Here is a 56,269-nt window from a genome sequence, read left to right as displayed (position 1 = left end):
CCTCCTCATACGTCAGCCCCTCCCACACCGCGTCCGACGCCAGGCCCTCGACCGCCGTCGAACCGTCCTCGGTGCGCAGCGAGTCCAGCATCCGGATCAGGGCGGCGAGCGCGTCCGGGGCCGCCCCGCCGAACTGGCCGGAGTGCAGATTGCCTTCGAGGGTGTCCACCGACACCCGCAGCAGCGTCATCCCGCGCAACGTGGCCGTGACCGTCGGCAGCCCGACCCGGAAGTTCCCCGCGTCGCCGATCACGATTGTGTCAGCGGCCAGCAGTTCCGGATGCGCCTCCGCGTAGCGCTCCAGACCGCCGGTGCCCTGCTCCTCCGAACCCTCCACTATCACCTTGACGTTGACCGGGACACCGCCGTGCTCCTTGAGTGCGCGCAGGGCGGTGAGGTGCATGATCAAGCCACCTTTGCAGTCCGCCGCGCCGCGTCCGTACCAGCGGCCGTCGCGGTCGGTCAGCTCGAACGGCGGGGTGAGCCAGGCGTCCTCGTCCAGCGGTGGCTGCACGTCGTAATGCGCGTAGAGCAGCACGGTCGGCGCGTCCGCCGGGCCGGGCAGCAGGCCGTAGACGGACTGGGTGCCGTCGGGGGTGTCCAGCAGCGCCACGTCCTGGAAACCCTCTGCTTCCAGGGCCTCCACCACCCATCTCGCGGCGGCCTCGCACTCACTGCGCGGAAACTGCGCCGGGTCGGCGACCGACTTGAACGCCACCAATTCGGCCAGTTCCCGCCTGGCGCGCGGCTGGAGGGCGGCGACGGTCGCGGCGAGTGCGGTGTGGTCCGTGTGGTCCGCGGGGTGCGCGGCCGGAAGGTGTGGTGCCTGCTCCATGGGGGACACTCCTGTGCTGTGATGGGCACGTGTGTACGGCTTGATCCGGTGCCGCGATCATCCCACAGCGGGGTCACGCACCACCGCGCCGTAGGATGCGAACGGTGGGGGAACGCAGGGTGATCAGGTCGGCCGAGTGGGAGCGGAAGCACACGTGAGCAGCGACAACACGGACCGGAACGGGGAGTCCCCGGCAGAGCCTTCGGCAGCGCCAGGCGACGAGTCGGTGTGGGACGTAGTGGTGGTCGGCGCGGGCCCCGCGGGTGCCTCCGCCGCCTACGCCGCCGCCTGCGCGGGACGCCGGGTGCTGCTGCTGGAGAAGGCCGAACTACCCCGCTACAAGACCTGCGGCGGTGGCATCATCGGTCCGTCCCGCGAGGCCCTGCCGCCGGGCTTCGAACTGCCGCTGCGCGAGCGGGTGCACGCGGTGACCTTCTCGATGAACGGCAAGCTCTCCCGTACCCGCCGCTCCAAGCAGGCTCTCTTCGGCCTCATCAACCGGCCGGAGTTCGACGCCGCTCTGGTCGAGGCGGCGAAGGACGCGGGCGCCCGGGTGCGCACGGGTGCCGCCGTCACCCGCGTCGAACAGCACGGTCCCTCGGTGCCGGACCGCCGCACCGTCGCCGTGGTGCTCGCCGATGGCGAGACGCTGCTCGCGCGTGCCGTGGTGGGCGCGGACGGCAGCGCCAGCCGCATAGGAGCCCATGTCGGGGTGAAGCTGGACCAGGTGGACCTCGGTCTCGAGGCCGAGATCCAGGTCCCGCCGCCCGTCGCGGAGGACTGGGCCGGGCGGGTGCTGATCGACTGGGGCCCCATGCCCGGGAGTTACGGGTGGGTCTTCCCCAAGGGCGACACCCTGACCGTCGGCGTCATCTCCGCGCGCGGCGAAGGCGCCGGGACCAAGCGCTATCTCGAGGACTTCATCGCCCGGCTCGGCCTGGCCGGATTCGAACCGAGCATCTCCTCCGGCCATCTCACCCGCTGCCGCTCCGAAGACTCCCCGCTCTCCCGCGGCCGGGTGCTGGTGTGCGGGGACGCGGCCGGTCTGCTGGAGCCGTGGACCCGCGAGGGCATCTCCTTCGCCCTGCGTTCGGGGCGCCTCGCGGGTGAGTGGGCGGTCCGGATAGCGGAGGCCCACGACGCGGTCGACGCCCGCCGCCAGGCCCTGAACTACGCCTTCGCGATCAAGGCGGGGCTGGGTGTGGAGATGGGCGTCGGACGCCGGATGTACGCGGCCTTCGCCCGCCGCCCCGGGGTCTTCCACGCGGCGCTCACCGGATTCCGCCCGGCCTGGCGCGCGTTCACCAAGATCACGCGCGGCACCACGACCCTCGCCGAGCTCATCCGCACCCACCCGGCAGCGCGCCGCGCCCTGATGGCGATGGACCGCGGCTAACGGGTTTGCTTCCGCGTCGGGCGGCGCCAGGCGTCCGGGACGCCCGGTGCCTGTGTGCCGCGGGCCGCGCGGTACAGAAGCGGGGCGGTGCCGTCCGCCCGTCCCCCAGTCGGGCCCGCGGTGGCGCGTGATCACGGGTATGGGCTCCGGGCCTGCCTGAACGCGCGCGCTGACGCCCCCCCGTTCGGCCCGCGGCGGTCTGCGGGGGCCCATGGGGGTCTGTGGCGTACGGCTGCCGCGTCGGATTCGGGGGCTGTCTGTGCCTACGTGCTTCAGACGTGTGGGTGGTTCGTCCTCCGCACGGTGACTGCTGACTGCCGTTGGCGATACGCCGCGTGCGGTCCGGACGCTGTCGGCCGGGCGGCCTGGCCCGGACCGTGGCGGGTCGGCGGTCACCGACGCGTACGGGTGCCGCGTTGGCGCCGGGCGCCCGTGTCCGAACGCGGCCTGACGCGGAAGCGGTTGGCCGCCGTGCGCTGCTCGGGCCGTTCGTCCGGACGGGCGCAGCGCGCGTTTCCCCGGTGCCGAGGTCCGGCGGCGCGCAGGGACCGGGTTGCGCCGGGCCGGGGGCTACTCCCGGGGGAGTATGCCGGGCCACCGCGTCCGGCGGACGACGCGGCAGGTCGGGGCCGTCTAGCGTGGCGGTATGCACGATGCACCGGGGGAACGCGACCCGCGCCGCGGGTCGGCCGGAAAGCGGGACCACGACGGCGCCGCACCCGGCGGCGCGCGCCCTGACGAGACGGGCTATGGCGAGACCGGCCCTCGCGGGATCGGCCCTGGCGAGAGGGCCTCCCACGAGACCGACTCCCACGAGAACGGCCCTGACGAGACAGGCTTCCGTGAGACCGGCCCCCACCGGAGCGGCCCCGGTGGTCCCCGCCCGGCCGCCGCCGACCGTCCGCACGGCAGCCCGGCCGGGCCGGGGCGGCGGTGGCCGCCGTACGGCCATCGGCCCTTCGGACCGCCTTGGGTGCGCGGCCGGGCGCCGTGGTGGGCCGGGGAGGGGGAGGAGCCATCGGGCGGCGGGCGGCTGCCGTGGCGCTCCTCGGTCGCCGTCGCGGTCGTCCAACTCGTCGGCACCCGGTTCGCCGCGCACGATCAGCACGCCCGGCCGGACCTCGGTCCGTTCGCCTTCGCGCTGCTGCTCGCCGGGCCCGCGCTGCTGCTCGTACGCCATCGGCACCCGCGCCTGGCGGTGTTCGGCACGGCGGTGGTGACCCTGGTCTACCTCGGCGCCGGATATCCGTACGGCCCGGTGTTCCTCAGCGTGGTCATCGCCTGTCTGGCCGCGGTCGCCGCGGGGCGGCGGATCGCGGCCTGGAGTGCGCTGGGGCTGCTGTGGGCGGGCCATCTGCTGATCGGGCACTGGCTCTACCGCTGGCTGCCACCGGCCGGGGACGGTCCGGCCTCCTGGGGGCTGGAACTGGGGGTCGCGGCCTGGGCGACGGCGATCGTCGCCGCGTCCGAACTCCTCCGCGTACGGCGTGAGCAGTGGGCTCGGGCGCGGGCCGAGCGGGCGGCGGCGGCGCGCCGCCGGGCCGATGAGGAGCGGTTGCGGATCGCCCGTGAGCTGCATGACGTCCTCGCCCACAGCATCGCGGTCATCAATGTCCAGGCGGGGGTCGGCCTCGCCCTCCTCGACCAGGACCCCGAACAGGCCCGTACCGCGCTGACCACCATCAAGGCGGCCAGCAAGGAGGCGCTGGGCGAGGTCCGGCAGGTGCTGGACACTCTGCGGACCTCCGGCGCCGCGCCGCGTTCGCCCGCGCCCGGTCTGGACCGCCTCGGCGAGCTGACCGAACAGGCGGCGAGCGCGGGGCTGACGGTGGAGTTGGCGGAGGAGGGCCGACGCGCCGCGCTGCCGCCGGGCACCGATCTCGCCGCGTTCCGGATCGTCCAGGAGGCGCTGACCAATATCGTCCGCCACTCCGGCTCACGCACGGCCCGCGTCCGGCTCCGCTGGTCCCCGGACGAGCTGGAGTTGCGGGTGGACGACGACGGCCCGGCCACCACGGACGGTGCCGGGGAGGGAACGACGCGCGGTACGGCGGGCGGTGGCAACGGCCTGGTGGGCATGCGCGAGCGGGCCGCGGCCTTCGGCGGCACGGTTGAGGCGGGCCCGCGCCCGGACGGCGGCTTCCGCGTCCTCGCCCGCATCCCGCTGGCCCGCTCGGCCGGTACGGTGGCGGCCGCGCCGGAGGAGGAGGGCCCGTGAACGGGGTGAGCCACCGGAGCGGGGGCTTGCGGCCCGTCCCAGCCGCGTGGGGGAACAGGGAGCCCGACCCCGGCACCGTTCGCGGGGCGGCCACGGGCTCACACGGCCAGGACGGGAGTCTCAACACGGGGGAGCCGCACCTCCGGCACGCTGCGCCTGCTCCAACTCCCGCAACCGCGCCAGGTCCTCGGCGATTCGCTGGCGCGACACCTCCAGGTCTTCCGGCGAGTACCGGAGGGGAGGAGCGAGAAGCCACAGCGTGTCTAGCCGTCGGTACAACCCGCGTTGCGTCACATGGCGGCACTCATCGCCGCCCGGCCCGCCGTCGGCACCTCTGACGTGATCCGCCTACGCAACGGCATGGATGCCCTAACCACACTTGATCAGAGCAAGGGCGGACACGCCGCACTGGAGAAGTACGCGCTCGTTGGCGCGGCCGAAGCCGTCGGCCTGCAAGGCAAGGCCGCATCACAGCAGATCAGGCAGCGACTGTTCAGTGTCGCCGCCAACTACACCGCTACCGCCGCATGGTCCTGTATCGACGCTCGGCAGTTCGATCGCGCCCGCAACCACCTGAACGAGGCGCTACGGCTCGCCGGGATGGCACAGGACCCCTTGGCGCAGATGCGGGTATGGAACTCCACGGCCATCCTCGCCCACCAGCGCGGCGATGTCGGCGAGAGCATCGCCGCCGCCCAGGCCGCGCAGGCCACCGCGATCACCCGCCGTGACCCGCTGTTTGGTTCCCTCGCCCATGCCCGCACGGCTATCGGCCACGCCCGGCGAGGGGACCGGCAAGCGGCCGTCCGGTCCCTTGGATACGCCGAAGAAGCCTTGGGCAAGGCGGAGTCGCGGCCACGGCCGGGCTGGGTGGCCTTCTACGGGGCCGCAGAGCTTCACGCCCTTGCTGCGATCGTCCGGGAACAGCTCAGCGAACCGGCGGACGCTGAGGCCGCCTCGCACCGGGCTCTGGCCGCCTTGCCGAAGGAGTACCGGCGCAATCGCGCGATGGCCACCGTCCATCTCGCGCTCGCCCAGCTCCACCAGGGCGACGCCGAGCAGGCCTGCGCTACAACTCAGGACGCTTTCGCGCTCATGTCCGGAAGCCCCCTGCCTGGGCGGCTGAGGGTATTGCTCGGCGACTTCTACCGTGATCTGCTCACCCGCGCGCCGTCTGCTCAGGTGACGCGCGAGTGGGGCGACCGTTTCCGATCCGAATGGAACACCCCTTGACCACGGCAATCGAGCTGCGCCAGTACGGTCACGACGACCTCCCCGACATCCGGCAAACCCTTCTCGACGTGCACGCCGATGCCTACGCCGACCGGATTCATGAGGAGTTCGTGCAGCGTTTCCCGTGGTTCGTGGATCACTGGGGCGGCCGTGAGGGGTTCGCCTGCGTGATCGCCTACGAAGGCGGTGAGCCGGTGGGCTTCACCTACGGGTCCCCGTCCGAGCCGGGCCGGGAGTGGTGGCGCGAATACCTCGACCCTGCGCCGGCGGACGCCTCGACGTTCGCCGTGTCTGAGCTGATGGTGCGGCCGAAGTTGCGCAAGAAGGGCTTGGGCGAACGGCTGCACGCCGCCCTGTTCGATGGCCGTAGCGAGGCCATGGCCGTGCTCACCGTCGACACGAAGCGGCCCCGTCTGCAAGCCATGTATGAAAGGTGGGGTTACGGGAAGATCGGCGAACAACAACCGTTCCCCGACTCCCCCCGGTACGCGGTCATGCTCCGCGACCTACGTTGACCCTCCCCCGTACACGAAGGCCCGCTCTCTCCCTCGGGAGGTGGGCCGTTGGCGGTGGACCGGCTTCCTGGAAGTGGTGAAGGTCGGCGAACTCCCCTCAGTCCGAGGAGACCACTCAGCCCCGCGCCGAGATCATCAGAAGAAGCCCCTGACCCGTGCTTCAGTTCTCGTGGTCGTCGCAACACCCCAGCTCAAGGAGTGCGATGGATTTCGAGATCCGGGAGGACCGGACGGGCAGGGGGCGCCGTCTGTCGCGTGAGCGGGAGGCATACTTTCCAGCTCATGCGCCAGGGCTACAGCGCTGAGAAGCCAGCAGGATCGTGGGAGTCCCTCCCAACCCACCTCAAACGCTCCCTGACCTGGGACCAGGACTCCGAGATGGCCCATCACTGCGCCTTCTCAGAAGCTTCTGGAACGCCGGTCTACTTCTGCGAACCTCACAGCCCCTGGCAGCGCGGCACGAACGAGAACACCAATGGACTGTTGCACCAGTACTTTCCAAAGAGCGCAGACCTGTCCAAGTACACGCGCGAAGGCCTGCATGCAGTAGCTGCCGAGCTGAATTCCAGGCCCGGAAAGACGCTCGACTGAGCAAGCCCGGCCGAGCGCCTCTCAAAGTTCCACATGATCACTCACGGCGGTGGGGAACGGGAGAAAGCCAGTGGTGCGGCTGCCCTCCCCATGCTGGAGTGAGCGGATGAATCATGAAGAAATACTTGCCCTGTTCGACCGCCAGCTGAGGCGCGACGCGCAGGCCGACGGCCCCGGAACCCGCGTCGAGCGTGACGGCAACGTCGTGCGGCAGGTCGGCGCGGATCACGACTGGAACGGCGTCCTCTGGTCGGACCTCGACCAGACCACGGCGGATGTGGCGATCAGAGCCCAGACGCGATACTTCGCCACGCTTGGCCGCGAGTTCGAATGGAAGGCATATGCCCACGACCGACCCGGTGACCTCGGGAGGCGGCTGAAGTCGGCCGGGTTCACGCCCGAGCCGCAGGAGGCAGTAATGGTCGCGCCGGTCCGGGACCTGCCCACCGACACCGCACTGCCCGAAGACGTCCACCTGCGTCCGGTGACCGACACCGCCGGGGTGGACCTCGTGGCGGACGTCCACGAACAGGCCTTCGGCACCAGCAGCGACCGCCTGCGGCAGCGGCTGATCACCCAGCTCGCCCAGAACTCCGAAACGATCAGCATGGTCGTCGCGATGGCCGGCGACCGGCCCGTGTGCGCAGCGCGGATGGAACTGAACCCGGGCACCGACTTCGCCGGCCTTTGGGGCGGCGGCACCGTGGCTGCCTGGCGAGGCCAGGGTATCTACCGTGCTCTGGTCGCCCACCGCGCCCGGACCGCCGCCGACCTCGGCTACCGCTACCTTCAGGTCGACGCCACCGACCAAAGCCGCCCCATCCTGCAACGACTCGGGTTCACCGTTCTGAGCACCACGACTCCATACGTCTACGATCCCCACCGCGAGGCGTAACCCGATGACGCGGCTGCCAGGCGCACCCGGCGAACCTTCACGGCAGCACTAGACTGCTGCGCCTGATCACAAAAAGTCACCTGTTGCAACGTTCCATTGAATCCGCCTTGGACACGGGCGGGGCTTCCTGCTTGCGTACGCTGGGCGTATGACTGACGCGCCTGGTGAGTCCTCGGTAAGACGTGTAAGAGTCATTCTCGCCGACGACCAGGTGCTGGTCCGCGCGGGCTTCCGCGCCCTGCTGTCCGCGCAGCCGGACATCGAGGTGGTCGGCGAGGCCGCCGACGGGCAACAGGCGCTGGCGCTGGTACGCGAGCAGCGCCCCGACGTCGTCCTGATGGACATCCGGATGCCGCTGCTCGACGGGCTGGCCGCGACCCGCGGGATCACCGAGGACCCCGCGCTGGGGGAGGTGAAGGTGGTCATGCTGACCACCTTCGAACTCGACGAGTACGTCTTCGAGGCGATCCGCGCGGGCGCCTCCGGCTTCCTCGTCAAGGACATCGAACCGGATGAACTGCTCCGCGCCGTACGGGTCGTCGTCGAGGGCGATGCCCTGCTCTCGCCCGGGGTCACCCGCCGTCTGATCGCCGAGTTCGCGGCCCGTTCGAAGGCGCCCGCGCCCGCCTCGGTGCTCGCGGAGCTGACCGAGCGGGAGCGTGAGGTGATGGCCCTGGTCGGTATCGGGCTGTCCAACGAGGAGATCGCCCGCCGTCTGGTCGTCAGCCCGCTGACTGCCAAGACCCATGTGAGCCGCACGATGGTGAAGCTGGGCGCCCGCGACCGCGCCCAACTGGTCGTCCTCGCCTATGAGTCCGGCCTGGTCCGGCCGGGCTGGCTGGGCTGAACCCGCCCACGCGGCTGAACCCGCCCACTCGGCTGAGCCGGGCCGACTGAGCCGAGCCGGCCCGCGTCAGAACAGGGCGTCGGGGCCCGCGGGCTCCCGCTCCGGCGCGATCACCGGTGCCGTGGTCGCGGAGTGCGGCGGGGCGGAGGCGAGACGGCGACCCGCCAGGTGGCGGGCGTCCAGCAGCAGCGCGCGGCCGTCCGTCGCGGTCAGGTGGATATCGGGGCCCGCGACGGCGTCGATACGGCCCGCCACCGTGCTGTCGGCGGTGATCCGCAGTACACCGTCCAGCCGCCGTACCCGGTCCAGATGGAAGGCGGCGTCGTGGTGGACGGGGGCGAAGTCCACGACGGTGAGCGACTCCGGCAGACCGGGCAGCGCGCGGGCCCGGCCGTGCAGGCCGGCCAGCCCGGCAGCGCGCCGCTCCGGGGGCGGCGGTGTTTCGCGCGCGGCCCGCTTGGCGGCGTAGGGGAAGCGGTCCGGGACCCCGAGCGCGGCACCCAGCACGGCTTCCGCGCGGCGCGCGGCCATGAGCGGCCCGCGGCCGAGCAGGGCATAGGAGAGCGCCGCCTGCTCCAGCAGCCGTACGCCCTCGCGCTCGGCCGCGGTGATCCCGACCTTGATCAACTCCGGGCCGAACCAGGCGAGGTAGACGTCGTACGGGCGGGGATCATCGGTACGGGTGTCGGCGGCCACCGAGTACGAGCGGTCCAGCCGCGCGCACTCCGGGCACTGTGCCGAGACGGCCGACGCGGCCACCTCGGCACCGGCCGGGCAGGGGGTGTGCCGGGCGCCGCGGCGCACCCCGACGCAGCGGCGCCGGGCACCGGTGGTGAAGGCGAGCGGACGGTCCGGGCCCAGCGGGGAGATCCGCTCACCGCGGACCGGATGGCGCCACACCAGCGCGGGCCCGGAGCGGTCCCAGCGCGGTCCGGCGCAGCACCACCCCCGGTCCCGGTCCTCCTCGGTCATCCACGCCTCTTGTGGGGCTGCCACCACAGGACCTGGACGACGCGGAGGGCAAAACCGGCGGCGGCCACCACCCCGGCGGCCCGTACCCAGACCGCTTCATGGCCGTCGCCCAGCCCGCCGAAGAGCACGGGGCCCGCGAGGGCGAAGAACAGGACGATGGCCAGCAGACCGCCGGTGACCACGGCGAAGACGATCTCCACGGTGAGCGCGTCGCGGTCGCTCTGACGACGGGGTCCGGTCATCCAATCCTCGTTACGGTCGGTCGGGTGGCATCACGCGGTGCCGGTCGGATGCGTCTCATGACGCTTGCGGCGCACATAGAGCTGCTTGCGTACGCGTGCCACGACCGTACCGTCGGCGGCGACCACATCGTTCTCGAACCAGGGCAGCGCCTTGCCGCCGTCCGCCGTGGCGGCGCGGATCTCGTCGAGCCGGTCCTCGGTGAGCTTGAACTCGGCGAAGACGTCTCCGCGGCCCGGCGAGACGAACTCGATCTCCCCGGCCTTGTCCCAGACGATGTAGTCCCGCCCGAGGCGGTTCATCGTCAGCAGCATCCAGAAGGGGTCGCCCATCGCGAACAGCGAGCCGCCGAAGTGGGTGCCCACATAGTTGCGGTTGTGGCGGTGCAGCCGCAGCCGGACCCGTGCGTTGCTCCAGTCGTCGGCGAGGTGCAGCACCCGCACACCGGCGAAGAGGTAGGGCGGCCACACGTTCATTCCGTGGCGCAGGGTCCGTGCGGACAGCGATCGACGAGACATGGCTGGAAGCTAACATGTTTTGTTACTCACCGGTAACTCAATTTTCGATGGCGTCGCTCACCTTCAGATGACCCCGCGCTCCTGCCACAGCCGGGCCGGCTCCGGATCGCCGGTGGTGCTCAGCACGCTGAGCGGCAGCCGGTTCCACAGGGCGAAATAGAGTGTGGCGGCCGGCCCGGAGAGCTCGCAGTCCGCCACCCCGTCGTCATTGCGCTCGGTGCGGGGAACCTCGTCGGACAGCCGCACCGTCCACACCGCGTCCTGGTCGGTGGCCCGCAGCCGGAGGGTGCACGGGGAGTCCGTACGCAACCCGCTCCGCTCCCGGGCATGGAATCCGGCCAGCAGTTCGTCGAGTCCATCGGTGGCGAAGGCAGGGGTGACGGATGAGGGCTTCAGGCCGCGCGCCGATTCGGCGTCGGCCCGGTGGATCGCCGTCTCATGGGCCTGCCGCCGGGCCCAGAACGCCAGCGGGGAGGGCGCGGGCAGAAAGGTGAAGCACTTCAGCTGTGGATCGGCGGTGCGCAGCGCCTCGACCAGGGTGCGATGGCCGTCGCGGAACCACTCCAGCAACGCGTCGCCGTCCAGCTGTGGTTCGGGGGGAAACGTCAGCTGCGACGGCTCGGTCAGGCCCTCGGTGATGATCCCGGTCGCCCAGCGGTGCACCCGCCCCAGATGGCTCAGCAGGTCGCGGACGCGCCACTCGGGGCAGGTGGGCACCGGGGCGTCGGCCCCGGCCGCGGCGTCGGCCAGCAGTCGTCCCTCGCGGTCCAGGCTGTCGATCAGCTCAATGATGTCCATGTCGGGATTCTGCCAGCGGCCACTGACAACCGGGCCGCCCGGCAGATGTGTGCCGGACGGCGGACCGGAGGGGGCGGACACGGTGACGGTGGCTCAGCTCCCGTTCGTGCGGGTGGCGTTGCGCGTTCCGAAGGCGATGACGGCCGATACCGCCGCCAGCGCCGCGACCGTGGTGAGCGCGGCGGACAGGGAGAGCCAGTCCGCGAGGAAGCCGATCGTCGGCGGGCCGAGCAGCATGCCCACATAGCCGAGGGTGGAGGCCGCGGCGACGCCGCCCGGTCCGGTCAGCGCGCCCGCCCGCGCGATGGCGACCGGGAAGATGTTGGCCAGGCCGAGCCCGGTGATCGCGAAGCCGAGCAGGGCCGCCCAGATCGTCGGGGCGAGCGAGCCCAGCAGCATCCCGGCCGCCGCCGTGGACCCGCCCAGGACCAACGTCCGCGTGCCGCCGAGCCGTTCGACCAGCGCCGTGCCCGACAGCCGGCCGACGGTCATCGTCAGGGCGAACACCGAGTAGCCCGCCGCGGCGAGCCCCACGGAGGCGTCGAGGTCCTGGTGCAGATGGAGCGCGGCCCAGTCGGCCATCGCGCCCTCGCCGTACGCGGTGCACAGGGCCATCAGGCCGAAGACGGCGACGAGGCGGCGCGCCGCCTTCGGCCGCTCGGGCGAGGTCGATGGGGTTTCCGTCGTCGTCTGCTCCGTCGTCTTTTGCTTAGGCGACTTCTGCTTAGGCGACTTTTGCTTCGTCGTCTGCTCCGGCGCGGGCGCCGGGAGGGATATCAGCGTCCGCCCGGCGACCGCCGTGAGCATCAGCCCGACGGCCGCCAGCAGCGCCAAGTGACGGACGGGGGAGAGGTGGTCGGCGATCAGCCCGCCCAGTCCCGCTCCGATCACACCGCCGAGGCTGAAGGCGGCGTGGAAGCTGGGCATGATCGGACGGCGCAGTGCGGCGATGAGATCGACCGCCGCGCTGTTCATGGCGACGTTGAGCCCGCCGAACCCGGTGCCGAAGACGAGCAGCACCAGCCCCAGGGCGAGTACCGAGTGCGTCAGCGGCGGCAGTGCGACGCTCAGCGAGAAGAGGGCGGCCGCGGCGACCGTCGTGACATGGCTGCCGAAGCGGCGGCAGAGCCGCCCGGTGGCCATCATGGTGGCCGCGGCGCCCGCCGATACGCACAGCAGGGCCAGCCCGAGCGCGCCCTCCGACGCGCCGGTCTGTTCTTTGATCGCGGGAATCCGCGCCACCCATCCGGCGAACACGAAGCCGTCGAGGGCGAAGAACACGGTGAGGGCGGCCCGGAGTCGGGCGAGGTCACGATCCGTGGTGGCGGAAGGTGGCATCCCCGAAGCGGCCGTCCATGTTTTGTTTAGTGTCGGCACAAAGTGAGAATAGGACCGTGACCCAGACACGGACAAGGCTTGAGCGCGGCCGAAGCGCTCTTGGACCGGCGCTGGAGCTCGTCCACACCGGCCGCGCCCCCACCCGCGCGGTGCTCACGGCCGAGCTCGGGGTGACGCGCGCGACGGCGGGAGCCGTCGCGGCCGAACTGGAGGCGCTCGGACTGATCCAGGTCGACTCCCGCCCGCTCGGATCCGCCGGGGCGCAGGGACGGCCCTCGCACCGCCTCGAGATCGCCCCGCGCGGCCCCGTCGCGCTCGCCGCCCAGGTGCACGCCGACGGCTTCCGCGCGGCGCTCGTCGGACTCGGCGGCACGATCGTGGCCACCGCCCCGGGGTGTATGACCGTCCCCGCCGACCCGGCGCATGTCATCGACGCGGTGGTCGAGGCCGGGGCCGAGCTGCTGCGGGAATCCGGCCGCCGCTGTGTGGGCGCGGGGTTGGCCGTCCCGTCCGCGGTCGCCGAGCCGGAGGGCACCGCCCTCAACCCGCTGCACGTCGCCTGGCCCGCGGGCGCGCCGGTGCGCGAGCTGTTCACCCGCAGCCTGGCCGCGGTGGGTGTCACCAACCCCGCCGGGGAGCCGGTCGAGGGCCTGGCAGGCAACGATGTCAACCTCGCCGCCCTCGCCGAACACCGCCATGGCGCGGGCCGCGGCGCCGCTCATCTGCTGTGCGTCGGCACCGGTCACCGGGGCGTCGGCGGTGCGCTGGTCCTCGACGGACGGCTGCACACGGGCAGCGCGGGGCTCGCCCTCGAGGTCGGCCATCTGACCGTCAACCCCGAGGGGCAGCCCTGCCACTGCGGAAGCCGCGGCTGTCTGGACATCGAGGCCGACCCGCTCGCCTTCCTCACCGCGGCCGGGCGCGACCCGGGCCCCGAGGTCTCCCTGCTCCAGCAGGCCCGCGACCTGCTCCGGGACGGGTACGCCGACCCGTCCGTACGCGCCGCGGCCGAGCTGCTCATCGACCGCCTCGGCCTGGGCCTGGCCGGGCTCGTCAACATCCTGAACCCGGACCGCATCATCCTGGGCGGGCTGCACCGCGAACTCCTGGAGGCCGATCCGGAGCGGCTGCGGTCCATGGTGGCCGAGCGCAGCCTGTGGGGACGCAGCGGGAGCGTCCCGATCCTGCCGTGCACCCTGGACCACAACAGCCTGGTGGGCGCGGCGGAACTGGCCTGGCAGCAGGTCCTCGACGACCCGCTGGCGGCCTTGGGCGCGTAGCGGGTTCCGGGGCCCGGGTGCGAGGTGCGGCGTCCGGGGCCCGGGTGCGAGGTGCGGGTTCCGGGGCCCGGTGCGAGGTGCGGCGGCGCCGGGTGCGGATCAGGTGGGCCAGTTCACCGCCAGTGCGCGGCCCGGGTTCTCGGTGAGGATCCGGGCCATCACCTCTGCGCCGAGGGCCAGTTCGAGCCGGGGGCGCAGGCGGTGCAGCAGGTACGGCATACCGGGGCCGCCGTTCACCGAGCGCGCCCCGGCCGTCGTGGTGTCGCCGCCCAGCAGCAACTGCCCGGCGTGGCCCGCCGCGACGAGGGCGGTGAGCGCGTCGGGGAGCCGCCAGTCGGTGGTGTGGTGGGCGCGGGACGGTCCGTCGTAGACGAGGAAGGCGCCCGCGGCCGCCGCCTGCCGGTGGACCACCAGATCGGGCGAGCGGTTGAGATGGCCGAGCAGCACCCGGTGTGGCGGTACGGCCAACTCCCCGCACAGCAGGTCCAGGACGTCCAGCGCCGCCGTCCCCAGCTCCAGATGGACGGCGATCGGCGCGTCCGTGCGGTGATGGGCGTCGGCCGCGGCGGTCATCGTATGGCGGGCGTGGGTATCGAGGCCGTGGAAGCCCCCTGCGACCTTGATCAGACCGGCCCTGGGGCCGCTGCCGCCGATGCCCCGCGTCAGCTCCTCGACGAACAGCTCGGCGAGCCGTTCGCGGACGTCCTCGACCGTGCCCGGCCGGTAGTGCGCGGCCTGATGCATCCCGGTGGCGGCCACCAGCCGGACGCCGGTGGCCCGGGAAAGCGCGGGCAGGTGCCCGGCCCCCCGTCCCAGCCCGTAGGGCGTCCACTGCACCACCGTGCCGCCGCCCACCGCGCGGAAGGCACGCAGCTCGGCCTCGGCCGCGTTCGCGTCGTCCAGTTCCTGGCCGGGCAACTGCGTGCTGCGGATGAAGAGATGGTCGTGGGCGTCGCAGATCCCCAGCTCGGTGGCGGAGACATCGCCGAGAACCGTACGGACGGCGGTCACCACTGTCGCCCGTCGGGCAGCGTGTCCAGGCCGGGAGCCGAGAGGTGGAGCACCTGGTAGCGGTCACCGAGCGCCGAGGGCGGCGCGGAGTCCTCCCAGAGCGTGAAATGGACCAGCTCCCATCCGCGCGGGTCGATCGCGAGGGCCGTCGTGTGGACGCCGTCCGCGTCCGCCCGCCGCCGCAGCTCCGCGAGCGCGCCCTCGACGGCCGCGGCCGGGTCGGCACCGGCGGGGACCTGCTCGGTGTGCCGGGTGGCCGCCCGCGGTACGGCGGTCGCGGCCGGGCCCCGCGCGAAGGCGAGCCCCGCCCAGTGCTCGACCATCGGCCGCCCGAAGTCCTGGACCAGGCCCTGGAATCCGGGGGCCCACAGAAAGCGGTGCATGGCGTCGGAGGCGGCCCATAGATAGAACGGCGCGTAGGCGTTCACCGCCGCGCTGTCCACCCCGCGCTCGCTGATGGCGTACGCCTTCAGGCCGAGCCCGGGGAAGTCGTCCAGCAGCGGTCCCTTGGTCTCCACCCGGCGGCGGATGATCTTCATGTCGTAGTCGGCGGGCAGGGTGATCCGGTACTGCATGGCGTCCATGGGCGAACTCCTGTGGGCGAACTCCTGTGGGCGGGCGGAAGAAGGGGAGGACGGCCGGTCCGCCCAGGCGGCCGGGTACATGTCGTCGCCGACCCCTTCGTCTGCAGGCGGTGCGGCAGCCGGGCCGGCCGCTGTGAACAGCCGCCTCACGCGGGCGCTTTGAACGCCGCCATCAAGGTGAGCAGCCCCTCCACCGCGCTGTCGAAGGGCGCCGCCGATCCCGCCGCGCGGGCCAGCACATAGCCGCCCTGGACGGTCGCGACGACCGTCGCGGCGATCGGCTCCGGGGCGAGACCGGCCGTGAACTCCCCGCGCTCGCGCCCCTCGGCGAGCACCTCCGTCAGCCGCCCGCGCAGCCAGTCGAGGGTTTCGTCGACCGGCCTCCGCAGCTCGGGGTCGGCCATCACGTCCGGGTCCATCGTCAGCCGTCCGATCGGACAGCCGCGCAGCACCTCGCGCTCCCGCAGCAGATACGCGCGGACGCGGTCGTACGCGCCCCCAGGGCTGTCGAGACAGGACCCGGCGACGGCGCGCAGCTCCTCGGCGGTGCGGCGGATGGCGGTGAGCGCCAGATCCGGCTTACCGCTGAAGTGGTGGTACATGCTGCCCTGGCCGGCGCCCGCGCGCTGCTGGATGGCCTTGGGGCTGGTGCCCACGTAGCCGCGCTCCCAGAGGAGCTCCCGAGTGCTCTCGATCAGGCGTTCCGGAGTGGTCATACAGGCACTGTACACACTAGTAGGTACAGAACTCCAACGCCTAAACTCCGGGCGATGACACTCACACAGGACTCACTGGCGACCGGTCAGCGCTCACTCGGCGACGCCTCGGTCCGCTATCCGCTGCGGCCACCGCTGACCCGGGGCTGTCCGCGGACCGCCACCCCCGGCATGACCTATCCCGTCGAGGTCGACTACGCCTACGACGACGTGCCCGCCGGGCTCTTCGAGCGCACCGGACCGACGGCCGCGGGCCTGGACCGGTGGGCGCCCCTGCTGCCGCCGCTGGCCGCCCCAGGACTCGGCGAGGGCGGCACCCCGCTGCTCCCCATAGGCGACGACGTGTTCATCAAGGACGAGTCACGCAACCCGACTTGGAGCCACAAGGACCGGCTCAACCGCTGCACCACGAGCGCCGCCGTGGGCGTGGGCGCGGAGGGCGTGGTGGTCGCCTCCTCCGGCAACCACGGCGCCTCCGCCGCCGCGTACGCGGCCCGCGCCGGGCTGCGCTGTGTGGTGCTCGCCTCCGCCGAGGCGCCCCCGGCGGTGGTCTCCTTCCTGCGCGCCTACGGGGCCGTGGTGCTGCCCGTTCCGACTGCCGCGCGCTGGCCGCTGATGCGTCGGATCGTGGACCGGTACGGCTTCCACCCCGTCAGCAACCTCACCGACACCCACACCGGCCATGCCTTCGGCCCGGAGGGCTACAAGACGGTGGCGTACGAGATCTTCACCGAACTCGGCGTCCCGGCGGCCGTGTTCGTCCCGACCGGCTACGGCGAGCTGCTGTTCGGCATCTGGAAGGGGTTCGCCGAGCTCGAGCGGCTCGGCCTGGCCCCGCGTACCCCGCGGATCTTGAGCTGTGAGCCCTCCGTGGGCGGTCCGCTGGCCGCCGCCGTCCGCGAGGGCCGCCCGGCCGCGACCGTCGACGTGGGGCCGACCAAGGCGTACGGGATCGACTGCACCGTGGGCGGCCACCGCGGGGTACTCGCGGTGACGCGCAGCCGGGGTGACGCCCTGCTGGTCACCGATGAGGACATGGCGTCCGCGCGGGCCGAACTGGGCCGCCAGGGGCTGTGGGTGGAGCTCTCCGCCGCCGCCGGGCTCGCCGGGCTGCGCGGCCACCAGGCGCGCGGCGGCGACGCGTTCGACGGGCCCGTGGTCTGTGTCGCCACCTCCAGCGGCTTCAAGGACATCGACACCGGGACACATCCCACCGAGCCGGTCGAACCGGTCTGGGAGCAGGTGGAGGGGCGGCTGCGGGCGGCGGGCATCACGGCCTGAGCGAGGTGTGCCCCAGGCGAGGGCGCGGCGCGCGTCTACTCCCGGCGGGGTACGGCGGATGTCGTCGGCCGTACGACGACGCGGGCGCCGCGGAGGACGACCCTCGGAAGTGCCGACCGAAACACGGTCACGGACCACGGTCATGGACCGGGATCACGAACGGGGATCACGGACCGGGATCACGGACAACGGCCATGGACAACGTCACTTCCGAGGAGCGCGATCAGCATGAACACTTTGGCGCACGGCTTCGCCGACGGCGACGGACCCGGCCCCTGGATCCTCCTCTTCCCCTTGATGTGGGCGCTGGTCGTCGGCGGCGGGATCCTCCTGCTGCGGCGCACGGTCGGGCGGCGGCGCGCCCTGTGGCGGCAGGGCTCCCCGGGTGAGCACGGCGGGCGTTCCCCGGTCGCGCTGCTGGGCCGCCGCTTCGCGGCCGGTGAGATCGACGAGGAGGAGTACTGGCGGCGGCTGTCGGTCCTGGACGAGCGGTTCGGACCGCGGACCTAGGGTTGGCCTAGGGTCCGTCGTCACAAGGGGCGTCCGGCCGTGAGCGGTGTCTGTGCCGGGGCACCTCCCAGCGGTAGCTGGAGGCGCCGTGCCAGGCGTCGGGAGCAGGGCGGCCTCTGTGCGGACGGGCCCTGGGGCGGGGCGGGTTGACCGCGGCCCGGTGGGGCGCCGGTCCCGTCCGGCGGTCGCTCTCGGGTCCGTCCCGCTTCCCGAGCGGCGGGACGGATCGCTTCCTCAGTGGGATACGGCCGATCGGGCGGCGGGCGCACGCTCCCGCACCGCGGCCGCGGGTGCCGGCGCGGTGGCGGACGCGGGTGCCGGGGCCTGGGCCGGGGGAGCCTGGACGGGATCCGAGGCCGGTGCCGGGGCGCCGACCGGGGCCTGGACCGGCCGGGCGAGGTCCACCCCGCGTGGCGGCGCCGTACGGCCCGCTCCGTACACCGCGAACGGCGACGTGGCGGCAGTGGCGGGCTGCGGCACCGCGAGGGTGAACCACACGACCTTGCCGCTGCCGTCGTCGCGGGCGTGCATGCCCCAGCTCTGGCTCACCGCCGCGACCAAGGCCAGCCCCCTGCCGTGCGTGGAGACGGGGTCGATGGTGCGGAGGCGGGGCAGCCGGGGATCCTGGTCGCGGACCGAGACGGTGAGCCGGTCCAGCATCAGGACGATCTCCACCGTGCATTGTTTCTCCGGCTCGGCATGCCGGTGCACGTTGGTCAGCAGCTCGGTGACGCCGAGCGCGGCCGGGTCGATGAGCGGATCCAGATGCCAGTAGCGCAATTGCGCCGACACGATTCTGCGGACCTGACCGATCCGCGACGGCAGGGCTTGCAGCTCCACCGTGCAATGCCTGCTAGGACGACTGATCACGGCTGCGACTCCCTGAAGAAGTTGGGGCTAGCCTGATTCAGGTGCGGGCGACGAACACGTTCAGCAGTGGTGGCTGCTGCGCGCGACCGGTGGGCCGGTTCTCAGCGTCACCGCTTGTTGACCCTCAGTGATACTGATACTCGTCCAGGGTCGGCCCCCGCGCGCGCATGCGCAACTCGGCCGGTTCACTTCTCCCGGCCGTGCCCCCGGGCGGACCGCACCGCGTCCAGGAAGCGGCTGGCGGCGGCGGGGCCGGTGGATTTGGCGGCGGTGTCCTGCTCGCCGAGGGTGAGGCGGTAACGGGTGCCGTTCACGGTGGCCATGGCCTGGTCGCCGTCCACGAACCACGGCTTGCTCGCGCGGACCGACTGGACCGGGGCGCTGTCGATCTCGCTGCCGTAGCTGGTCAGCAGTTGGAGCCTGCCGTCCTTGATCAGGACCTGCCCGGCGCGCGTCACCGAGCGTAGGAACCGCTCGATCCGCACCCCTCTGGCATTGAACTCGGTATCGGCCATGACGACCGCCTCCCCGGTGGCTCCGACTGGCACGCGTGCCGCTGCCTCTCATTCTCCCTGTTGCGCAGTGTGCACGTGACCGGCCCGGCGCACCAGGGCGCACCAGGGTCCACTTAGGATCGAAGTGGCCCGATCGCGCGACCCGGGCCGGGCACCAGTACGAGGAGCAGCGTGGACAGCACAACACGGGGGGTCATCGACACGGTTGACGTGGACCGCAGCGACCACGGTTACCGGGAGTGGCTCAAGGAGGCCGTCCGTAAGGTGCAGGCCGACGCCCAGCGCTCCGCCGACACCCATCTGCTGAGTTTTCCGCTGCCCGAGCGGTGGGGGATCGACCTCTATCTGAAGGATGAGTCCACCCACCCCACCGGCAGCCTCAAGCACCGGCTGGCCCGCTCGCTGTTCCTGTACGGGCTGTGCAATGGCTGGATCCGGCCGGGCAAGCCGGTTATCGAGGCGTCCAGCGGCTCCACCGCCGTGTCCGAGGCGTACTTCGCGAAGCTGATCGGGGTGCCCTTCATCGCGGTGATGCCGCGCACGACCAGCCGGGAGAAGTGCCGACTGATCGAATTCCATGGCGGCCAGTGCCATTTCGTGGACGACCCGCGGACGATGTACGAGGCATCCGCCGCCCTCGCGGTGGAGACCGGCGGCCACTACATGGACCAGTTCACCTACGCCGAACGTGCCACGGACTGGCGCGGCAACAACAACATCGCCGAGTCGATCTACCAGCAGCTGCGGCTGGAGCGTTACCCCGAACCGGCCTGGGTGGTGGCCACCGCGGGCACCGGCGGCACCTCGGCGACCATCGCGCGCTACGTCCACTACATGAGCTACGACACCCGGGTGTGCGTCGCCGACCCGGAGAACTCCTGCTTCTTCGACGGCTGGGTGCACCAGGACGACCAGGCGTCCAGCGACCGCGGCTCACGGATCGAGGGCATCGGCCGTCCCCGGATGGAGCCCAGCTTCGTCCCCGGCGCGATCGACCGGATGATGAAGGTCCCGGACGCGGCGAGCGTCGCCGCGGTGCGCGCCCTGGAGCAGGCCATCGGGCGCAAGGCGGGCGGCTCCACCGGGACCGGGCTGTGGAGCGCGCTGCGGATCGTCGCGGAGATGGTCGAGGCCGGGCGCACCGGCAGTGTGGTGACCCTGCTGTGCGATCCGGGCGACCGCTATCTGGACAAGTACTACTCGGATGGGTGGCTGGCGGAACAGGGGCTCGACATCGAGCCCTATGCGAAGACGATCGATGTCTTCCTGACCACCGGCCGCTGGTCCGGCTAGGTCCTGTCCTGTCGATCTTCGTGGATCAGGCCGCGGCGTCTGGTGCCGTGGATCGCACGGCGGAGGGTCGTCCTCGTACTGGGCGTACTCGGAAGATCCCGACAACGCGGCGAGGCGCGGTGCCAGGCGTGGCCGGCCCGCGAAGATCGGCAGGACAGGGCCTAGCCGCCAGCCGCTACCCGTCGGCCAGGAGGCGGTCCAGGGTCCGGACCGCCTTGCGGAACGTCCGCCCCACCCCGGGGCGCGCCAGCCGCGCGGCGAGGCGCAGTGGCGGCGGGCCGTCCAGCGCGAAGACGTACCGCACCATGGTGCCGCCGCCGGAGGGGGCCAGGGTCCACTCCTCCAGCAGCGCCCGCAGCCCCGGGGCGTTGGTCTCGTCGATGCGGTAGGCGTAGCGCTTCGCCGGTTCCGCGGCCATCACCGTCTCGCGGAAGCGGACACCGCCCCGCAGCAGGATCTCACGGCCCTTGCCGCCGTCGGTGGGGTGGGCGGCGCTCACCTGGCGGAACCACCGGGGCCAGCCCTCGGTGTCGGCGAGGGCCGTGAACACCGCCCCGGGCGGGGCCTGGGCCTCGGCGACGAAGACCAGCCGCAGCGGGGCGGTCTCGGCGTACTCCAGCTCGACGGAACGCAGCCGGTGTGTCATGGACACACGATAGCTGACGACCCGTCAGATGTCTGCGGCCCCGGTCGCCTTGCCCGCCACCACCAGCTCCGGCAGATACTCCGCGATCTCCGCCCGCGCGTCCTCCGGCAGCCCTGAGTCCGTCACCAGGGCGTCCACCTGGTCCAGCGCGGCGAACGAGCTCAGCCCCACCATGCCCCACTTGGTGTGGTCGGCGATCACCACCACCCGCCGCGCGGCCCGTACGAAGTGCCGGTTGGTCTCCGCCTCGGCCAGGTTCGGCGTGGACAGCCCCGCCTCCACCGATATGCCGTGCACGCCCAGGAACAGCACATCGAAGTGGAGCGAGCGCACCGCGGCGTCGGCCACCGGCCCCGCCAGGATGTCCGACGGCGTCCGCACCCCGCCGGTGAGCACCACCGTGGCCGCGCCCGGACGCGGGCCGGGCCCACCGGCCGTCGCGGCCCGCTGCGCGTTGTAGAAGACATCGGCGACCCGCACCGAGTTGGTCACCACGGTCAGATCCGGGACGTCCAGCAGCTGCTGCGCCAGCGCGAAGGCCGTGGTGCCACCGGCGAGACCGATCGCGGTGCCCGGCGTGGCCATCGCGGCCGCCGCCTTCGCGATGTCCTCCTTGGCGCTCAGCTCCAGGCCCGACTTGGCCTCGAACCCCGGCTCGTAGGTGCTCGCCTCGGCGACCGGCACCGCGCCGCCGTGCACCTTCTCCACCACGCCCAACCGGGCAAGCGCGTCCAGATCACGACGGACCGTCATATCCGAGACATTGAGCTTGCGCGTCAGCTCGTTGACCCGCACCCCACCGCGCCGTCTGACCTCGTCCAGGATCAGGGCACGCCGCTGCTCCGCGAGGAGGTTCTGGTTGTCGCTCACCCTGCCTCGTCTCCTTCCCGTCGGCGCGCACGGCCCGCGGGCTCATCTTCGCATGAGCCTGGGACACCTGATCACCGGAGCGCACGAGCATTACGATTTCGCCACGCCCGGCCTGTCGGGGTCCGGTCCCCGGACCGCTGGGAAGAATCCTGAACGGGAACGAACGGCACCACACCGGGGTCGACCGCACCGGGATCGGGGGACACGGTGGCAGCACCGGAATCGGGGGGCGCGGTGGCATCGACCGTGGGCGGCAGCACACCGGACGGCGCGACGGACAAAGCTCAGGCGGACAAAGCTCAGGCGGACACGGCAGCGGCGGACACGGCTCAGGCCGCGGCCGCGGCCGAGCGGCTGGAGAGCGCCCGGGAGATCCGCGGCGCGGGACCGCCACCCGATCTGGAGCTGCTGGTCCACGGCGTCGGCGGCACCACCCCCCAGGAGATGCTGGGCGACCCGCGCACCGTCCTGGTCACCGGCGACGAGACCGCCGGAGTCCACCGCAGGACCGACGACGCCGACGCCGAGACACGCCCCCGGGAGGACCGTGAGAGCCCGGTCCGTGAGGCGTACGTCTGGTCCAATCTGACCTCCGGCAACAGCTCCCGCGCCCTGTGGCTGCTGTTACTGCCCTTCATGGTCGCCAACCTCGTCCACTGGATGCGCCCCGCCGCCGACCGGAGCGAGCGGACCGTACGCGGCTACGGCCTCCTGGTGCGGCTGGTCGCGCTCAGCCTCACCGTGATGCTGATCGCCGGGGTCTGCGAGGTGGCCCTCGACCTGGTCGCCTGGCAGTGCGGGGGTGCCGACGCCTGCGCCGGCACCAAGTCCTGGCTCGGCTTCACGGCGCCCGGGAACCACGGCTGGTGGAGCCAGCCCGGCCGCAGGCTCGCCCTCGCCGCCGCCTTCCCCACCGCCCTCACCGGGCTGCTGTGGTACCTGTCCAACCGCACCTGGAGCGCCTACGAGTCGCAAGCCCCGCTGGAGCACCCGGTCGACGAGTCCGCCCCCGAGGCGGGCAACCGCCCCGGGCTGTGTCTGCCCGGCTTCTGGTACGGCCGCAGGATCGTCGCCCGGCTGCGCGCCGCGCACACCGCCGCGGGCTTCCTCACCATCGCCGCCGCCCTGACCACCGCCGCCGCCACCCAGGACCGCAGGCCCGGCGGCAGCGGGCTGCTGGACGCCGCGGGCTGGGCGCTGCTGGCCCTGCTGACGGCGGCCGCGGTCGCCGTGGTGTTCGTGGTGTGCCACCGCGGCCGCAGCGAGAGCAAGGTCGACGACACACTGGACCGGATCACCATCACCGCGCTGCCCGGCACCGCGCTCGGGGTGCTCGTGCTCTCCTCGCTGTATGCCGGATGGTCCCGCCCCGGCTGGGTCTCCCACGGAAAGCTGCCGGGCAACCAGACCTTCTGCGTCATCGCGATCGGGCAGGGCCTGCTCATCCTCGCCATCGCAGGCTGCGCCCTCGCCCTCTACCGGGCCGCCCCCGCCGGGCGCACCCCGCTGTACGGGCTCGCCGGACCCGCCGTGGCCACCCTCGCCTGCGGACTCGGCGCCGTCCTGGCCGGAGGCGTCGCCCAGCGGATCGCCGACTGGCTGGACGGCGGCGCCACCCCGGGCATGGGCGGGCGGCCCGAAGTCGCCCCGCCCGTGCTGCTGTCCTGGCTGGCCACGGCCATACCGGTCCTGCTGCTCGCGCTGCTCATCCTGGTCCTGGTCTTCACCGTCCGGGTCTGGCGGGTACGCAAGGGGCTGCTCCCGACGATCATGGACGGTTATCCGGCGGAGCGGCCCGACGGGGTGCGCACCCGCCGGATCGCCGGAACCATCGCCCGCGCCGGGGTCACCGACTCCGCGCCCTGGATCGTCGGCCCGATCGCCCTGTGCACCCTGCTGGCCGGCGGCCTGGCCGTCACCGGAGCCTGGGTCACCGATGAGGTCCCCGGCCGGGCGGCCGACGGCACCCCCGGCCCGGTGGACGCCGCCGCCCAGACCTGCCAGGCGATCGGCTCCTGGATGATGGGGCTGGCCTTCCTGATGCTCGTCACCTGGGCCCGCCGCGCCTACCGCAGCCCCTCGGCCCGCCGCACCATCGGCATCCTGTGGGACGTCGGCACCTTCTGGCCGCGCGCCGCCCACCCCTTCGCGCCCCCCTGCTACGCCGAGCGCGCCGTCCCCGATCTGACCTGGCGGATGGAGACCTGGACCGGCACCTACGGCGGGCGGCTGGTCATCTCCGGCCACTCCCAGGGCAGTGTGCTGGCCGCCGCCGCGGTCTGGCAGCTGGACCCCCGCACCCGCGGCCAGGTCGCGCTGCTCACCTACGGCTCACCGCTGGAGCGGCTGTACGGCCGCTGGTTCCCCGCCTACTTCGGGCCCGCCCAACTGCTCTCGCTCCACGGCGAGGTGCGGTGCTGGCGCAATCTGTGGCGTTACACCGACCCCATCGGCGGGCCCATCCGGCTGCCCGACGGCCCCGGCCCGCAGGTCGACCGCGGTGCCCTGAAGGATCCGCTCGCCTACGGCCGTACCCCCGAACATCCGCTGCCCGCACCGATCCTGGGGCACTCGCAGTACCAGGCCGACCCCCTCTTCGACCGGGAGCGGGCCGGACTGCTGGCCCGGCTCCCGGAACAGAGCTGCTCCTCCCCCGGAGAACGCCGCTCGGAGGAGGACGCCGGTCAGAGCAGCTCCGGCAGATCCTCCGGATAGAGCAGGGTGAGATCGTCGGTGGTCGGGTCCGAGAGCTGGGCGACCCGGCCCGCATGCCGCTCCACCATCGCCTCGAAGGTCTGCCGGGCGGTGCGGCCGTTGCCGAACGCCGGGCCCTTGGGGATCGCCGTGAAGTACTTCAGCAGCCCCTCGGCCGCGCCTTCGCCGATCCGGTACTCATGCTCCTCGGCCTGCTGCTCCACGATCCGCAGCAGCTCCTCGGGGGCGTAGTCGCCGAAGGTGATGGTGCGGGAGAACCGGGACGCCACACCGGGGTTGACGGACAGGAAGCGCTCCATCTCCACGGTGTACCCGGCGACGATCACCACCACCGCCTCGCGGTGGTCCTCCATCAGCTTCACCAGGGTGTCTATGGCCTCCCGGCCGAAGTCCCGCCCGGAGTCCTCGGGGGAGAGGGCGTACGCCTCGTCGATGAACAGCACCCCGCCGCGCGCCCGGTCGAACGCCTCCTGGGTGCGGATCGCCGTCGAGCCGATGTGCTCACCGACCAGATCCACCCGGGAGACCTCCACCAGATGGCCGCGCTCCAGGACCCCGAGCGAGGCCAGGATCTCGCCGTAGAGCCGGGCGACCGTGGTCTTGCCGGTGCCGGGGGAGCCGGTGAAGACCAGATGGCGGCGGACGGAGGCGGCCTTGAGCCCGGCCTGCTGACGGCGCCGTCCGACCTCGATCATGTCGATGAGCGCCCGCACCTCGCGCTTGACGCTCTCCAGCCCCACCAGGGTGTCGAGTTCGCCCAGCACGGCCGTGGACGGGCGGACCTCGACCGGTGGTTCGGCGGCGGGTACGGCGGTCTGGGTGGGGCGCGGCGCGGGAACGCCCCCCAGCAGCCCGGCCGTGGAGGTGACGGTCTCCCGCGCGGGCGCGGTGGCCGGGGGCAGCGCCAGGGCGGCCGGGGCGGAGGGGAGCGCCTTGGTCGCGCTCTCGTCGCTGGTGCAGTCCTCGACGACCGGGCCCTCCTCGGAGAACTCGAAACCGCCGCGGGTACACCGCTCGGTGCGGCACCGGGTCAGGGTGGTGCGGCAGCCGTCGATGATGTGGAAGCCGTAGCCGCCGCTGCCCGTCACCCGGCAGCCGTTGAACGTGCCCCGGCCCTGGGCGGAGACGTAGAACCCGGCCTCGGTCGGCCCGGAGACGGTGGTGCGCTCCACGGTCGGATCGGCGCCCTTGGTGACGATCACCCCGGTCGAGGCGCCGTCGATGGTGCAGTTGGCGAGGGTGCCGCCGCTGCCGTGGTCGCGGAACCACGCGCCCGTGGCCGCCTCCCGGATCCGGCAGTCGTCCAGCTGGGCGGTGGCGCCGTCGCTCACCGACACCGCCGTGTTCCGCACCTGGGACAGATCGCTGTCCACGACGTCCACCCGGGAGCCGCGGTCCAGGACGAACAGCGCGTCCGGAACGTCGCGCAGCCGGCACGAGTCGAGTACGGCGGTGGCGCCGTCGCTCACCCACACCGCCGGATAGTCACCGGTGCTGTCGTGGAGCTCGCACTGGTTGGCGTCCACCCGGGTGCCCGGGTCCCACACCGAGAGGCCGTTGCGCCCGAACCGGCGCACCGTGGAGCGGGTGAGGGTGAGCACCGAACGCGACCGCAGGTCGACCGCGTTCTCCGGGATGTCATGGATCTCGCAGTCGGCGAGGGTCAGCACCGCGTCGGTGTCCAGGTTCACCCCGTCGGAGGTGGTGCGGTGCACCCGGCAGTCGGTGAGATGACCGGTCGCGCGCGAGGAGACCTGCACCCCAGCGCCCCGGATCTCGTACACCTCGCAGCCGACGGCCTCCAGTGAACTGCCCTCACCGGTCAGGGAGAGCCCGGCGCCCGAGGCGTGGTGGATCCGGCAGCGGTCCAGCCGGGGACGGCCGCCACCGCGCACCGCCACCCCGGACTGCCCGGCCGCCACCACCTCGCACTCCTCGAACACCCCGCCCGAGCCGTCCAGCACACTGACGCCGATGCCCGCGGGGTTGTCGACGGTGCAGCGGCGCACCGTGGGCCGGGCGCCGCCGCGTACCTCGATGCCGACCGCCGAGCGGGTCGCCACCCGCAGATCCATCAGCTCAGGAGTGCCGTCCTCGACCAGCAGCGCGGGGGCGGCGGCGTCCTGGCCCTCCACACACAGGTCCTGGACCACCGCGGAGGCCCCGATCGTCAGCGCGACGCCGTCGGCCGGGGCGATCCGCACCGATCCGCGCGAGGAGCCTTCGGGCCCGCGCAGCGTGACGGCCCGGCCCACCACCAGATTCTCGCGGTAGGTGCCGGGCGAGATGGAGAGCACATCGCCGTCGGCCGCGGCCTCCAGGGCCGCGGTGAGGGAGGCGTACTCTCCGGTGCGGCGCCGCCACCGCGACGTTCCGCTGTGTGTCACCTGGACGACCGAGCCCTGTGCCATGGTGCTGTTGTGCCCCCACCTCGTGGTCAAGCCGGATGTGCGCGACTCGCGACTGTGGCGCTGCGCATGTGAATGCCCCACCGTAGCGTGCGTGGAGCGCGATGAGTTGACCTCCCCATGAGGCCCGCGTGGACTTGGCGTCGGGATGACACATCGTCTACGCGCGGCACACGGCGACGCCGGGGGCGCGCGTAGGCCCTGTCCTGCCGATCTTCGCGGGCCCGCGACGCCTGGCACCGCGCCTCGCCGCGTTGTCGGGATCTTCCGAGTACGCCCAGTACGGGGACGACCCTCCTGCGATCCTCCCCCAGCTACCGCTGGGAGGGGCCCCTCACCAGACGCCGCGGGCTGATCCACGAAGATCGACAGGACAGGACCTAGCTGTCCGCGTCGGCCCGGCCCCAGTCCTGTCCGGCCCGAGCCCAGGCGGTGTCCCACTCCGCGTAACGCCGCCGCATCAGCCGCCATACGACCAGCCGCCGGGTGCCGTCCACCAGGCCGACGGTGACCGCGGCGGCGCCGATTCCGGCCAGCACCGCATGGGTGGCGGCGGTGGCCGTGTCCAGCGGGCGGCCGCGCGGACGGCCGTGCTCATCGGTCCACAGATGGAACCGCTCACCGGGGTCGGCACCGGGGTGGGTGCCCAGCGGGCCCCGGTGCCTGCTGCCGTCCGGGCCGGTCCACCGGGCGACGACGCGGCGGTGGGCGTCCCGCGCGGAGGAGGTCTCGGGGTCGGAGTCCACGGGGGGATGGGGGAGCACCTTGACGACGGTGGCCAGTATCAGATACCGCTGGGCGCGCTGCTCCCGCGCGGCCTTCACCAGGGCGTCATGGGCGATGGAGCCCGCCACGACACCCACGGTGGGGGCGACGGTCAGCATCAGCAGGACGGCGATCAGCGCGGCGGTGGCCTCCATGAGGTCGGTGGAACGGCGCAGCGGATTGTGGCGCCAGCGCCAGAGTCCCCGGATCATCCTCATAGGTCACACCCCCCTTCCCCGTCCGTAAATACCGTATGCCGGGCGGGATATGCGCGCATTCAGTGAAGAGAGAGCAATATCACGGGCTCATGGCTTCCGCTCCACCGGCGGGCCGTCGAGGGGCAGCGGAACCTGCCAGATCAGCCGGGTGCCGCCCGCCTCGGGGGCCTCGATCCGCAGGGTGCCGCCGAGCAGTTCGGCCCGGGAGCGCATATTGACCAGTCCGCCGCGGGGGGTGGCACCGCCCAGACCCACTCCGTTGTCGGTGATCATCAGGGTGATCCCGGTGTCGGTGCCAGTGTCTACGGTGAGCCGTACGTCCACCCGCTGGGCGTGGGAGTGCCGGACGGTGTTGCTCAGCGCCTCGGCCAGGACCGCGAGTAACTGGTCGCCGTGGTCGTCCGGCACATCGGTGTCGACCGGGCCGTCCATCAGCAGCGACGGCGCGAACCCCAGCGCGTCCGAGGCCGACCGGACGGCCTTGACCAGCCGCCGCCGCAGGGTGGCCGGTTCGCCGTTCTCGCTCCCGACCGTACGTAAGGCGAAGATCGTGGAGCGGATGATCTTGATGGTCTCGTCCAGGTCGTCCACCGCCCGGCCCACCCGCTCCGCCGCCTCCGGACGCTCGATCAGCCGGCCCGCGCTCTGGAGCGTGAGCCCGGTCGCGAACAGCCGCTGAATGGCCAGGTCATGGAGGTCACGGGCGATCCGGTCGCGGTCCTGGAGCAGCGCCATGTGCTCGGACTCCGCACGGTGCCGGGCCAGTTCGAGGGCGAGGGCCGCCTGCGCGGCGAACCCGGACAGCAGCTCGACCTCGTTGTCGTCGAAGGGCGGCCGCCCGGCCAGCCGGCACAGCCGCAGCGCGCCGGAGGAGCGCTCGTTCGCCACCAGCGGGACGGCCACCAACGGGCCGAACTCGCTCTCCTGGTCGGGCAGCGGCCAGGCCCGCGCCCGCGCGTCCACCCGGACGTCGGTGGCGACCGCCGGACGGCCGGTGCGCGCCGCGAGCCCGGCCAGCGAACCGTCGGCCGGGACCACAAGGCCCCCGACGCGCTCCGCGTCATGACCCTCGGCCACCTCCACCATCAGGCTGTCGGTCCCCGCGACGGGGAGCAGTACGGCCGCCGAGTCGGCCAGTGCCACCTGGAGGGCGAGCCGGGCGATCAGGCTCAGCACCTGGTTGGCCGGGGTGCCCGCCAGCAGCGTACGGGTTATCACCCCCAGCGCCTCGAGCCACTGTTCGCGCCGTCTGCTCTCGTGGTACAGCCGGGCGTTGTCGATGGCGACCCCGGCGGCCACCGACAGAGTGGTCAGCACCGCCTCGTCATCGGGGTCGAACTGGGCGCCGCCGCGCTTCTCGGTCAGATACAGATTGCCGAACACCTCGTCGCGGACGCGGATCGGCACCCCCAGGAACGAGCGCATCGGCGGATGGTGCTCGGGGAAGCCGTGGCTCGCCGGATGCTCCGACAGATCGGTCAGCCGCAGTGGCTGCGGATGGCGGATCAGCTCGCCGAGCAGACCGTGGCCGCTGGGTAACGGGCCGATCCGGTGGACCAGTTCCTCGGATATGCCCACCGGCAGGAACTGGGAGAGCCGGTGCCGGTCGACCACGCCCAGCGCGCCGTACTCGGCGTCGGCCAGTACCACGGCGGACTCCACGATCCGCCGCAGCACCTGCTCAAGGTCCAGTTCGCGGCCGACGCTGAGCACCGCCTCCAGCAGGCTGTGCATCCGCCCCTGGGTGGCCCGGGCGGCGTCCAGCCGCGCCTGGAGCTCGTCGAGGAGCTGATCGAGACGGAGTTGGGGCAGTGCCGGACGGCGCCCGTGATCCGCAGTGCCCGACACTTGGCCTCCATACCCCCATGAGCCGCTCACCAGCAGGATATCGGCGCCCGGTGCGGCTTCGGGCGGCGATCGGCGGAACTCGGCCACGGGGCCGGATGCGTGCCCCGGACACCTCGGGGCGCCGGGTGTCCGCGCGGCCCGCGCAGCGCGCGGGGCACGAGCACCTGGCACCGGGGCCCGCTGACGGACTGTCAGCTCCATGGATCGGGTGGTCAGCTCTGCGGAACCACCGCCACCGGGCAGTGTGCATGATGCAGTACGGCGTGGTTGACCGGACCGAGCTGCAACCCGAAGTGCCCCTGCCGCCGCCGGGCGCCCATGACCAGCAGATCGGCGCGGGCCGAAGCGTCCAGCAGCGCCTTGCGCGCCGGGGCCTCCACCGCGCGGTGGGTCACCGGCACCGGGAGCCGCGCGGCCGCGCCGCCCAGCGCCTCGGCCAGCAGACCGGTGGCGTGCCGGGCATGGTCCGCGCGCCCGTCGTGGCCGGCCCGCGCCGTATCGCGCTCCCGGCGCACGCCCTGGCCCTCGCGCTCCCCGTCGCGACCCGCGCGGTGTTCCGCGCTGCGCGCCGCGCGTGGGCCATGGTCGTCGGGGCCCGTGCAGCGCCAGGCGTGCACCGCCTCAAGCGCTCCGCCGCGCAGCCGCGCCTCGCGCAGTGCGAAGGCGACGGCGGGGGAGTGCGGCAGTACGCGTCCGGGCGTGCTCGGGGGCTCACGCTCGGCGATTCCCACCGCCACCCGGCGCACCGCGCCCCGTACGCTCTCCGCCCGGCCGCGCACCACGACCACCGGGCAGTGTGCGCGCGCCGCGATGCCCAGCCCCACCGAGCCCAGCAGCAGCGACGCCAACTCACCGCGTCCGCGCCATCCGACGACCATCGCCTCCGCGCTCTGCCCGGCCCGCAGCAGCGCGGTGACCGGGTCGTCGGTCACCAGGTCGGTCATCACCTTCAGCTCCGGTGCCCGGCGCCCGGCCCGCTCGGCCGCCGTGGCCAGCACCGTCTCACCGCGGAGCCGCTCGGCGGGCCGGTCGGCGGCCGACGCGGGCAGACAGCCCTCGTACCGCTCCCACAGCGAAGCGTGGACGATACGCAGCGGGGCCCCCCGCAGCGCGGCCATCCCGGCCGCCCAGTCCAACGCGCCGGAGGCGCTGTCCGAACCGTCGACCCCGACGACCACGGGAAGTTCCACCCGTGCCCACCGCCTCTCATGTCAGCACATGGATGAGTTCTTTCCCTCTTGTCCCTGGATAACGCGGGTAGCGGCGAAAAGCGTGCGAGCCCGGCCGCGGCGGTGCGGCGGAGGGGCCGGGTCCGCCCCAGCCGGGCTATCGCAGCCTCATCGCGAGGGTCACCACGGCGCCCACGGCCCCCGCGCTGACCGCGAGCCGGTCGGTGACCAGCCGGGTCAGCCACAGCCCGCGGCCGCTGGTCGCGCCGTCCAGTCCCGGGAGGATCTGCGGGATGACGTCCTCGGAGAAGCCTGGGCCGGAGTCGGAGATCCGGCACTCCAGCTCATCGCCCACCCGCCGCAGCAGCAGCGATCCGGTGCCGCCCGCGTGCTCGATGGCGTTGCTGGCGATCTCGTCGACGGCCAGGACGAAGTCTCCGCGCCGGGCCTCGCACAGCCCGGCCCAGGCCGCGCACTCCTCGACCTGCACCCGCAGCCGGGGCAGCTCGCCGGCGGTGAAACGGCGCTTCAGCAGGTGGTCTCCCGCTCGGTTGGCGGACCGACGACGAGGGTCGGCTAGCACCAGTGCCTCCCGTTTTGACGAGGACGAGCGACATCACAGGGTCGGTGAAGCAGCCGAGGGTAGGGCCGATGGGCCGCCCACACCGTCGCCGATCAAAAATGACGTGTCCTATCGGAAACCTGACCGGAAATGGGTATAGGTGAGTCGAAAGCCGTTCACCGGCATACCGATCTGGATCAGACACCTCGTATACGCACGGTCACCGCCGAGGCGCGAGGCGGAAGCGGAGACGGCAGGGTGAGGTCATGATGGGACTTCTCAGCGCGCTGAAGGCCGAGCACCGCGAGCGCGTCATGGCGCTCGCCCACGATGTGTCCTTCCCCTCGGGCGGCCGCATCTTCGAGGAGGGCCGCAAGGCCGACCGCTTCTGGATCATCCGCACCGGCGCGGTCACCCTCGATCTGCATGTCCCCGGACGTCGCGCCGCGGTGATCGAGACCCTCGGCCCCGGGGAGCTCATCGGCTGGTCATGGCTGTTCCCCCCGGACACCTGGCATCTGGGGGCGGAGGCGCTGAGCCCGGTGCGGGCACATGAGTTCGACGCGGAGGCGGTGCGCCGGCTGTGCGACGAGGACCCCGAGCTCGGCTACGCCCTCGCGCTGGCCTGCGCCCAGGTGATCGGCCGCCGGTTGCAGAGCGCCCGGACCCGGCTGCTGGACCTGTACGGACCGTACGCCGGGGGGACCCTGGGGTCTCTTTGACGACGGGCCACGGCAGCCGGAACCCCCGCCGGGCCCCCGGGCCGGGGCGTGCGAAGCTGATCACATGAGCATCCGTCACCTTCTGCGCCACGGGGTTCCCCTGCTGGCCGCGGCCCTGACCCTGTCCGCCTGCGGTGGCGGGGGCTCCGGCTCCACACCGTCCGGCTCCGCGGACAGCAGTGGGCTCAGCCGGATCTCCCCGGACGAGCGCAAGCCCCTCCGGCTGTCGGGCAGGACCCTGGAGGACAAACCACTGGACACCGCCGCTTACCGGGGCGAGGTCGTGGTGGTCAACATATGGGCCTCCCAGTGCGGGCCCTGCCGGGCCGAGGCGTCCGGCCTGGCCACGGTGGCGGAGGAGACCAGGGCCAAGGGGGTCCGCTTCGTGGGGATCAACACCCGCGACCCCAGCCGGGAGGCGGCCCGTGCCTTCGAGAAGAAGTACGACGTGCCATATCCCAGCTTCTACGACCGGATGGGCAAGCTGGTGCTCGGCTTCCCCCGGGGCAGCGTCAACCCGCAGGCCGTCCCCACGACGGTCTTCCTCGACCGGAAGGGACGGATCGCGGCCCGGGCGATGCGGCCGCTGGGCGAGGCCGAGCTGCGGAAGGTCATCACCCCGTTGGCGGCGGAGAAGAGGGCCTGAGGGCCGAACGGCCCTTACGCTTCCGCGCGTCAGGCCGTAAAGCTGGGCAGCTGGATCACGACCGGCGCCCCGTGTGCCATGTGAGGAGTGCAGTGCCCGAGACAGCCGACCCCACCGGCCCCGACGGCCCCGCCGCCACAGCCGCCGAGCCCATCGGGGTCTTTCTGCTCGACGACCACGAGGTGGTGCGGCGCGGACTGCGCGACCTCATCGACGCCGAGCCCGATCTGCGGGTGGTCGGCGAGGCGGCGAACGCCCGTGAGGCCATCGCCCGCGCCCCCGCCGTACGCCCCCGGGTCGCCGTGCTCGACGTACGGCTCGGCTCGTCGGGGGACGGCGGTGACCACGAAGGGATCGAGGTCTGCCGGGAGTTGCGGGCCCGGCTGCCCGGCCTCGCCTGTCTGATGCTCACGTCCTTCGACGACGACGAGGCGCTCTTCGACGCCATCATGGCCGGGGCCGCGGGCTATGTGCTCAAGCAGATCAACGGCTCCGACCTGATCTCGGCCGTCCGTACGGTGGCCGACGGCCGGTCCATGCTCGACCCGGGAGCCACCGCGCGGGTGATGGCCCGGCTGCGCGGACCGGAGCCCAGCGGACCCCCCGAGCTGGAACGGCTCTCACCGCGAGAGCGGGAGATCCTCGAGCTCATCGGTGACGGACTGACCAACCGGCAGATTGCCGAACGGCTGTTTCTGGCCGAAAAGACGGTGAAGAACCGGATCTCCTCGATCCTGTCGAAGCTGGGTGTGGGACGGCGGATCCAGGCCGCGGTCATCGCCGAGCGGATGAAGGAGCGCGGCACCGGGCAGTGAGACCCGGGCGGAATCCGGGGAGCCGCGGCGGCGCCGACTGCCGACCCTCGCGTGGGGCGTGAGGCAGGCTCCCCTCCTGCCGCGCGCCCCACGCGAAACGGGGGCGGCCGGTCGATGTCGCTCATCACCGCAGTGGGGTGAGAGCCCGGTCCGTCCCCGCATAGGGGGTGGCTCGTGGAACAGCCTGTCCAGGATCGTCGGGACCGGACCGATCCGGGAGGGGCCGAACGGCCCCCAGAACAGGGGCCGGACGGGGAATGCCCGTCCGGCCCGATCCTTCCCTCGGCCGGGCACCATGGCCCGGCCGCTCACCTCCCGAAGATGTTCAGTAGCCGCCTCCCGGCTGCGGCGGCCGGCCGCCCGGATACTGCTGCTGACGTCCGTACGGGTCGTCATACGGGGACTGCGCGGGGGCCGGACGCGGCGCGGGGCGCTGCATCGCCGGACGCATCGCGTCGTACCCCATCGGCGAGGGCGCCGCCGGGCGCTGGGGCTGCGCGCCCGGATAGCCGCGCGGACCCGCCTGCGGCGGGATGTACGGCGTCGGCGCCTGCTGCAACCCCATGGGCTGCGGCGCGGGCTGCTGGTAGCCGGGCGGTGGGGTGTGCTGCGAAGGACCGGCCGGCAGCGCGGGCAGCGCCGGGGGCAGTGCCGGAAGGTGACTTCCGGTGTCGTACGCGGACGGCACCCTGATGGGCGCGATCTGCGGTGTCCCCCGCTCCGCGACGAGGCTGTCGTAGATGGGGGTGTCCGGGAAGGACGGCGAGGAGTAGTAGCCGCCGCCGTAGGTACTGCGGAGGGAGGTCATAGCCCATAAGTTAAGCCCACGATGTGCTCATTGGGGAGTCCGGTAGGAGGGTTGTTTTCAGTGTTCGGAGGCGCCACGCCGCATCAATCATTGCTAACCCGGGAAAAACGGTCGCCGTGGTGCGTTGAGATCGTGTAAAGAGCGCGTTTTCAGCGGGTTACCCGCGGTCGGACGCCGGTGTCACACGGAAGAGTGGCGCAGGGCAGACTGACTCGCAGCTGTGTGAACAGAAAGGCAGGGGGACGACATGTCGATGCCCAAGGGCGGCAATACACCGGTGCCGGCGGCGTCGGTGCGGATCGAGCTCGGCTGGCGCACCGGCCCGGGTGTACCGGATGTGGACGCCTCGGCGCTGCTGCTGGTCTCCGGAAAGGTCCGCTCCGACGCGGACTTCGTGTTCTACAACCAGGCGACCCACTCCTCGGGCGCTGTCCGCCACGAGGGCAAGCGCACCGCCGGGGACACGGTGACCGACTCCCTCGCGGTCGATCTGTCCAGGGTCGAGCCCGAGATCGAGACCGTGGTGCTCGCGGGCTCCGCCGACGGCGGGAGCTTCGGCCGGGTGCCGGGCCTCAACATCCGGGTCCTCGACGCCTCGGGCGGCGCGGAGATCGCCCGCTTCGACAGCCAGGACGCCACCGTCGAGACGGCCTTCGTCCTCGGCGAGCTCTACCGGAGGCAGGGCGCCTGGAAGTTCCGTGCCGTGGGCCAGGGTTACGGCAGCGGGCTCGCCGGGCTCGCCACCGACTACGGGATCAGCGTCGACGAACCCCAGCAGACGGCCGCCCCGGCCCCTGCCGCGCCTCCGGCTCCCGCCTCGTCCCCGTACGCCGCCCCGGCGCCTTTGGCCCCGCCCGCGTCCCCGTACGCCGCGCCGCCGGTTCCGCCCACGACTCCCGCCCCGCCCGTCGGCGCCTACCCGCCCCCTCCGCCGCCGCCGATGGGCGGCGGTTCCGCGGCCTTCCCGCCGCCCGCGCCCCCGGCGCCGCCCGCCCCGGCCCCCGCGGCCCCCGGAGCGCCGGTGAACCTCAGCAAGGTCACGCTGACCAAGCAGGCCCCGGCCGTCTCGCTCACCAAGCAGGGCGGCACCTCCGGTGCGATGCGGGTCAACCTCAACTGGCAGATCCACAAGCAGTTCAAGGGGTGGGGCGCCAAGCTGGGCAAGGCCATGGCCATGCACAGCGACCTCGACCTCGACCTCGGCTGCCTCTTCGAGCTGTCCGACGGCAGCAAGGGCGTGGTGCAGGCACTCGGCAACTCTTTCGGCTCCCTGCACCAGCCGCCGTTCATCCAACTCGACGCGGACGACCGGACCGGCGCTCGGGCGCAGGGCGAGAACCTCACCATCAACCTCGACCACAAGGACGCGTTCCGCCGCATCCTGGTGTTCGTGACCATCTACGAGGGCGCGCGCAGCTTCGCCAACCTCAACGCCACGGTCACCCTCCAGCCGCAGTTCGGTGCGGCGGTGGACTTCTCGCTCGACGAGTGCACCGTTCCGTCCCCGGTCTGCGCCCTGGCGCTCATCACCAACAACGCCGGCGACCTCGTCGTCCAGCGCGAGGCCCGCTATCTGGTGCCGGAGCGCGGTGTCAGCCCGCAGCGCACCCTGGACTACGCCTACGGATGGGGGATGAACTGGACACCCGGCCGCAAATGAGCTCCCCGCGCGGCCAGTGGGGCCGTCAGGGCGGGGGCGGCGCTCAGGGCGCGGCGCTGGGGCGGGCGTAGGTGCGCCCCTTCCAGGCCGCGCCCCGCCCGCGGTAGTGCCGCAGCGCCGAGTCCACGGTCATCAGCAGATAGAGAAAGGCCGTCAGGGGCAGCAGCGGCGCCAGCCAGAGCGTCTGCCGGTAGTAGCGCAACATCGGGATGTACGTCCCGGCCATCAGCGCCCAGGCCGCCGCGCCCAGCACCAGGGGAACGGCGCTTCCGGTCAGCAGCCCGGCGCACACGGCGGCGGGCGGCGCGAGGTACACCACCGCGAGCCCCGCGACCGTCGCCGCCAGCAGCAGCGGATTGTGGCGCAGCTGGGCGTACGCGCTGCGCGCGACCATCCGCCAGAGGTCGCCAAGACCCGGGTACGGCCGGACACTGTCGACCCGTTCGGCAAGGCCCAGCCAGATCGCGCCGCCGGACCGCTTGACCGCGCGGGCCAGCGCCACGTCGTCGATGACCGCCTGCCGGATGGTCTCCGGGATCCCCGCCCGCTCGGCCGCCTCCCGGCGCAGCAGTACACAGCCGCCCGCGGCCGCCGCGGTGCGCGCCCGGGGCCGGTTGACCCACCGGAAGGGGTACAGCTGGCAGAAGAAGTAGACGAACGCGGGCACGATCAGCCGCTCCCAACCGGTCGCCACCCGCAACCGGGCCATCTGCGAGACCAGGTCGAGACGGGCCGCCGTGGCCGCCCGCACCAGCTTCCGCAGGGAATCCGGCTCATGGGCGATGTCCGCGTCCGTCAGCAGCAGATACTCGGCGGCACCGGCACCGGCACCGGCACCGGCACCGGCTTCCTCGCGCCGCGCGGCGAGCGCCATCCCGTGTCGTACCGCCCACAGCTTGCCGGTCCAGCCCGGCTGGGGTTCGCCGGGGGAGTCGACGGTGAGCGCCAGTCCGCCGCAGGAGTCGGCCAGTTCGCGGGCCAGCTTGCCGGTGCCGTCCGAACTGCCGTCGTCGATCAGGAAGATCTCGGCCCGTCCCGGGTAGTCCTGGGCGAGCAGCGAGGGCAGGCTCACCGGAAGCACGGCGGACTCGTCCCGCGCGGGCACCACCACGGCCACCGAGGGCCAGCAGCCGGGCTCGTCGTCGGCGCCGGACTCCGACGGGCCGGTGCGGGGCAGCCGGACGTCCGTACGCCAGAAGAACCCCTGGCCCAGCAGCAGCCACAGCCAAGCGGCCAGGGCCGCGGCGGCGATCCACGTCAGCTCGCTCACCCGCCGCAGTCTGCCTGAAGCGGCGCCCTGGCGCCGGGCCAACGGGGCCGATCCATTAAAGTGACCGGGTGAAGATCGCGCTCATGGACTCCGGACTCGGCCTGTTGGCCACTGCCGCCGCGGTGCACCGTCTGCGGCCCGACGCCGATCTCGTCCTCTCCTCCGACCCCGACGGCATGCCGTGGGGGCCGCGCACTCCCGAGGACGTCACCGAGCATGCGCTGGCCTGTGCCCGTGCCGCCGCCGCACATGACCCCGATGTGCTGATCGTCGCGTGCAACACCGCCACGGTCCACGCGCTTCCCACGCTGCGCGCCGAGCTGGAGCCCGCGCTGCCGGTCATCGGCACGGTGCCCGCCATCAAGCCCGCCGCCGCCGGGGCCGGCCCGATCGCCATCTGGGCCACGCCCGCCACCACCGGCAGCCCGTACCAGGAGAACCTGATCCGCGAGTTCGCGGCCGGCGTCGAGGTGACCCCGGTGGCCTGCCCGGGCCTCGCGGACGCCGTCCAGTACGCCGACTTCGACGCCATCGACCAGGCGGTGGCCGACGCCGCCGAGCGCACCCCGCGCGATGTGACGACCGTCGTCCTCGGCTGCACCCACTACGAGCTGGTCGCCGACCGTATCCGGACCGCCGTGCAGCAGCCGGACGCCCCCGCCCTCGTCCTGCTCGGATCCGCCGGGCCCGTCGCCGCCCAGGCGCTGCGCCGGATCGGTGCCGATCCGCTGCCGACCGACCGGGACGTTTCGGCGCGCGGCGGGCTCACGGTCATCCACAGCGGTCGCGAGGAGGAGCTGCCGCGGGCCGCGCTGGCGTATGCCGAGGGCACTCTGCTGGCACCCGTCAGCACCGTGCGCGGCTAGGTCCTGTCCTGTCGATCTTCGCGGGCCCGCGAAGATCGACAGGACAGGACCTCATCAAAAACCCGCTTCCACCGGCGGAAACGGTGTGATCTGGTGCCGTGATAGCGGAACGTGAGTACCCTGCCAACTATGAGGCACCACCACCAGCACGGGAAGCGGACCCCGGCCGGGGAGCCGCCCGCGGTCTGGACCGGGCATGCCCACAACCGTGGGCAGTGGGTGCTGGCCGCCGCGGGCGCCGCATGTCTGGCGCTCGGCATCGATCTCGCCGTCGCGTCCCCGTGGGGTTCCGGTATCGCCCCGCTTCTGATGTCGGTCATCGGCTGTGTCGCCGCCGGACTGCTGATGCTCTTCGGCACCATCGCCTTCGTCCATGTGGCGGTCCGGATCGACGCGGAGACCCTGGAGATCCGCTGCGGTCATATGGGGCTGCCGCGCCGCCGCATCCCGCTGAGGGAAGTGGTCGACGTCGATGTCGCCTCCCGGGTCACCCCCTGCCAGTGGGGCGGCTGGGGCTACCGCTGGCGGCCCGAGAAGGGCACGGCGGTGGTGGTGCGGCGCGGTGAGGGCCTGGTGGTCCGCCTCGGCGACGGACGCGTCTTCACGGTCACGGTGGACGACGCGGAGGCCGCGGTGTGGGTGATCCGCCAGCGGCTGCGGCTGATCGCGAAGCCCGCCTCACAGGTCTGACCGGCGCTCCGGCCTGCTACGGAGGCGGCGTCGGCGCATGCTCCGGACGGCTGGCCGTGGCGAGTCCGGCGAGCAGTCCCGCCCCCGCCGTCACCTGCGAAAAGCTCAGCGCGTTGCCCAAGGACGCCTCGACGGCCAGGGCCGTCAGCGTCGCCGCGGCCGTCAGCACGACCGGGGTGGACCGGGGTGAGCGCCACAGTGCGTAGAGCATCCAGCCGAAGGCCGCGCCCAGCAGGGCCACCCCCGGCACCCCCTCGCCGGCCGCCTGCTGCAACGGGGCCGAGTGCGGTGTGGTCCGCGGGTCCGGCGCCTCCATGGCGGTGGGGCTCAGCTCGGTGAAGCGGTCCGGGCCCGCCCCGCGCACCGGGTTCTCCCCGGCGATCCGGGCGGCGTCCTGCCACAGCCGTACCCGGTGCTCGGTCAGCTGCTGCCGCAGCGCGGACGGCAGTCCGCCCGGGACGGCGTTCGCCGCCACCGCCCAGCAGCCCCCGACGGTCACCGCGGCGATGAGCGTGAGTCCCGCCAGGCCCAGCAGCCGCTGCCGCAGCCGGGCGGCGGTGAACGAACACAGCAGTACGGCGGCGCTCGCCACCCCGCCCGCCGTCCCGCCGCCCACCGCGGCCGTGACCGCGATCGCCAGGGCCAGCAGCCACAGAGCGGAGCGCAGGAGGACCGGTCGCGCCGCCCATGCCGCACAGCAGGCCGCACCGGTGGCCAGGGTCCACTGCGCGGCGTCCACGCCCTCATGACCGGGCAGTCCCGCCGGTGTGACACAGGCCAGGCCGAACCCCGCGAGCGCGGCGGCCGTCGCGGCGGCGACCGGCAGCAGCGATCCGGCGATCCGGCCGCAGGCGTATCCGGCGGCCACCGCCAGTACGGCGAGCAGCACCCCCTCGGGGCGGGCCGTCCGTCCCACGGACGCGATGAGTGCCCATACCGCGCAGCCGCCCAGAACCGCCGCGCCCGCGATGTCGGGTGTGCTGCCGCGAGCCGGTCTGTGCTGTCCCTGCACGACCGGTCCCACCACTGATGACGTCATCCGTCGAACCCCCCGTCGCAACGGCACCGCGACCACGGCCGGAGACCGGGTGCGGGCCATGACACCGGGAACGGTAGCGCTTGTACTGAGGTATGTGTATATGGTGCGCGGAAACGATGTGTCAGTAGTGAAACGGACACTCTGTGCGCGGGCGTGACCGCCGGGGCGGGGCCATGGCCCGCCCGATACCCTCACCGCATGGCGATCCCCGACTTCATCCGTGACCTCAGGGCCACCGCGGGCCACCAGCTGCTGTATCTGCCGGGCGTGAGCGCGGTCGTCTTCGACGACGAGGGCCGGGTGCTGCTGGGCCGCCGCGCCGACACCGGCCGCTGGGTGATCATCTGCGGCATCCCCGAGCCCGGTGAACAGCCCGCCGAGGCCGTGGTACGCGAGGTGGAGGAGGAGACCGCGGTCCGCTGTGTGCCCGAGCGGATCATCCTCGTCCGCACCCTGGACCCGGTGACCTACCCCAACGGCGACCAGTGCCAGTTCGTGGATGTCTGCTTCCGCTGCCGGGCCGTGGGCGGCGAGGCGCGGGTGAACGACGACGAGTCGCTGGAGGTCGGCTGGTTCGCGCTCGACGCGCTGCCCGCGATGGAGGACTTCTCGCTGATCCGGATCAAGCAGGCGCTGGGCGACGGACCGACCTGGTTCGAGCCCGTCGGCGCGGAGTGACCGTCCATCACCGGGGACCGAAGTATGTGCCCCGGCCACATCGGTGCGGGCGCGGCCGCCGTCTAGTCTCCCGCTCATGAGCGCCGTCACCCCCTCGGGTCCCACCACTTCCGGCTCCGCCGCCCTCGATCTGACCGGCCGCACCGCACTGGTCACCGGTGCCGCCGGGGGCATCGGCCGGGCGTGCACCCTGCGGCTGGCCGCCGCGGGCGCCACCGTACGCGCCGTCGACCTGGATGCCGAGGGGCTGGCCCGGCTGGTGGCCGCCGGCCCCGCCGGGCCGGGCACCGTCGAGGCATGGGCCCTGGACCTGACCGACCTCGACGCCGCCGAACGGGCCGCCCAGGGCACCGACATCCTCGTCAACAACGCCGGGCTCCAGCTCGTCCGCCCCATCGAGGACTTCCCGCCCGAGGTCTTCTCCCGGGTGCTCACGGTGATGCTGGAGGCCCCGTTCCGGCTGGTGCGGGGTGCGTTGCCGCATATGTACGGACAGGGCTGGGGCCGGATCGTCAACATCTCCTCCGTGCACGGTCTGCGCGCCTCCCCCTACAAGGCGGCCTATGTGGCTGCCAAACACGGACTCGAGGGGCTGTCCAAGGTGGCCGCCCTGGAGGGCGCCGCCCACGGGGTGACCTCCAACTGCGTCAACCCCGGCTATGTGCGCACCCCACTCGTCGAACGGCAGATCGCCGACCAGGCCGAGGCCCACGGGATCTCCCCGGAGCGCGTCATCAGCGAGGTGATGCTCGCCGACGCGGCGGTCAAGCGGCTCGTGGAACCGGAGGAGGTCGCCGAGGCCGTCGCCTATCTGTGCGGTCCGCACACCTCCTTCATCACCGGCGCCTCGCTCACCATGGACGGCGGATGGACCGCCCACTGAACGGAAGCCCACGGAGCGGAGGCCCGCCGAGTGGACGCGCACCGAGCGGAAGCCCACCGAACGGACGCCCGCCCGGAGAGCTCCCCGTCGGCCCGCCGGACCGCCTTTCCGCACGTCCGACGGCTGGCGCCGCCGCACCCGGCGGGAGTATCCCTGGGACCATGGCCGACGATCAGCCGGAGACCCCGTACCTGGAACTGCTGGCGCGCGGCGCGCCCCCCGAGGCGTACGAACGCCCGGGGCTGCGCGCCCGCGCCGAAAAGGCCCCGGCCGGGCGGCTCGCGGCGCTGGACCGCGCCAAGCTGCTCGCCCTTCGCGTCCGCGGTGAGCTGGAGGGACGGCGGCGCCGCGAGGCCGAGCTGTCCGCGCTCTTCGAGACCGCGCACGACCTCGCCGGGCTGCGCGACCTGGACGCCGTACTCCAGGCCATCGTCCAGCGCGCCCGTTCCCTGCTGGGCACCGAGGTGGCCTATCTGACGCTCCACGACCCGACGGCCGGTGACACCTATATGCGGGTCACCGACGGCTCGGTCTCGGCCCGCTTCCAGCAGCTGCGGGTCGGCATGGGGGAGGGGCTCGGCGGGCTGGTGGCCCAGACCGCCCGCCCCTATGTGACCGACAGCTACTTCGACGACCCCCGCTTCCAGCACACCCACACCATCGACGCGGGCGTCCGGGACGAGGGACTGGTCGCCATCCTCGGGGTGCCGCTGCTCCTGGGCAGCGGTGTCATCGGGGTGCTGTTCGCCGCCGACCGCCGGGCCCGGGTCTTCGAACGGGAGCAGATCGCGCTGCTCGCCTCGTTCGCCGCCCACGCGGCCGTGGCGCTCGACACGGCCAACCTGCTTGCCGAGACCCGTACGGCGTTGGCCGAACTGGAGGCCGCCAACGAGATCATCCGGGACCGCAGCGGAGTCATCGAGCGCGCCTCCGACGTCCATGACCGGCTGACCGAACTGGTTCTGCGCGGTGGCGGGGTGCACGATGTCGCCGACGCGGTGGCCGAAGTGCTCAGCGGATCGGTGGAGTTCGTCGACGCCGACCGGGCGCCCGCGGCGGCCGTGGACCGCTCGCGGGCCGACGGCCACGCGGTCCGGCACGGTGAGGACTGGATCGCCGCCGTCTCCGCGGGCGGCGAACTGCTCGGCGCGCTGGTGCTGCACGGCCACCCCGGCCTCGACCCGGTGGACCAGCGCACCCTGGAGCGGGCCGCGATGGTCACCTCGCTGCTCCAGCTCGCCCGGCGCTCCGCGGGCGAGGCCGAACAGCGGGTGCGCGGCGAGCTGCTGGACGACCTCCTCGACACCCCCGACCGCGAGCCACGGCTGCTGCGCGAGCGCGCCGCCCGGCTGCGGGCGGACCTGGACGCGCCCCATGTGGTCCTCGCCGCGGGCCTCGAGCCCGCCACGGCGGGTACGGCCGGTGGGTCCGCCGCGGGTCCGAGTGGGGGCGCGCCCGCCGAGGAGGCCGCCGACCGGCAGCGCCTGTGGTCCGCCGCCTCCCATCTGGCCGCCACCGGGCACGGCCTCGCCGCCGCCCGCGACGGCGGCACCGTGCTGCTGCTGCCGCTGGCCGAGGGCGACACCGCCGACGCCCTGGCCCGGCGGACCGCCCGCCAGCTGGGCACCGCGCTGCGCGCGCCCGTCACCGTCGGTGCCTCCGCTCCGGTCCCCGAGCCCGCCGCCCGGCCCGGCGAGGTCGCCTTCGGCTACGCCGAGGCACGGCGCTGCCTGGCCGCGCTGCGGGTGCTCGGCCGGGCCGGACAGGGCGCGGCCGCCGAGGACTTCGGCTTTCTGGGGCTGCTGCTGGGCGCCACCCGCGACGGGGCGCCGGACGGCGCCCGGGTCCAGGACTTCGTCCACCGCACCATCGGGGCGGTCCTGGACTACGACGCCCGCCGCGGCACTGAGCTGGTGCGCACCTTGGACGCGTACTTCGCGAGCGGGATGAGCCCGGCCCGTACCAAGGACGAGCTCCACGTCCACGTCAACACGGTCGCCCAGCGGCTGGAGCGGGTCGGGCGACTGCTCGGCCCCGACTGGCAGTCGCCGTCCCGCTCCCTGGAGATCCAGCTCGCGCTGCGGCTGCACCGGCTGGCCTCGGCCCGCTGAATGCTGATACGGAGCACGGACATCACGACGCGGGCCCCGGACCGTCCGGGACCCGCGTCCGTACCCGTACGTGACCGGACGCGCGCGTTACGGGACCGAGGCCGAACGGGGCGCGCGCTCCGCCGAGTCCACCGCCCACGCGGCGGCGCGCTGTCCACCAACGCCGCCTGGAAGCTTGTGGATTCGTCTCTCTGTCGATGAATCACCGGTCACCACTTCCGTAACGGTCGGCGGGGACGTCGATGTGTCGCCACGCCGCAGGAAGGCAGGGATCAGCGGTGTATGTGGCGGGACACCACAGTTCGCTGCCGCGGAGTGCCCCCCGGCGGCCATGACACAGGCCCTTCGGTCGGCCGGACGGGCGCTAATGCTCGGTGCGCGCCTGGCGGGCGCGCCGGGGTCTGCCCAGGTGGCTTACGACGGTGGCGAATTGCTCCTCTGTGAGCGCCGGGGCCGGGAGCGGGCCCGCCGTCTCGGGGCGGAGGGCGTCGAGGAGCAGCGCCAGATAGCGACGCCAGGCCGAGGGGGACGCGGCCGCCGCGCCGGGCACCGTGCGGCCCAGCATGACCGTGAGGAAGAGGAAGTCCTCGGCGGTGATGTCGGTCCGGACCGCCCCCTCCTTCTGGGCGCGCCGGAGGAGGACATCGATGGTCTTGCGGTGTTCCGCCCGGAGGCTGTCGAGCGAGGGCACACCCTGGATGGCGGTGGTCATCAGGTCGTTGGTGCCCCGGTCGGTGGCGAGCAGGGTGAAGATACGCTCGAGGTAGGAGACGAGTCCGCCCCAGGCGTCGATGCTCTGCCGGGCCTCCAGCGCGGCCCGCAGAATGTCCTTGAGAGAATCGCCGAAGACGGCTTCGATGAGCTCGGCCCGGCCGGCGAACCGGCGGTAGAGGGTGGCGCTGCCGACTCCGGCACGCCGGGCTATGTCATCGAGCGGTGCGTCCACGCCCTGGTCGGCGTAGATTTCCCGGGCCGCTGCGATCAGCATCTCGCGGTTCCGCTGCGCATCGCGGCGCAACGGAGTCACCTTGTTCACACGGTCGCCCATGAGCGGAAACCCTAACACTAAACGGGGAATTCTCTCCGGTTCATGTTTGAAATCGCGGGACTGGGGAAAAGCCCCCATTTCCCGTGGTCGGAGAGGGATACGGACAGAGGCCGGGCCACGGCAGGGTGCCGCCGCGGCCCGTGAGGAGGCGTCAGCCGGGTTCTCAGCGCGGTATCGGCATCATCGCCAGCGGGCCGGAGGTGAGGCTCATCTGCGGCCGGGGACGGAGTCTGGTGCCGGGCACGGGGCGCAGCCGCCAGCGGCGGGCGACGGTGGCCAGCGCGAGGGTCGCCTCGGTCATGCCGAAGACATCGCCGACGCATTTCCGGCTTCCGGCGCCGAACGGCAGATAGGAGCCGCGCGTCACGTCCTTGGCCCGCTCCGGAAGCCAGCGGTCGGGGTCGAAGGACTCCGGCCGGGGGAACAGCCTGCCGTCGCGGTGCAGCATGTAGGGGCTGATCAGCACATCGGACCCCGGGGGCAGCCGGCGCCCGGCCAGCTCTGCGCTCTCGGTGGTGGTGCGGGTGATGATCCAGGCGGGCGGGAACAGCCGGAGCGCCTCGGTGAACACCCGCTGGGTGTGGGCGAGCCGGGGCACATCGGCGTGACCCGGGGTCCGGTCGCCCACCACCTGATCGACCTCGGTGTGCAGCGCGGCCTCGGCCGCCGGGTTCCGGCCCAGCAGAAACCAGGCCCAGGTCAGGGCGGCGGCGGTGGTCTCGATCCCGGCCAGCAGCAGGGTCAGCACCTGGTCGTGGACCTCGCGTTCCGACAGCCGCTCGCCGGTCTCCTCGTCCCGGGCGGCGAACAGCGCGGAGAGCAGATCGCCGCGGTCGCCGCCGGTGGCGCGGTAGTCGGCGATCAGTTGGTCGATGCGCCGGTGGAGCTGGGTCAGGGCCGTTGCGAAGGCGCGGTTGGCGTGCAGCGGAAGCCGGGAGACCAGTCCGGTGGGGTCGATCGCCCGGTGGTACGCGCCTTGGACGACGGTCCGCAGACAGCGCTGGACCTCGGCCACGGCGTGCGGCGCCATATCGGTGGTGAACAGTGCGCGGGCGGTGACCCGGGCGGTGAGCGTCTGCATCTCCCGGCTGACGTCGACCACATGGCCCGTGGACCACGATCCGGCCACCGCCTCGCACTCGTGCCGCATCACCTCGGCGTAGCCCTCCATCCGGGCGGTGTGGAAGGCGGGTTGCACCAGCTTCCGCTGCCGCCGGTGGTCCGCCCGTCCGGCGGTGATCAGGCCGTTGCCGAGGATCTGCCGGGCTTTGTCCTTCACCGGACCGCCGCTGTCGAAGACGCGTCCATTGAGCAGCACCTGCTGCACCAGCTCGGGATGGCAGGGCAGTTGGACCCGCTGCGGGCCCAGCCGGAGTTCGACCAGGTCACCGTGGGCGGGCAGGGAGGCCAGGAAGCCCAGGGGGCGCCGGGCCAGTTGCAGGGCGTGGCCGATCAGCGGGAGCCCGCCGGGGGCGGTGGCGACCTGCCAGTCGCGGGTGACCGTGCGCTGCGCGGTCCTCATGTGAAGAGTCCTTCCTCTGCTGGGCTCTACTGGATGCGCGAGTTGACGTGGTTCACGGCCGTCCGGTAGCGCTCGCTGCCGGTGGTCCAGATGAAGTTGCCGTACACCAGGTCCAGCAGGATGTCCCGGCTGACCTCATCGAACGCGTGGATGCACCGGATGTCCTCGGTGATGTCGTCCAGCCGGTCCTGGAAGAACTCCTTGAACGCGGCCTCGTCGGAGACGTCGCACAGCCGGAAGCAGTTGGTGATCTGCCCCAGCGAGACCTCGCGGTCGTAGGAGTAGAAGTCGTTGACGACAGCGAGACCCCGGGTGGTCATCCTGGCGGCCAGGCCCGTCTTGGCGTGCTCGGTGAACTCCCGGTGCCGGTAGACGGGATAGGACATCTTCATCCAGAAGTCGACGCCCACATCGGTGACCCGGAAGCGGAAGTACTGCTCCGGGGAGGTCCCGCAGAGCGCCGCCTTAAGCGGCGAGTCACGGAACATGTGGTCACTGGTGACGAAGGCGCGGGCGGCCTCGTACGCGAACCAGGCGTCCTCCTCGTCGTAGTAGCGCTCGCAGATCGCGCGCAGCTGGGGCAGGAACAGCTCGAAGTCGTGCAGGGCGGGATCCATGTCGTCCCAGACGAACGTCACGCAGTTGAGGACGCAGACGGCCTTGAACGCCTCCATGTCCCGTATGTGACGGGCGCTCTGGGACCAGCACACCACGTCCATATACGAGATCCAGCGCTCGTCGGAGACCGTCTTGCCCAGAGGTGCCACGGCCGCGTTGCACGCGGCGATGACCTCGCGCAGCTCGTCGGGGGCCAGGGTCCGGGGGACCGGCCGGTGGCCGATACGGCGGTCGAAGAGCTCGGCGAAATGGCGGGTGCACTCCTGCCGGTACGGGCGCAGGCTGGGCGTGCCGAGGCCGGCGGGCCCGGCCGCGAAGAGGTCGGTGGTCATGAGGTCCTCACCGTGGCCATCCGGGCCAGCCGACGCAGCGCGGTGACCGCGTCCGGGGTGAACGGGGCGGCGTCCAGCGCGTACAGGGCCCGCTGCCTGCGGTCCTCGATCATTTGCTCCACGCTCTCCCGGGCGCCGGTGGCCTCGAAGATCTCCCGGACGATGGCGGCCTGCTTCTCGTCCAGCAGCGGATCGCCGAGCAGTTCGCGCAGTTGGGCGTCCTGGACGGGGTCGGCGGCGCGCAGGGCCAGGGCGGTGAGGGTGGTGTTCTTGCCCGCGCGCAGATCGTCCAGCGGGGACTTGCCGGTGGACTCCGGGGTGCCGAAGACCCCTATCAGGTCGTCCCGGAGCTGGAACGCCTCGCCGAGCGGCAGGGCGTAGCGGGTGAGGGTGTCCATGGCCTCTGGCCCGGCGCCCGCCACGGCGGCGCCGATGTGCAGCGGGCGCTCCACGGTGTAGCCGGCGGTCTTGTAGCGGTTGACGGTGAGGGTTGACTCGACGTCGTCGGTGAGCGCGCCGGTGGCCTGTAGATCGAGGAACTGACCGAACATCACCTCGGTGCGCATGGTGGTGAGCGGTGTCAGCACCGCGGCCAGCTGCACCGGGGTGAGCCCCGCCGTGTGCAGGATCTCGTCCGACCACAGCAGCGCGAGATCGCCGAGCAGCACCGCGCCGCTGACCCCGGAGCGCTCGATGTGCTCCGGGCTCAGATGGGCGGCGCCCAGCCCGGCCAGGGTGCGATGCATCGTCGGACGACCACGGCGGACCGGGCTGTCGTCCATGACATCGTCATGGAGGAGCGCGAAGGCGTGGAACATCTCCAGAGCGGCCGCCACGCGTAACACCGGGCCCGGGTCGCCGCCGCCCCCGAGGGCCCGCCAGCCGGTGACGCACAGCAGCGGCCGAATCCGTTTTCCGCCCGCCAGGAAATCCCCTAGTAGTTCGGCGAGCGAGGGCAGCCGCGGAGGTGCGGGGCTACCGGACTTGGTGGCCAGAAACTCGTCGAGAACGCGCTCTACCGCACCGCGGATGGTGTCGGTATCCAAGAAGTGGGGGGTGAGCGTGGGTGTGGTCATGAGGCTCCTCCACGCCTGAATATGAAATCGGTTGAGTGAGTGCGGGGAAAACAGACATGCGGAAGCCGCGGAATCGTGCTGAATGGCGGATCGCCGGACCGTCGACCTCGGGCCCTGTTACGGGATGCGTTCCACAGGGCGGCCGACCATTGACCGAGACACCAAGTGCTGCTCGTGTACGCAGGTCAGGCGCACGATGAAGCAGATGGGCCGCCGTGGTCGGAACATTTCCGCGCATGGTGAGGGGGCCCACTGATATGCGCCCATGAATTCCCCTTGAGTGCCGCCAACCTGTCCCCCGCGGACGTGCGCATTCTAGCCACATCTTCGACAGAACCGGAAGAGTGTTCTGTCCGTTGGCGAACCGTCGTCGGTAAATCGGGGGAAAGTCCCCGGATATGGGGGCATGGAGAAAGGGGTCGGCGCGCAAAAGCGCACCTCTTTGTTGAAGAATGGAAGGGTCGGCCGTGTGCCGGGCGGTGCCCCGGGGTGCCGCGTACCCACCCGGAGGCCACCACCCGGTCTCGGTATCAGATCTTGCGGTAGTCGTACGCCTCCGAGGCCGCCTGGGCGACCGCGTCCACATCCGCACCGGTGGACGCGGTGACCACCGCCGCGACCGCCCCCTCCACCAGGGGCGCGTCCACCAGCCGTGCGCCCTCGGGCAGTTCGTCGCCCTCGGCCAGCAGCGATTTCACGGCCAGCACCGCGCTGCCGAGGTCGACCAGGACCGCCACACCCGCGCCCTGGTCCACCGCGTGGGCCGCCTCGCTGATCAGCTCCGGGCTGGTGCCAAGGCCGCCGTCCGGATTGCCTCCGGCGGCCCGGACCGGGGCGTCAGTGCCGCCCGCCAGCCCGGCCGCCATCTCCGCTATGGACTCCGCGACCGCCGCGCTGTGCGAGACCAGTACGATGCCGACCCGCTTCTCCTGGGTTTCTTCGCTCATCGGGCGGCCTCCGTGAGGGCCGCGACGATCAGCGCGGAGGAGGTGGCACCCGGGTCCTGGTGGCCGATGCTGCGCTCACCCAGATAGCTGGCCCTGCCCTTGCGGGCGAGCATCGGTGTGGTGGCCAGCGCGCCCTTCTCGGCGGCCTCGGCCGCCGCCGAGAACGACTCCCCGCCGGCCAGTGCCTCGACGGCGGGAAAGAGCGCGTCCAGCATCGTCTTGTCGCCGGGCGCGGCGCCGCCGAGCTGCGCCACCGCGTCCACCCCGGCCCGCAGCGCGTCCGTCAGCTGCTGGGCGGTGATCTCCTCGGCGTCGCCCAGGGCCTTGCCCGCGCGGCGCAGCAGCGTGCCGTACAGCGGTCCTGAGGCGCCGCCGACCTTGGAGATCAGCTGGCGTCCGGCCAGGATGAGGGCGGCCCCGGGGGAGTTTGGCCGCTCCTTGTCCAGCGCCTCCGCCACGGCGGCGAAGCCGCGCTGCATATTGGTGCCGTGGTCGGCGTCGCCGATCGCGGAGTCCAACTCGGTGAGCCGGGCCGCGTCGCGGGTCACGGACGCCGCCGCGGCGGTGAGCCAGCGGTGGAAGAAAGGGGTGTCGAGCACGTGTTCGACGGCGGGTTCACTGCTGGACACAGACGCCTCCTCGGTCGATAGCGAACGGCGACAGCGTACGTACGTACGGGGCCGGCCCGTCAGCAGCCCCACCGCAGCCCGGCGGTCCGTACGGGCGCGTCCCACAGCCGTAGGAGTTCCTCGTCGACTTGACAGAGCGTGACCGAGGTGCCTGCCATGTCGAGTGATGTGACGTAGTTGCCGACGAGCGTACGTGCCACCGCGATCCGGCGCTCGCCGAGCACCCGGTGCACCTCGGCGGCGAAGCCGTACAGCTCCAGCTGGGGGGTCGCCCCCATGCCGTTGACCAGTACCAGTACCGGGTTGTCCGGGGGCAGGTCCTCCAGTACCACGTTCACCGCGTAGTCGGCGATCTCGCGGGAGGTCATCATGGCCCTGCGCTCACGGCCCGGCTCACCGTGGATGCCCACGCCCAACTCCAGCTCGCCGGCCGGGAGATCGAAGGTGGGGCCGCCCTTGGCGGGGGTGGAGCAGGCGCTCAGCGCCACCCCGAAGCTGCGGGACAGCTCGTTGACCCGGCGGGCGATGGCCTCCACCCGCTCCAGCGGCATGCCCTCCTCGGCGGCGGCGCCCGCGATCTTCTCCACGAACAGGGTGGCGCCGGTGCCGCGGCGGCCCGCCGTGTACAGGCTGTCGGTCACCGCCGCGTCATCGTTGACCAGGACCTTGACCACCTGGATGCCCTCGTCCTCGGCGAGCTCGGCCGCCATGTCGAAGTTGAGGACGTCGCCGGTGTAGTTCTTCACGATGAACAACACGCCCTTGCCGCTGTCCACGGCGGCCGCGGCGCGCACCATCTGGTCGGGCACGGGGGAGGTGAAGACCTCACCGGGGCAGGCCGCGTCGAGCATGCCGCGCCCCACAAACCCGCCGTGCAGCGGCTCGTGCCCCGATCCGCCGCCGGAGACCAGTGCCACCTTGTCGGCCACCGGCGCGTCCCGCCGGACGATCACGCGGTTCTCGACGTCCACCGTCAGCTCGGGATGGGAGGCGGCCATTCCGCGCAGCGCGTCGGAAACCACCGATTCGGCGACGTTGATGAGCATCTTCATGGGTGTGTCCGTCCTCCGCCGGGTGGGGGCTGTTCACCGCTCAAACAGCCTACGGATCCGGTGCTGACATGGCACCCCTTGGACATTGAGCCGAACGGCCTAATAGGCCGGAAATGGTACATAGACATCATATGGTGCGCGCATGGAGAATACTGCCGCGCCGGCGGCCAATGCCGCGCGCCCACGCCCGCATACGCCTGAGCCGCCGCGGTACCGTCGCCCGGTGCCCTGGCTCGGCCTGGTGGCCCTCGGCTATGCCGTGGCCCAGTTCGCCGTGGTCATCCCGCACACCGGCCATGCGCTGGGCTGGGACGAGTCCGTCTACGTCTCCCAGGTGGACCCGCGCAATCCGCCCGCCTTCTTCAGCGCCCCCCGCTCGCGCGGCATCAGCCTGCTCGTCTCCCCCATCGTGGCCGCGACCTCCTCCATCCCGGTGCTCCGCGTACTCCTGACGGTGCTTTCCGCGCTCGCGCTCTACGCCTCCTTCCGGGTCTGGACCCGACTGCTGCCCCGGACCACGGTCGCGCTGGCCGCCCTGCTCTTCTCCGGGCTCTGGATCACGATGATCAGCGGGCCCGCGGTGATGCCGAACCTGTGGGTGGCGCTGGGCGGCGTGGCCGCCGTCGGGTGGTTCCTGCGTGTCCCCGCCGACCGCAACGCCCGCTGGTGGCTGGCCGCCGTCCTCGCGGGCGCCACCCTCGTCCGCACCCCCGACGGCGGCTGGCTCGGACTGCCCCTGCTCGTCTGGGCCATCGCCGTCCGCGCCTGGCGGCCCGCCCTGCCGGCCGTGGTCGGCGGACTGCTGCTCGGCGCCGCCCAGTGGATCGGCGAGGCGTACGAGCGCTTCGGGGGCATCGCCCAGCGGCTGGCGGATTCCAGCGATGTCGAGGGCGGGATGGGCCTCCACTTCGCCGTCGGCGCCGCACTGCGCAGCCTGAACGGGCCCCAGCTGTGCCGCCCCTGCGAAATGCCGCTGCGCCACCCGGAGCTGACCGTGTGGTGGCTCGCGCTGCCGCTGCTCACCGCCGCCGCCGTGATCGCCGCGCTACGGGAACACCAGCGGCAGCGCACCCGTGTCCGCGTCGGGCTGGGGCGGCCCGATCCCCGCCGCGTCCCGGGGCTGCCGACGACGCTGCTGCCCGTGATCTGCGCGGGCGCGCTCGCCTTGCCCTATCTGCTGCTCATCGACTACTCCGCTCCGCGCTTCCTGATGCCCTCCTACGCGCTGCTCGCGCTGCCCATCGCCGGGCTGGTGTTCCGCGTGGTGCGCATCGCGAAGTCGCCCCGGCACATGGCCGTCGCGCTCGGGGTGGTCATCGCCCTCCAACTGGTCAGCCAGTGCCTCGTACTCAGCCATGCCGCGGGCCAGTCCGACACCGTCACCGGGCGCTACCGCACGGCCGCCGACGCACTGGCCCGGCTGGGGCTGCGGCCGCCCTGTCTGCTGATCGGCGACCGCGCCCTGCCCGTCGCGTACCACGCGGGCTGCTCCTCCGCGCAGACCCGGGGCAACAACAAGTCCATCAGCACCCCCGCGCTGCTGCGCCGGGCCGCCCATGAACCCACCGCGCTGCTCACCAGGCGCAAGGGCGGCCGCCCCCCGTCCTACGCCCGCGACTGGGTCGCCTTTCCGCTGCCGGGTACCGAGTGGAACGCCCGTGTGCCGGTCGAGCAGGCGCGGAAGATGGCGTCCCGGAAATCCGGACAGGAGACGTCGGGTAAGCCCGGCAGCATGGGCCCCATGACATCCGACCCCACCATCAGCTGGTCCGGACTCCGGTCGGCGGAGCCTGAGTTCGCCGCCACCGTGCAGGACCGTTTCGGGCGGTACCGCCACCATGTGCTGGCCACCCTGCGCAAGGACGGCGCTCCGCGGCTGACCCCGCTCGAAGTGGCCTTCGGCGACGGCGAGATGTGGCTCGGCACGCTGCCGGAGTCGCGCAAGGCGCTGGATCTGCGCCGCGATCCGCGGTTCTCGCTCCAGGCCAACCCCGGTCCGGACGACGGGATGATCGACGGCGATGTACGGATCAGCGGGCGGGCGGTCGAGGTGACCGACCCCGAGGTCATGGCCCGCTACGCCGAGGCGGTCCACCCCCCGGAGCCCTTCCACCTCTTCCGTGCCGAGGTGGCCGAGGTGGTGTACACCTCCGTGGACAGCTCCGGACTGGTGCTGCGCACCTGGCGCCCGGGGCAGCCGGTGCGGATCGTGCGGCCGGGCGATGACGTCGCCCCGTCGCGGACCGAGACCCCGCCCGGCGCCCCGCGGACCGAGACCCCGCCCAGTGAGGCTGCTGTGCCGCCCAGCGAGGCGCCCGTGCCGCCCCGGGATGCCGCCGAGCCGCCCGAGGACACTCCTGTGTCGCCCGAGAACGCTCCCGAGCCGCCCGAGAACGCGCCCGTCCCACCCGAGAACGCTCCCGAGCCGCCCCGCGCGGACCAGGGCTGACCGTAGGCCATCGGGGACCTCACGGAGGAGGTGGGACAGAACCGGCGTCGCGCCGGCCGGCAGCGAACTGACGGACCGTCGGATCCTGTCGGCCCGGCCCCTTCCGTATTGGTGGAACACGTTCTACCGTGCCCCTCGATCCCAGGACACTCCCAGGCCGCCGTCGCGGCGCACGTGAGACTCGAGGAGGGGCCGTGGACCTCGAATTCACCCCTGAGCAGCGGCGGTTGCGCGCCGAACTGCGGACCTACTTCACCGAGCTGGTCCCCGACAACGCCTACGCCCGCTACGCCGACCCCGGCGGGCAGAAGCGGTTCTACCGCCAGACCATCCGGCGCCTGGGCGACGACCGCTGGCTGGGCGTCGGCTGGCCCCAGGAGTACGGCGGACGCGGCCTCGGCCCGGTCGAACAGTTCATCTTCTTCGACGAGGCGGCCCAGGCGGGCGTACCGCTGCCCCTCATGGCGCTCAACACCGTCGGGCCCACGCTGATGCGCTACGGCACCGAGGAGCAGAAGGCGTACTTCCTGCCGAAGATCCTCTCCGGCGAGATCGACTTCGCGATCGGCTACAGCGAGCCCGACTCCGGGACCGACCTGGCCTCGCTGAAGACCCGCGCGGTGCGCGAGGGCGACACCTACGTCGTCAACGGGCAGAAGACCTGGACCACCAACGGCGATACCGCCGACTGGGTCTGGCTCGCGGTCCGCACCGACCCCGAGGCCAAACCCCACAAGGGCATCAGCATCCTGCTGGTGCCGACCGACGACCCCGGCTACTCCTGCACCCCCATCACCACCCTCGCCTCCCACGACACCACCGCCAGCTACTACGAGAACATCCGGGTGCCGGTCGGCCACCGGGTCGGCGAGGAGAACGGGGGCTGGCGGATGATCACCACCCAGCTCAACTACGAACGCGTCACCCTCGCCGCCCACGGCACCATGGCCATCCGCGCCCTGCGCGGCGTCCAGCAGTGGGCGGCCGACACCAAACTCGCCGACGGCCGCCGGGTGATCGACCTCGGCTGGGTCCGCGCCCGGCTGGCCCGTACCCACGCCCGGCTGGACGCCATGAAGCTGCTCAACTGGCAGATGGTGGACGCCCTCCAGCGCGAGACCCTGACCCCGCAGGACGCCTCCGCCGTCAAGGTCTACGGCTCCGAGGCGCGCCGCGACGCCTACGCCTGGCTGATGGAGATCATCGGCTCGGCGGGTCCGCTCAAGGAGGGCTCGGCGGGCGCCGTGCTCCACGGCGAACTGGAACGCGGCTACCGCAGCAGCGTTGTCTTCACCTTCGGCGGCGGCAACAACGAGGTGCAGCGGGAGATCATCTCCTGGATCGGACTGGGGATGCCGCGGGTACGGCGCTGATCCGCCCTGATGGGGGGCCGAAGTCCGTCCCGTCGGCCGGGGATAGCCTGGCCGCAGGAGGTGGTGGTCATGGCGGCGGCCCCGCGGCCCGGCTCGTACAACACCGACGGCTCGTACGGCAACGGCGCCTTGCACGACGACGGCGCCTCGTACGGCAGCGACGCGGGGCTCTACGGCCCGCGGTCGGTCACCTGGCAGATGCACGGTGACCCGATGATGTGGGTCGCGGGAGTGCGCGCCCTGTATCTCCAGGCGCTGCACCCGCTCGCGGTCCGCGGTGTCACCCAGAACTCCGACTTCCGCGAGGACGCCTGGGGGCGGCTGATCCGCACCGCCCGCTTCGTCGCCACCATCACCTATGGGACCACCGAGGCCGCCGAGCGCGCCGGGGCCCGGGTCCGCGGCATCCACCGCAGGCTCTCCCTGACCGATCCCGCCACCGGCGCCCGGCACGGTGTCGACGAGCCCGATCTGCTGCTGTGGGTGCACTGCGCCGCGATCGACTCCTACCTCCATGTGGTGCGACGCTCCGGCTATCCGCTCACCGGCGCCCAGGCGGACGCCTATGTGGCGGAGAACACCGAAGCCGCCCGGCTGGTCGGCCTCGACCCCGCCGCCGTTCCCGCCGACACCGCGGAACTGGCCGCGTACTTCACCACGGTGCGCCCCCGGCTCACCGCCTCTCCCGAGGCCCGCGAGGTGGACGCCTTTTTGCGCAGGCCTCCGGTCCATGCCCTGCTGGTCCCGGCGCGTGAGGCGATCTGGGGGCGCTTCGCCGCGCTGGCCTATGCCTCCCTGCCCTCGTACGCCCACGCCCTGTACGGCCGTCCCGCGCCCGCTTCTGCCGTTGTCACCCGGCGGCTGAAGGTGACGGGCAGGGCGCTGCGCTGCATTCCGCCCCAGGCGCGCTGGCAGCTTCCGCCCAAACACATCCTGCGCGCGATGGAGCGGCTCGGCCCCGGCACCCGGCCCTCGCCCTACAAACTCCGCAGAAACGCGGCCATACTGGACGGCGGGGACGGGTCGGGCGCGGCACAACGCGCGGCCGGCTTCCACGGGGGCGGTGGAAGGGGGCACCTTCCGCCGAAGGCAGGGGGAGAATGGCGGACACCAGGCTGATCCAGGGCCGGTACCGATTGCTGGACCTGGTCGGGCGCGGGGGAATGGGCGAGGTGTGGCGGGCGCGGGACGAGGCGCTCGGCCGTCGTGTCGCCGTCAAATGCCTCAAACCGCTGGGGCCGCAGCACGACCAGGCGGTCACCGGTGTGCTGCGCGAGCGCTTCCGGCGCGAGGCGCGGGTCGCCGCGGCGCTTCAGCACCGCGGGGTGACCGTGGTCCATGACTTCGGTGAGGACGAGGGCGTGCTCTTCCTCGTCAT

52 protein-coding genes and 1 pseudogene (2 of these 53 running past the window's edge) are annotated in these 56,269 nt (G+C 72.5%); 25 read left to right on the top strand and 28 right to left on the bottom strand.

Annotated features, from left to right (window positions below):
• Positions 1 to 835, bottom strand: the 5' portion of a protein-coding gene (locus AC4BEG_RS04165; protein ID WP_490704552.1) for a dipeptidase. It extends 572 nt beyond the left edge of the window; 835 of the gene's 1,407 nt are visible here — the first part of the coding sequence; it begins with the start codon at positions 833 to 835; its stop codon lies off the left edge, out of view.
• Positions 836 to 1,061: 226 nt separating this feature from the next.
• Here AC4BEG_RS04165 and AC4BEG_RS04160 point away from each other — a divergent pair, with 226 nt between their 5' ends.
• The 7 genes and pseudogenes from AC4BEG_RS04160 to AC4BEG_RS04130 all read left to right on the top strand — a co-directional run bounded on the left by AC4BEG_RS04160 (position 1,062) and on the right by AC4BEG_RS04130 (position 8,530).
• A complete protein-coding gene (locus tag AC4BEG_RS04160) occupies positions 1,062 to 2,231 on the top strand; it encodes a geranylgeranyl reductase family protein (RefSeq protein ID WP_490706977.1) in 1,170 nt (389 codons plus the stop codon).
• 646 nt (positions 2,232 to 2,877) lie between these two features.
• A complete protein-coding gene (locus tag AC4BEG_RS04155) occupies positions 2,878 to 4,449 on the top strand; it encodes a sensor histidine kinase (RefSeq protein ID WP_490704551.1) in 1,572 nt (523 codons plus the stop codon).
• Positions 4,450 to 4,743: 294 nt separating this feature from the next.
• Positions 4,744 to 5,682: an NsdA family TPR-like regulatory protein gene (locus AC4BEG_RS04150; RefSeq protein WP_490704550.1), complete on the top strand. Its 939-nt coding sequence runs from the start codon at positions 4,744 to 4,746 to the stop codon at positions 5,680 to 5,682.
• Entirely contained in the window at positions 5,667 to 6,197 is a 531-nt protein-coding gene (locus AC4BEG_RS04145; RefSeq protein WP_490704549.1) for a GNAT family N-acetyltransferase, read from the top strand. The genes AC4BEG_RS04150 and AC4BEG_RS04145 overlap by 16 nt, the downstream gene beginning before the upstream one ends.
• Positions 6,198 to 6,524: 327 nt before the next feature.
• Positions 6,525 to 6,788: pseudogene (locus AC4BEG_RS04140) on the top strand (IS30 family transposase); the annotation flags it as partial.
• A gap of 106 nt (positions 6,789 to 6,894) precedes the next feature.
• Positions 6,895 to 7,683, top strand: coding sequence for a GNAT family N-acetyltransferase (locus tag AC4BEG_RS04135; RefSeq protein WP_490706976.1), 789 nt, complete (start codon positions 6,895 to 6,897; stop codon positions 7,681 to 7,683).
• A 148-nt stretch (positions 7,684 to 7,831) separates the two neighbouring features.
• Positions 7,832 to 8,530, top strand: a complete 699-nt coding sequence (locus AC4BEG_RS04130) for a response regulator (protein WP_490704548.1) — start codon at positions 7,832 to 7,834, stop codon at positions 8,528 to 8,530.
• Between the two features lie 66 nt (positions 8,531 to 8,596).
• Here the strand turns inward: AC4BEG_RS04130 and AC4BEG_RS04125 are convergent, their stop codons facing one another.
• From AC4BEG_RS04125 to AC4BEG_RS04105, 5 genes are all read right to left on the bottom strand, one after another.
• A complete protein-coding gene (locus tag AC4BEG_RS04125; protein ID WP_490704547.1) occupies positions 8,597 to 9,502 on the bottom strand; it encodes a DUF2797 domain-containing protein in 906 nt (301 codons plus the stop codon).
• On the bottom strand, positions 9,499 to 9,744 hold the full coding sequence (locus AC4BEG_RS04120) for a DUF6332 family protein (RefSeq protein WP_490704546.1): 246 nt from the start codon (positions 9,742 to 9,744) through the stop codon (positions 9,499 to 9,501). The genes AC4BEG_RS04125 and AC4BEG_RS04120 overlap by 4 nt, the downstream gene beginning before the upstream one ends.
• 30 nt (positions 9,745 to 9,774) lie before the next feature.
• Positions 9,775 to 10,260, bottom strand: a complete 486-nt coding sequence (locus AC4BEG_RS04115) for a DUF4442 domain-containing protein (protein ID WP_490704545.1) — start codon at positions 10,258 to 10,260, stop codon at positions 9,775 to 9,777.
• 63 nt (positions 10,261 to 10,323) lie between these two features.
• Complete coding sequence (locus AC4BEG_RS04110) at positions 10,324 to 11,058, bottom strand: maleylpyruvate isomerase family mycothiol-dependent enzyme (protein WP_490704544.1); 735 nt, start codon at positions 11,056 to 11,058, stop codon at positions 10,324 to 10,326.
• A gap of 93 nt (positions 11,059 to 11,151) precedes the next feature.
• Entirely contained in the window at positions 11,152 to 12,435 is a 1,284-nt protein-coding gene (locus tag AC4BEG_RS04105) for an MFS transporter (protein WP_490704543.1), read from the bottom strand.
• 17 nt (positions 12,436 to 12,452) lie between these two features.
• Here AC4BEG_RS04105 and AC4BEG_RS04100 point away from each other — a divergent pair, with 17 nt between their 5' ends.
• Positions 12,453 to 13,676 carry an ROK family protein gene (locus AC4BEG_RS04100; RefSeq protein ID WP_490704542.1) on the top strand — a complete coding sequence of 408 codons (1,224 nt, stop codon included), beginning with the start codon at positions 12,453 to 12,455 and terminating at the stop codon, positions 13,674 to 13,676.
• 99 nt (positions 13,677 to 13,775) lie between these two features.
• On the opposite strand, the gene AC4BEG_RS04095 is transcribed toward AC4BEG_RS04100, so the two are convergent.
• The 3 genes from AC4BEG_RS04095 to AC4BEG_RS04085 form a co-directional block, all read right to left on the bottom strand.
• On the bottom strand, positions 13,776 to 14,687 hold the full coding sequence (locus tag AC4BEG_RS04095; RefSeq protein WP_490704541.1) for a phosphotriesterase family protein: 912 nt from the start codon (positions 14,685 to 14,687) through the stop codon (positions 13,776 to 13,778).
• Complete coding sequence (locus AC4BEG_RS04090; protein WP_490704540.1) at positions 14,684 to 15,271, bottom strand: DUF4865 family protein; 588 nt, start codon at positions 15,269 to 15,271, stop codon at positions 14,684 to 14,686. The genes AC4BEG_RS04095 and AC4BEG_RS04090 overlap by 4 nt, the downstream gene beginning before the upstream one ends.
• Positions 15,272 to 15,417: 146 nt before the next feature.
• Positions 15,418 to 15,987, bottom strand: coding sequence for a TetR/AcrR family transcriptional regulator (locus AC4BEG_RS04085; protein WP_490704539.1), 570 nt, complete (start codon positions 15,985 to 15,987; stop codon positions 15,418 to 15,420).
• A gap of 54 nt (positions 15,988 to 16,041) precedes the next feature.
• Here AC4BEG_RS04085 and AC4BEG_RS04080 point away from each other — a divergent pair, with 54 nt between their 5' ends.
• A complete protein-coding gene (locus AC4BEG_RS04080) occupies positions 16,042 to 17,268 on the top strand; it encodes a threonine synthase (protein WP_490704538.1) in 1,227 nt (408 codons plus the stop codon).
• Between the two features lie 228 nt (positions 17,269 to 17,496).
• Positions 17,497 to 17,778, top strand: coding sequence for an SHOCT domain-containing protein (locus tag AC4BEG_RS04075; RefSeq protein ID WP_490704537.1), 282 nt, complete (start codon positions 17,497 to 17,499; stop codon positions 17,776 to 17,778).
• A 234-nt stretch (positions 17,779 to 18,012) separates the two neighbouring features.
• On the opposite strand, the gene AC4BEG_RS04070 is transcribed toward AC4BEG_RS04075, so the two are convergent.
• Entirely contained in the window at positions 18,013 to 18,648 is a 636-nt protein-coding gene (locus tag AC4BEG_RS04070; RefSeq protein WP_490704536.1) for an ATP-binding protein, read from the bottom strand.
• Positions 18,649 to 18,833: 185 nt separating this feature from the next.
• A complete protein-coding gene (locus tag AC4BEG_RS04065) occupies positions 18,834 to 19,163 on the bottom strand; it encodes a hypothetical protein (RefSeq protein ID WP_490704535.1) in 330 nt (109 codons plus the stop codon).
• Positions 19,164 to 19,334: 171 nt separating this feature from the next.
• Here AC4BEG_RS04065 and AC4BEG_RS04060 point away from each other — a divergent pair, with 171 nt between their 5' ends.
• Positions 19,335 to 20,456: a PLP-dependent cysteine synthase family protein gene (locus AC4BEG_RS04060; RefSeq protein WP_490704534.1), complete on the top strand. Its 1,122-nt coding sequence runs from the start codon at positions 19,335 to 19,337 to the stop codon at positions 20,454 to 20,456.
• A gap of 175 nt (positions 20,457 to 20,631) precedes the next feature.
• Here the strand turns inward: AC4BEG_RS04060 and AC4BEG_RS04055 are convergent, their stop codons facing one another.
• Both AC4BEG_RS04055 and AC4BEG_RS04050 read right to left on the bottom strand, forming a co-directional pair.
• The gene (locus tag AC4BEG_RS04055) at positions 20,632 to 21,102 is read right to left on the bottom strand and encodes an SRPBCC family protein (RefSeq protein WP_490704533.1); all 471 of its coding nucleotides are present in this window, start codon (positions 21,100 to 21,102) and stop codon (positions 20,632 to 20,634) included.
• Positions 21,103 to 21,126: 24 nt separating this feature from the next.
• A complete protein-coding gene (locus AC4BEG_RS04050) occupies positions 21,127 to 21,972 on the bottom strand; it encodes a DeoR/GlpR family DNA-binding transcription regulator (RefSeq protein WP_490704532.1) in 846 nt (281 codons plus the stop codon).
• Between the two features lie 444 nt (positions 21,973 to 22,416).
• On the opposite strand from AC4BEG_RS04050, the gene AC4BEG_RS04045 reads away from it, so the two are divergent.
• The gene (locus AC4BEG_RS04045) at positions 22,417 to 24,687 is read left to right on the top strand and encodes a hypothetical protein (RefSeq protein ID WP_490706975.1); all 2,271 of its coding nucleotides are present in this window, start codon (positions 22,417 to 22,419) and stop codon (positions 24,685 to 24,687) included.
• Here AC4BEG_RS04045 and AC4BEG_RS04040 read toward each other — a convergent pair.
• The 5 genes from AC4BEG_RS04040 to AC4BEG_RS04020 form a co-directional block, all read right to left on the bottom strand.
• Entirely contained in the window at positions 24,657 to 27,098 is a 2,442-nt protein-coding gene (locus tag AC4BEG_RS04040; protein WP_490704531.1) for a right-handed parallel beta-helix repeat-containing protein, read from the bottom strand. The genes AC4BEG_RS04045 and AC4BEG_RS04040 overlap by 31 nt on opposite strands.
• A gap of 377 nt (positions 27,099 to 27,475) precedes the next feature.
• Complete coding sequence (locus AC4BEG_RS04035; RefSeq protein WP_490704530.1) at positions 27,476 to 28,078, bottom strand: Rv1733c family protein; 603 nt, start codon at positions 28,076 to 28,078, stop codon at positions 27,476 to 27,478.
• Positions 28,079 to 28,165: 87 nt separating this feature from the next.
• Complete coding sequence (locus AC4BEG_RS04030; RefSeq protein ID WP_490704529.1) at positions 28,166 to 29,926, bottom strand: GAF domain-containing sensor histidine kinase; 1,761 nt, start codon at positions 29,924 to 29,926, stop codon at positions 28,166 to 28,168.
• A gap of 212 nt (positions 29,927 to 30,138) precedes the next feature.
• The gene (locus tag AC4BEG_RS04025; RefSeq protein ID WP_490704528.1) at positions 30,139 to 31,116 is read right to left on the bottom strand and encodes a universal stress protein; all 978 of its coding nucleotides are present in this window, start codon (positions 31,114 to 31,116) and stop codon (positions 30,139 to 30,141) included.
• A gap of 136 nt (positions 31,117 to 31,252) precedes the next feature.
• Positions 31,253 to 31,678, bottom strand: coding sequence for an ATP-binding protein (locus tag AC4BEG_RS04020; protein ID WP_490704527.1), 426 nt, complete (start codon positions 31,676 to 31,678; stop codon positions 31,253 to 31,255).
• Between the two features lie 245 nt (positions 31,679 to 31,923).
• Between AC4BEG_RS04020 and AC4BEG_RS04015 the strand changes: the two genes are divergently transcribed.
• The 3 genes from AC4BEG_RS04015 (at position 31,924) to AC4BEG_RS04005 (ending at position 33,840) form a co-directional block, all read left to right on the top strand.
• On the top strand, positions 31,924 to 32,379 hold the full coding sequence (locus tag AC4BEG_RS04015) for a cyclic nucleotide-binding domain-containing protein (protein WP_490704526.1): 456 nt from the start codon (positions 31,924 to 31,926) through the stop codon (positions 32,377 to 32,379).
• Between the two features lie 64 nt (positions 32,380 to 32,443).
• Positions 32,444 to 33,025 carry a TlpA family protein disulfide reductase gene (locus AC4BEG_RS04010; RefSeq protein ID WP_490704525.1) on the top strand — a complete coding sequence of 194 codons (582 nt, stop codon included), beginning with the start codon at positions 32,444 to 32,446 and terminating at the stop codon, positions 33,023 to 33,025.
• Between the two features lie 92 nt (positions 33,026 to 33,117).
• On the top strand, positions 33,118 to 33,840 hold the full coding sequence (locus AC4BEG_RS04005) for a response regulator (protein ID WP_490704524.1): 723 nt from the start codon (positions 33,118 to 33,120) through the stop codon (positions 33,838 to 33,840).
• 325 nt (positions 33,841 to 34,165) lie between these two features.
• Here AC4BEG_RS04005 and AC4BEG_RS04000 read toward each other — a convergent pair whose 3' ends face one another.
• Positions 34,166 to 34,648, bottom strand: a complete 483-nt coding sequence (locus AC4BEG_RS04000) for a DUF6643 family protein (RefSeq protein ID WP_490704523.1) — start codon at positions 34,646 to 34,648, stop codon at positions 34,166 to 34,168.
• Between the two features lie 253 nt (positions 34,649 to 34,901).
• Between AC4BEG_RS04000 and AC4BEG_RS03995 the strand changes: the two genes are divergently transcribed.
• Positions 34,902 to 36,308: a TerD family protein gene (locus AC4BEG_RS03995; protein ID WP_490706974.1), complete on the top strand. Its 1,407-nt coding sequence runs from the start codon at positions 34,902 to 34,904 to the stop codon at positions 36,306 to 36,308.
• 43 nt (positions 36,309 to 36,351) lie between these two features.
• On the opposite strand, the gene AC4BEG_RS03990 is transcribed toward AC4BEG_RS03995, so the two are convergent.
• Complete coding sequence (locus AC4BEG_RS03990) at positions 36,352 to 37,569, bottom strand: glycosyltransferase (protein ID WP_490706973.1); 1,218 nt, start codon at positions 37,567 to 37,569, stop codon at positions 36,352 to 36,354.
• Between the two features lie 77 nt (positions 37,570 to 37,646).
• On the opposite strand from AC4BEG_RS03990, the gene AC4BEG_RS03985 reads away from it, so the two are divergent.
• Together AC4BEG_RS03985 and AC4BEG_RS03980 are read left to right on the top strand one after the other, a co-directional pair.
• A complete protein-coding gene (locus AC4BEG_RS03985; RefSeq protein WP_490704522.1) occupies positions 37,647 to 38,444 on the top strand; it encodes a glutamate racemase in 798 nt (265 codons plus the stop codon).
• 129 nt (positions 38,445 to 38,573) lie between these two features.
• Positions 38,574 to 39,134: a hypothetical protein gene (locus tag AC4BEG_RS03980; protein WP_490704521.1), complete on the top strand. Its 561-nt coding sequence runs from the start codon at positions 38,574 to 38,576 to the stop codon at positions 39,132 to 39,134.
• A 16-nt stretch (positions 39,135 to 39,150) separates the two neighbouring features.
• On the opposite strand, the gene AC4BEG_RS03975 is transcribed toward AC4BEG_RS03980, so the two are convergent.
• Positions 39,151 to 40,173 carry an O-antigen ligase family protein gene (locus AC4BEG_RS03975; protein WP_490704520.1) on the bottom strand — a complete coding sequence of 341 codons (1,023 nt, stop codon included), beginning with the start codon at positions 40,171 to 40,173 and terminating at the stop codon, positions 39,151 to 39,153.
• 198 nt (positions 40,174 to 40,371) lie between these two features.
• On the opposite strand from AC4BEG_RS03975, the gene AC4BEG_RS03970 reads away from it, so the two are divergent.
• From AC4BEG_RS03970 to AC4BEG_RS03960, 3 genes are all read left to right on the top strand, one after another.
• A complete protein-coding gene (locus AC4BEG_RS03970; protein WP_490704519.1) occupies positions 40,372 to 40,851 on the top strand; it encodes an NUDIX hydrolase in 480 nt (159 codons plus the stop codon).
• A gap of 76 nt (positions 40,852 to 40,927) precedes the next feature.
• Positions 40,928 to 41,734 (top strand): 3-hydroxybutyrate dehydrogenase, encoded by an 807-nt coding sequence (locus tag AC4BEG_RS03965; protein WP_490704518.1) that lies wholly within the window; start codon positions 40,928 to 40,930, stop codon positions 41,732 to 41,734.
• A 161-nt stretch (positions 41,735 to 41,895) separates the two neighbouring features.
• Positions 41,896 to 43,845: a helix-turn-helix domain-containing protein gene (locus tag AC4BEG_RS03960; RefSeq protein ID WP_490704517.1), complete on the top strand. Its 1,950-nt coding sequence runs from the start codon at positions 41,896 to 41,898 to the stop codon at positions 43,843 to 43,845.
• A gap of 364 nt (positions 43,846 to 44,209) precedes the next feature.
• On the opposite strand, the gene AC4BEG_RS03955 is transcribed toward AC4BEG_RS03960, so the two are convergent.
• From AC4BEG_RS03955 to dhaK, 7 genes are all read right to left on the bottom strand, one after another.
• Positions 44,210 to 44,893, bottom strand: a complete 684-nt coding sequence (locus AC4BEG_RS03955) for a TetR/AcrR family transcriptional regulator (RefSeq protein WP_490704516.1) — start codon at positions 44,891 to 44,893, stop codon at positions 44,210 to 44,212.
• A 163-nt stretch (positions 44,894 to 45,056) separates the two neighbouring features.
• The gene (locus tag AC4BEG_RS03950; protein ID WP_490704515.1) at positions 45,057 to 46,415 is read right to left on the bottom strand and encodes a cytochrome P450; all 1,359 of its coding nucleotides are present in this window, start codon (positions 46,413 to 46,415) and stop codon (positions 45,057 to 45,059) included.
• Between the two features lie 26 nt (positions 46,416 to 46,441).
• A complete protein-coding gene (locus AC4BEG_RS03945; RefSeq protein ID WP_490704514.1) occupies positions 46,442 to 47,365 on the bottom strand; it encodes a terpene synthase family protein in 924 nt (307 codons plus the stop codon).
• Positions 47,362 to 48,441, bottom strand: coding sequence for a polyprenyl synthetase family protein (locus AC4BEG_RS03940; RefSeq protein WP_490704513.1), 1,080 nt, complete (start codon positions 48,439 to 48,441; stop codon positions 47,362 to 47,364). Before AC4BEG_RS03940 ends, AC4BEG_RS03945 begins: the two co-directional genes overlap by 4 nt.
• 530 nt (positions 48,442 to 48,971) lie before the next feature.
• The gene (gene dhaM / locus AC4BEG_RS03935) at positions 48,972 to 49,388 is read right to left on the bottom strand and encodes a dihydroxyacetone kinase phosphoryl donor subunit DhaM (RefSeq protein WP_490704512.1); all 417 of its coding nucleotides are present in this window, start codon (positions 49,386 to 49,388) and stop codon (positions 48,972 to 48,974) included.
• Entirely contained in the window at positions 49,385 to 50,017 is a 633-nt protein-coding gene (gene dhaL, locus AC4BEG_RS03930) for a dihydroxyacetone kinase subunit DhaL (RefSeq protein WP_490704511.1), read from the bottom strand. The genes dhaM and dhaL overlap by 4 nt, the downstream gene beginning before the upstream one ends.
• 59 nt (positions 50,018 to 50,076) lie before the next feature.
• Positions 50,077 to 51,069 carry a dihydroxyacetone kinase subunit DhaK gene (gene dhaK, locus AC4BEG_RS03925; RefSeq protein WP_490704510.1) on the bottom strand — a complete coding sequence of 331 codons (993 nt, stop codon included), beginning with the start codon at positions 51,067 to 51,069 and terminating at the stop codon, positions 50,077 to 50,079.
• A gap of 223 nt (positions 51,070 to 51,292) precedes the next feature.
• On the opposite strand from dhaK, the gene AC4BEG_RS03920 reads away from it, so the two are divergent.
• From AC4BEG_RS03920 to AC4BEG_RS03905, 4 genes are all read left to right on the top strand, one after another.
• Positions 51,293 to 53,518: a pyridoxamine 5'-phosphate oxidase family protein gene (locus AC4BEG_RS03920; protein WP_490704509.1), complete on the top strand. Its 2,226-nt coding sequence runs from the start codon at positions 51,293 to 51,295 to the stop codon at positions 53,516 to 53,518.
• A 194-nt stretch (positions 53,519 to 53,712) separates the two neighbouring features.
• Complete coding sequence (locus tag AC4BEG_RS03915; protein WP_490704508.1) at positions 53,713 to 54,891, top strand: acyl-CoA dehydrogenase family protein; 1,179 nt, start codon at positions 53,713 to 53,715, stop codon at positions 54,889 to 54,891.
• Between the two features lie 198 nt (positions 54,892 to 55,089).
• Positions 55,090 to 56,010: an oxygenase MpaB family protein gene (locus AC4BEG_RS03910; protein ID WP_490706972.1), complete on the top strand. Its 921-nt coding sequence runs from the start codon at positions 55,090 to 55,092 to the stop codon at positions 56,008 to 56,010.
• Positions 55,992 to 56,269, top strand: the 5' end (the start) of a protein-coding gene (locus tag AC4BEG_RS03905; protein ID WP_490704507.1) for a serine/threonine-protein kinase. It continues 2,104 nt past the right edge of the window; only the first 278 of its 2,382 coding nucleotides appear in the window; it begins with the start codon at positions 55,992 to 55,994; its stop codon lies beyond the right edge, outside the window. The genes AC4BEG_RS03910 and AC4BEG_RS03905 overlap by 19 nt, the downstream gene beginning before the upstream one ends.

The organism is Streptomyces sp. JLBJ103 (assembly GCF_058215575.1).
This window is presented reverse-complemented; position numbering and strand designations above follow the sequence as displayed.

Excerpts from the sequence above, each read along its gene's own strand:
- AC4BEG_RS04055 (WP_490704533.1), bottom strand. The coding sequence starts at position 21,102 with ATGACACACCGGCTGCGTTCCGTCGAGCTGGAGTACGCCGAGACCGCC.
- dhaM (WP_490704512.1), bottom strand. The coding sequence starts at position 49,388 with ATGAGCGAAGAAACCCAGGAGAAGCGGGTCGGCATCGTACTGGTCTCG.
- AC4BEG_RS04075 (WP_490704537.1), top strand. The coding sequence starts at position 17,497 with ATGAACACTTTGGCGCACGGCTTCGCCGACGGCGACGGACCCGGCCCC.
- AC4BEG_RS04045 (WP_490706975.1), top strand. The coding sequence starts at position 22,417 with ATGCTGGGCGACCCGCGCACCGTCCTGGTCACCGGCGACGAGACCGCC.
- AC4BEG_RS04115 (WP_490704545.1), bottom strand. The coding sequence starts at position 10,260 with ATGTCTCGTCGATCGCTGTCCGCACGGACCCTGCGCCACGGAATGAAC.
- AC4BEG_RS04110 (WP_490704544.1), bottom strand. The coding sequence starts at position 11,058 with ATGGACATCATTGAGCTGATCGACAGCCTGGACCGCGAGGGACGACTG.
- AC4BEG_RS03975 (WP_490704520.1), bottom strand. The coding sequence starts at position 40,173 with ATGACGTCATCAGTGGTGGGACCGGTCGTGCAGGGACAGCACAGACCG.
- AC4BEG_RS04120 (WP_490704546.1), bottom strand. The coding sequence starts at position 9,744 with ATGACCGGACCCCGTCGTCAGAGCGACCGCGACGCGCTCACCGTGGAG.
- AC4BEG_RS03980 (WP_490704521.1), top strand. The coding sequence starts at position 38,574 with ATGAGGCACCACCACCAGCACGGGAAGCGGACCCCGGCCGGGGAGCCG.
- AC4BEG_RS04135 (WP_490706976.1), top strand. The coding sequence starts at position 6,895 with ATGAATCATGAAGAAATACTTGCCCTGTTCGACCGCCAGCTGAGGCGC.
- AC4BEG_RS04155 (WP_490704551.1), top strand. The coding sequence starts at position 2,878 with ATGCACGATGCACCGGGGGAACGCGACCCGCGCCGCGGGTCGGCCGGA.
- AC4BEG_RS04065 (WP_490704535.1), bottom strand. The coding sequence starts at position 19,163 with ATGGCCGATACCGAGTTCAATGCCAGAGGGGTGCGGATCGAGCGGTTC.
- AC4BEG_RS03960 (WP_490704517.1), top strand. The coding sequence starts at position 41,896 with ATGGCCGACGATCAGCCGGAGACCCCGTACCTGGAACTGCTGGCGCGC.
- AC4BEG_RS03970 (WP_490704519.1), top strand. The coding sequence starts at position 40,372 with ATGGCGATCCCCGACTTCATCCGTGACCTCAGGGCCACCGCGGGCCAC.
- AC4BEG_RS04015 (WP_490704526.1), top strand. The coding sequence starts at position 31,924 with ATGATGGGACTTCTCAGCGCGCTGAAGGCCGAGCACCGCGAGCGCGTC.
- AC4BEG_RS04130 (WP_490704548.1), top strand. The coding sequence starts at position 7,832 with ATGACTGACGCGCCTGGTGAGTCCTCGGTAAGACGTGTAAGAGTCATT.
- AC4BEG_RS03940 (WP_490704513.1), bottom strand. The coding sequence starts at position 48,441 with ATGACCACACCCACGCTCACCCCCCACTTCTTGGATACCGACACCATC.
- AC4BEG_RS04010 (WP_490704525.1), top strand. The coding sequence starts at position 32,444 with ATGAGCATCCGTCACCTTCTGCGCCACGGGGTTCCCCTGCTGGCCGCG.
- AC4BEG_RS04085 (WP_490704539.1), bottom strand. The coding sequence starts at position 15,987 with ATGACCACTCCGGAACGCCTGATCGAGAGCACTCGGGAGCTCCTCTGG.
- AC4BEG_RS04040 (WP_490704531.1), bottom strand. The coding sequence starts at position 27,098 with ATGGCACAGGGCTCGGTCGTCCAGGTGACACACAGCGGAACGTCGCGG.
- AC4BEG_RS04125 (WP_490704547.1), bottom strand. The coding sequence starts at position 9,502 with ATGACCGAGGAGGACCGGGACCGGGGGTGGTGCTGCGCCGGACCGCGC.
- AC4BEG_RS03950 (WP_490704515.1), bottom strand. The coding sequence starts at position 46,415 with ATGAGGACCGCGCAGCGCACGGTCACCCGCGACTGGCAGGTCGCCACC.
- AC4BEG_RS04090 (WP_490704540.1), bottom strand. The coding sequence starts at position 15,271 with ATGGACGCCATGCAGTACCGGATCACCCTGCCCGCCGACTACGACATG.
- AC4BEG_RS04080 (WP_490704538.1), top strand. The coding sequence starts at position 16,042 with ATGACACTCACACAGGACTCACTGGCGACCGGTCAGCGCTCACTCGGC.
- AC4BEG_RS03910 (WP_490706972.1), top strand. The coding sequence starts at position 55,090 with ATGCACGGTGACCCGATGATGTGGGTCGCGGGAGTGCGCGCCCTGTAT.
- AC4BEG_RS04000 (WP_490704523.1), bottom strand. The coding sequence starts at position 34,648 with ATGACCTCCCTCCGCAGTACCTACGGCGGCGGCTACTACTCCTCGCCG.
- AC4BEG_RS03955 (WP_490704516.1), bottom strand. The coding sequence starts at position 44,893 with ATGGGCGACCGTGTGAACAAGGTGACTCCGTTGCGCCGCGATGCGCAG.
- dhaK (WP_490704510.1), bottom strand. The coding sequence starts at position 51,069 with ATGAAGATGCTCATCAACGTCGCCGAATCGGTGGTTTCCGACGCGCTG.
- AC4BEG_RS04150 (WP_490704550.1), top strand. The coding sequence starts at position 4,744 with ATGGCGGCACTCATCGCCGCCCGGCCCGCCGTCGGCACCTCTGACGTG.
- AC4BEG_RS04035 (WP_490704530.1), bottom strand. The coding sequence starts at position 28,078 with ATGAGGATGATCCGGGGACTCTGGCGCTGGCGCCACAATCCGCTGCGC.
- AC4BEG_RS03995 (WP_490706974.1), top strand. The coding sequence starts at position 34,902 with ATGCCCAAGGGCGGCAATACACCGGTGCCGGCGGCGTCGGTGCGGATC.
- AC4BEG_RS03965 (WP_490704518.1), top strand. The coding sequence starts at position 40,928 with ATGAGCGCCGTCACCCCCTCGGGTCCCACCACTTCCGGCTCCGCCGCC.
- AC4BEG_RS04145 (WP_490704549.1), top strand. The coding sequence starts at position 5,667 with ATGGAACACCCCTTGACCACGGCAATCGAGCTGCGCCAGTACGGTCAC.
- AC4BEG_RS03945 (WP_490704514.1), bottom strand. The coding sequence starts at position 47,365 with ATGACCACCGACCTCTTCGCGGCCGGGCCCGCCGGCCTCGGCACGCCC.